At 36.6% G+C, this 57,671-nt stretch carries 64 protein-coding genes and 1 pseudogene (2 of these 65 cut by a window edge); 41 read left to right on the top strand and 24 right to left on the bottom strand.

Annotated features, from left to right (window positions below; translation table 11 throughout):
* From FHY45_RS15540 to FHY45_RS15530, 3 genes are all read right to left on the bottom strand, one after another.
* A protein-coding gene (locus FHY45_RS15540) for a methyl-accepting chemotaxis protein (RefSeq protein WP_373925497.1) crosses the window boundary here: on the bottom strand, positions 1 to 656 show its 5' end (the start). The gene continues 1,018 nt to the left of window position 1, outside the view; 656 of the gene's 1,674 nt are visible here — the first part of the coding sequence; it begins with the start codon at positions 654 to 656; the stop codon falls past the left edge of the window.
* Between the two features lie 412 nt (positions 657 to 1,068).
* Positions 1,069 to 2,088, bottom strand: coding sequence for an NADPH dehydrogenase NamA (gene namA / locus FHY45_RS15535; protein WP_066104680.1), 1,020 nt, complete (start codon positions 2,086 to 2,088; stop codon positions 1,069 to 1,071).
* 126 nt (positions 2,089 to 2,214) lie between these two features.
* Complete coding sequence (locus FHY45_RS15530) at positions 2,215 to 2,331, bottom strand: YjcZ family sporulation protein (RefSeq protein ID WP_077248053.1); 117 nt, start codon at positions 2,329 to 2,331, stop codon at positions 2,215 to 2,217.
* A gap of 291 nt (positions 2,332 to 2,622) precedes the next feature.
* On the opposite strand from FHY45_RS15530, the gene FHY45_RS15525 reads away from it, so the two are divergent.
* On the top strand, positions 2,623 to 3,027 hold the full coding sequence (locus tag FHY45_RS15525) for an NUDIX hydrolase (protein WP_139892419.1): 405 nt from the start codon (positions 2,623 to 2,625) through the stop codon (positions 3,025 to 3,027).
* A 176-nt stretch (positions 3,028 to 3,203) separates the two neighbouring features.
* Here FHY45_RS15525 and proC read toward each other — a convergent pair whose 3' ends face one another.
* Entirely contained in the window at positions 3,204 to 4,052 is an 849-nt protein-coding gene (proC, locus tag FHY45_RS15520; RefSeq protein ID WP_066104675.1) for a pyrroline-5-carboxylate reductase, read from the bottom strand.
* Positions 4,053 to 4,455: 403 nt separating this feature from the next.
* On the opposite strand from proC, the gene FHY45_RS15515 reads away from it, so the two are divergent.
* Positions 4,456 to 5,415 (top strand): MBL fold metallo-hydrolase, encoded by a 960-nt coding sequence (locus FHY45_RS15515; RefSeq protein WP_066104672.1) that lies wholly within the window; start codon positions 4,456 to 4,458, stop codon positions 5,413 to 5,415.
* A 27-nt stretch (positions 5,416 to 5,442) separates the two neighbouring features.
* A complete protein-coding gene (locus tag FHY45_RS15510; RefSeq protein ID WP_066104670.1) occupies positions 5,443 to 6,237 on the top strand; it encodes an SDR family NAD(P)-dependent oxidoreductase in 795 nt (264 codons plus the stop codon).
* 87 nt (positions 6,238 to 6,324) lie between these two features.
* Here the strand turns inward: FHY45_RS15510 and FHY45_RS21265 are convergent, their stop codons facing one another.
* Both FHY45_RS21265 and FHY45_RS15500 read right to left on the bottom strand, forming a co-directional pair.
* Positions 6,325 to 6,501: a 3-oxoacyl-[acyl-carrier-protein] synthase III C-terminal domain-containing protein gene (locus FHY45_RS21265; RefSeq protein ID WP_077248084.1), complete on the bottom strand. Its 177-nt coding sequence runs from the start codon at positions 6,499 to 6,501 to the stop codon at positions 6,325 to 6,327.
* A 3-nt stretch (positions 6,502 to 6,504) separates the two neighbouring features.
* On the bottom strand, positions 6,505 to 6,753 hold the full coding sequence (locus FHY45_RS15500; protein ID WP_139892418.1) for a hypothetical protein: 249 nt from the start codon (positions 6,751 to 6,753) through the stop codon (positions 6,505 to 6,507).
* A gap of 319 nt (positions 6,754 to 7,072) precedes the next feature.
* On the opposite strand from FHY45_RS15500, the gene FHY45_RS15495 reads away from it, so the two are divergent.
* Entirely contained in the window at positions 7,073 to 7,381 is a 309-nt protein-coding gene (locus tag FHY45_RS15495; protein ID WP_225983600.1) for a hypothetical protein, read from the top strand.
* 53 nt (positions 7,382 to 7,434) lie between these two features.
* Here the strand turns inward: FHY45_RS15495 and FHY45_RS15490 are convergent, their stop codons facing one another.
* Genes FHY45_RS15490 through FHY45_RS15480 form a run of 3 tightly spaced genes read right to left on the bottom strand, consistent with a single transcriptional unit; the run spans position 7,435 to position 9,099 of the window.
* Positions 7,435 to 8,229 (bottom strand): DUF4097 family beta strand repeat-containing protein, encoded by a 795-nt coding sequence (locus tag FHY45_RS15490; protein ID WP_139892417.1) that lies wholly within the window; start codon positions 8,227 to 8,229, stop codon positions 7,435 to 7,437.
* A complete protein-coding gene (locus FHY45_RS15485; protein WP_066104661.1) occupies positions 8,222 to 8,782 on the bottom strand; it encodes an HAAS signaling domain-containing protein in 561 nt (186 codons plus the stop codon). The genes FHY45_RS15490 and FHY45_RS15485 overlap by 8 nt, the downstream gene beginning before the upstream one ends.
* Positions 8,779 to 9,099, bottom strand: coding sequence for a PadR family transcriptional regulator (locus FHY45_RS15480; RefSeq protein WP_066104658.1), 321 nt, complete (start codon positions 9,097 to 9,099; stop codon positions 8,779 to 8,781). The genes FHY45_RS15485 and FHY45_RS15480 overlap by 4 nt, the downstream gene beginning before the upstream one ends.
* Before the next feature lie 593 nt (positions 9,100 to 9,692).
* Here FHY45_RS15480 and FHY45_RS15475 point away from each other — a divergent pair.
* Together FHY45_RS15475 and FHY45_RS15470 are read left to right on the top strand one after the other, a co-directional pair.
* Complete coding sequence (locus FHY45_RS15475) at positions 9,693 to 11,444, top strand: ABC transporter ATP-binding protein (RefSeq protein ID WP_066104653.1); 1,752 nt, start codon at positions 9,693 to 9,695, stop codon at positions 11,442 to 11,444.
* Positions 11,444 to 13,486 (top strand): ABC transporter ATP-binding protein, encoded by a 2,043-nt coding sequence (locus tag FHY45_RS15470; RefSeq protein ID WP_139892416.1) that lies wholly within the window; start codon positions 11,444 to 11,446, stop codon positions 13,484 to 13,486. Before FHY45_RS15475 ends, FHY45_RS15470 begins: the two co-directional genes overlap by 1 nt.
* Before the next feature lie 165 nt (positions 13,487 to 13,651).
* On the opposite strand, the gene FHY45_RS15465 is transcribed toward FHY45_RS15470, so the two are convergent.
* On the bottom strand, positions 13,652 to 14,806 hold the full coding sequence (locus FHY45_RS15465; protein ID WP_139892415.1) for an endo-1,4-beta-xylanase: 1,155 nt from the start codon (positions 14,804 to 14,806) through the stop codon (positions 13,652 to 13,654).
* A gap of 532 nt (positions 14,807 to 15,338) precedes the next feature.
* On the opposite strand from FHY45_RS15465, the gene FHY45_RS15460 reads away from it, so the two are divergent.
* The 6 genes from FHY45_RS15460 to FHY45_RS15435 all read left to right on the top strand — a co-directional run bounded on the left by FHY45_RS15460 (position 15,339) and on the right by FHY45_RS15435 (position 19,931).
* A complete protein-coding gene (locus tag FHY45_RS15460; RefSeq protein WP_139892414.1) occupies positions 15,339 to 16,313 on the top strand; it encodes a proline dehydrogenase family protein in 975 nt (324 codons plus the stop codon).
* A 144-nt stretch (positions 16,314 to 16,457) separates the two neighbouring features.
* A complete protein-coding gene (locus FHY45_RS15455; RefSeq protein WP_139892413.1) occupies positions 16,458 to 17,240 on the top strand; it encodes a polysaccharide deacetylase family protein in 783 nt (260 codons plus the stop codon).
* A gap of 14 nt (positions 17,241 to 17,254) precedes the next feature.
* A complete protein-coding gene (locus FHY45_RS15450; protein ID WP_066104630.1) occupies positions 17,255 to 17,884 on the top strand; it encodes a YkyA family protein in 630 nt (209 codons plus the stop codon).
* A gap of 240 nt (positions 17,885 to 18,124) precedes the next feature.
* Positions 18,125 to 18,628, top strand: a complete 504-nt coding sequence (locus tag FHY45_RS15445) for a DUF2798 domain-containing protein (RefSeq protein ID WP_066104627.1) — start codon at positions 18,125 to 18,127, stop codon at positions 18,626 to 18,628.
* A gap of 313 nt (positions 18,629 to 18,941) precedes the next feature.
* The gene (gene yiaA / locus FHY45_RS15440) at positions 18,942 to 19,409 is read left to right on the top strand and encodes an inner membrane protein YiaA (RefSeq protein ID WP_066104623.1); all 468 of its coding nucleotides are present in this window, start codon (positions 18,942 to 18,944) and stop codon (positions 19,407 to 19,409) included.
* A gap of 171 nt (positions 19,410 to 19,580) precedes the next feature.
* A complete protein-coding gene (locus tag FHY45_RS15435) occupies positions 19,581 to 19,931 on the top strand; it encodes a VOC family protein (protein ID WP_066104619.1) in 351 nt (116 codons plus the stop codon).
* Between the two features lie 158 nt (positions 19,932 to 20,089).
* Here FHY45_RS15435 and FHY45_RS15430 read toward each other — a convergent pair whose 3' ends face one another.
* The 3 genes from FHY45_RS15430 to FHY45_RS15420 all read right to left on the bottom strand — a co-directional run bounded on the left by FHY45_RS15430 (position 20,090) and on the right by FHY45_RS15420 (position 22,342).
* Positions 20,090 to 20,773 carry an amino acid ABC transporter permease gene (locus FHY45_RS15430; protein ID WP_139892412.1) on the bottom strand — a complete coding sequence of 228 codons (684 nt, stop codon included), beginning with the start codon at positions 20,771 to 20,773 and terminating at the stop codon, positions 20,090 to 20,092.
* 20 nt (positions 20,774 to 20,793) lie between these two features.
* Complete coding sequence (locus FHY45_RS15425) at positions 20,794 to 21,654, bottom strand: transporter substrate-binding domain-containing protein (protein WP_066104615.1); 861 nt, start codon at positions 21,652 to 21,654, stop codon at positions 20,794 to 20,796.
* Between the two features lie 262 nt (positions 21,655 to 21,916).
* Positions 21,917 to 22,342 carry an HIT family protein gene (locus FHY45_RS15420; protein ID WP_066104612.1) on the bottom strand — a complete coding sequence of 142 codons (426 nt, stop codon included), beginning with the start codon at positions 22,340 to 22,342 and terminating at the stop codon, positions 21,917 to 21,919.
* Between the two features lie 109 nt (positions 22,343 to 22,451).
* Between FHY45_RS15420 and FHY45_RS15415 the strand changes: the two genes are divergently transcribed.
* Complete coding sequence (locus FHY45_RS15415; protein WP_175354268.1) at positions 22,452 to 22,805, top strand: DUF3221 domain-containing protein; 354 nt, start codon at positions 22,452 to 22,454, stop codon at positions 22,803 to 22,805.
* A 71-nt stretch (positions 22,806 to 22,876) separates the two neighbouring features.
* Here the strand turns inward: FHY45_RS15415 and FHY45_RS15410 are convergent, their stop codons facing one another.
* Positions 22,877 to 23,974: a YkvI family membrane protein gene (locus FHY45_RS15410; RefSeq protein ID WP_066104608.1), complete on the bottom strand. Its 1,098-nt coding sequence runs from the start codon at positions 23,972 to 23,974 to the stop codon at positions 22,877 to 22,879.
* A 185-nt stretch (positions 23,975 to 24,159) separates the two neighbouring features.
* Between FHY45_RS15410 and FHY45_RS15405 the strand changes: the two genes are divergently transcribed.
* From FHY45_RS15405 to FHY45_RS15395, 3 genes are all read left to right on the top strand, one after another.
* Entirely contained in the window at positions 24,160 to 25,134 is a 975-nt protein-coding gene (locus FHY45_RS15405; protein ID WP_257469140.1) for an ADP-ribosylglycohydrolase family protein, read from the top strand.
* Between the two features lie 434 nt (positions 25,135 to 25,568).
* On the top strand, positions 25,569 to 25,766 hold the full coding sequence (locus FHY45_RS15400) for a GH32 C-terminal domain-containing protein (RefSeq protein WP_139892411.1): 198 nt from the start codon (positions 25,569 to 25,571) through the stop codon (positions 25,764 to 25,766).
* A gap of 344 nt (positions 25,767 to 26,110) precedes the next feature.
* Entirely contained in the window at positions 26,111 to 27,370 is a 1,260-nt protein-coding gene (locus FHY45_RS15395) for a cytochrome P450 family protein (protein WP_139892410.1), read from the top strand.
* Positions 27,371 to 27,454: 84 nt separating this feature from the next.
* Here FHY45_RS15395 and FHY45_RS15390 read toward each other — a convergent pair whose 3' ends face one another.
* On the bottom strand, positions 27,455 to 28,189 hold the full coding sequence (locus FHY45_RS15390) for a glucose 1-dehydrogenase (protein ID WP_066104599.1): 735 nt from the start codon (positions 28,187 to 28,189) through the stop codon (positions 27,455 to 27,457).
* Between the two features lie 311 nt (positions 28,190 to 28,500).
* Complete coding sequence (locus FHY45_RS15385; protein ID WP_066104589.1) at positions 28,501 to 28,896, bottom strand: SpoIIAA family protein; 396 nt, start codon at positions 28,894 to 28,896, stop codon at positions 28,501 to 28,503.
* Between the two features lie 386 nt (positions 28,897 to 29,282).
* On the opposite strand from FHY45_RS15385, the gene FHY45_RS15380 reads away from it, so the two are divergent.
* The gene (locus tag FHY45_RS15380; RefSeq protein ID WP_066104585.1) at positions 29,283 to 30,362 is read left to right on the top strand and encodes a hypothetical protein; all 1,080 of its coding nucleotides are present in this window, start codon (positions 29,283 to 29,285) and stop codon (positions 30,360 to 30,362) included.
* A gap of 216 nt (positions 30,363 to 30,578) precedes the next feature.
* On the opposite strand, the pseudogene FHY45_RS21260 reads toward FHY45_RS15380, so the two are convergent.
* Positions 30,579 to 30,851: pseudogene (locus FHY45_RS21260) on the bottom strand (GNAT family N-acetyltransferase); the annotation flags it as partial.
* Between the two features lie 44 nt (positions 30,852 to 30,895).
* Entirely contained in the window at positions 30,896 to 31,072 is a 177-nt protein-coding gene (locus FHY45_RS20630) for a hypothetical protein (RefSeq protein ID WP_180349997.1), read from the bottom strand.
* 509 nt (positions 31,073 to 31,581) lie between these two features.
* Here FHY45_RS20630 and FHY45_RS15365 point away from each other — a divergent pair.
* The 4 genes from FHY45_RS15365 to FHY45_RS15350 all read left to right on the top strand — a co-directional run bounded on the left by FHY45_RS15365 (position 31,582) and on the right by FHY45_RS15350 (position 37,158).
* Positions 31,582 to 32,538 carry an acetylxylan esterase gene (locus FHY45_RS15365; protein ID WP_066104581.1) on the top strand — a complete coding sequence of 319 codons (957 nt, stop codon included), beginning with the start codon at positions 31,582 to 31,584 and terminating at the stop codon, positions 32,536 to 32,538.
* Entirely contained in the window at positions 32,531 to 34,765 is a 2,235-nt protein-coding gene (locus FHY45_RS15360; protein WP_139892409.1) for an alpha-galactosidase, read from the top strand. The genes FHY45_RS15365 and FHY45_RS15360 overlap by 8 nt, the downstream gene beginning before the upstream one ends.
* A 21-nt stretch (positions 34,766 to 34,786) precedes the next feature.
* Positions 34,787 to 36,178 carry a glycoside hydrolase family 1 protein gene (locus FHY45_RS15355; protein WP_066104572.1) on the top strand — a complete coding sequence of 464 codons (1,392 nt, stop codon included), beginning with the start codon at positions 34,787 to 34,789 and terminating at the stop codon, positions 36,176 to 36,178.
* Between the two features lie 95 nt (positions 36,179 to 36,273).
* Positions 36,274 to 37,158, top strand: coding sequence for an ROK family protein (locus tag FHY45_RS15350; RefSeq protein ID WP_066104569.1), 885 nt, complete (start codon positions 36,274 to 36,276; stop codon positions 37,156 to 37,158).
* Between the two features lie 423 nt (positions 37,159 to 37,581).
* On the opposite strand, the gene FHY45_RS15345 is transcribed toward FHY45_RS15350, so the two are convergent.
* The gene (locus FHY45_RS15345) at positions 37,582 to 37,875 is read right to left on the bottom strand and encodes a hypothetical protein (RefSeq protein ID WP_139892408.1); all 294 of its coding nucleotides are present in this window, start codon (positions 37,873 to 37,875) and stop codon (positions 37,582 to 37,584) included.
* Positions 37,876 to 38,028: 153 nt separating this feature from the next.
* On the bottom strand, positions 38,029 to 39,222 hold the full coding sequence (locus tag FHY45_RS15340; protein WP_180349996.1) for an AGE family epimerase/isomerase: 1,194 nt from the start codon (positions 39,220 to 39,222) through the stop codon (positions 38,029 to 38,031).
* Between the two features lie 455 nt (positions 39,223 to 39,677).
* Between FHY45_RS15340 and FHY45_RS15335 the strand changes: the two genes are divergently transcribed.
* The 4 genes from FHY45_RS15335 to FHY45_RS15320 all read left to right on the top strand — a co-directional run bounded on the left by FHY45_RS15335 (position 39,678) and on the right by FHY45_RS15320 (position 43,975).
* On the top strand, positions 39,678 to 40,613 hold the full coding sequence (locus FHY45_RS15335; RefSeq protein WP_139892406.1) for a glycoside hydrolase family 113: 936 nt from the start codon (positions 39,678 to 39,680) through the stop codon (positions 40,611 to 40,613).
* Positions 40,614 to 40,768: 155 nt separating this feature from the next.
* Complete coding sequence (locus tag FHY45_RS15330) at positions 40,769 to 42,073, top strand: ABC transporter substrate-binding protein (protein ID WP_139892405.1); 1,305 nt, start codon at positions 40,769 to 40,771, stop codon at positions 42,071 to 42,073.
* Positions 42,074 to 42,209: 136 nt separating this feature from the next.
* Entirely contained in the window at positions 42,210 to 43,091 is an 882-nt protein-coding gene (locus FHY45_RS15325) for a carbohydrate ABC transporter permease (RefSeq protein ID WP_066104552.1), read from the top strand.
* Positions 43,092 to 43,093: 2 nt separating this feature from the next.
* The gene (locus FHY45_RS15320; RefSeq protein ID WP_139892404.1) at positions 43,094 to 43,975 is read left to right on the top strand and encodes a carbohydrate ABC transporter permease; all 882 of its coding nucleotides are present in this window, start codon (positions 43,094 to 43,096) and stop codon (positions 43,973 to 43,975) included.
* 85 nt (positions 43,976 to 44,060) lie between these two features.
* On the opposite strand, the gene FHY45_RS15315 is transcribed toward FHY45_RS15320, so the two are convergent.
* Positions 44,061 to 44,657: a DUF624 domain-containing protein gene (locus FHY45_RS15315; protein ID WP_139892403.1), complete on the bottom strand. Its 597-nt coding sequence runs from the start codon at positions 44,655 to 44,657 to the stop codon at positions 44,061 to 44,063.
* A 266-nt stretch (positions 44,658 to 44,923) separates the two neighbouring features.
* Here FHY45_RS15315 and FHY45_RS15310 point away from each other — a divergent pair, with 266 nt between their 5' ends.
* Positions 44,924 to 45,637, top strand: a complete 714-nt coding sequence (locus FHY45_RS15310) for a GntR family transcriptional regulator (protein WP_066104544.1) — start codon at positions 44,924 to 44,926, stop codon at positions 45,635 to 45,637.
* A gap of 206 nt (positions 45,638 to 45,843) precedes the next feature.
* Here FHY45_RS15310 and FHY45_RS15305 read toward each other — a convergent pair whose 3' ends face one another.
* From FHY45_RS15305 to FHY45_RS15295, 3 genes are all read right to left on the bottom strand, one after another.
* Complete coding sequence (locus FHY45_RS15305; RefSeq protein WP_257469137.1) at positions 45,844 to 46,293, bottom strand: DUF3021 domain-containing protein; 450 nt, start codon at positions 46,291 to 46,293, stop codon at positions 45,844 to 45,846.
* A gap of 10 nt (positions 46,294 to 46,303) precedes the next feature.
* On the bottom strand, positions 46,304 to 46,744 hold the full coding sequence (locus tag FHY45_RS15300) for a LytTR family DNA-binding domain-containing protein (RefSeq protein WP_066104538.1): 441 nt from the start codon (positions 46,742 to 46,744) through the stop codon (positions 46,304 to 46,306).
* Between the two features lie 527 nt (positions 46,745 to 47,271).
* On the bottom strand, positions 47,272 to 48,333 hold the full coding sequence (locus FHY45_RS15295) for a YkvI family membrane protein (protein WP_066104535.1): 1,062 nt from the start codon (positions 48,331 to 48,333) through the stop codon (positions 47,272 to 47,274).
* 280 nt (positions 48,334 to 48,613) lie between these two features.
* Here FHY45_RS15295 and FHY45_RS15290 point away from each other — a divergent pair, with 280 nt between their 5' ends.
* The 15 genes from FHY45_RS15290 to FHY45_RS15225 form a co-directional block, all read left to right on the top strand.
* Positions 48,614 to 49,126, top strand: coding sequence for a GNAT family N-acetyltransferase (locus FHY45_RS15290; RefSeq protein ID WP_066104534.1), 513 nt, complete (start codon positions 48,614 to 48,616; stop codon positions 49,124 to 49,126).
* Positions 49,127 to 49,435: 309 nt separating this feature from the next.
* Positions 49,436 to 50,041 (top strand): uridine kinase family protein, encoded by a 606-nt coding sequence (locus FHY45_RS15285; RefSeq protein ID WP_066104531.1) that lies wholly within the window; start codon positions 49,436 to 49,438, stop codon positions 50,039 to 50,041.
* 237 nt (positions 50,042 to 50,278) lie between these two features.
* Positions 50,279 to 50,602, top strand: a complete 324-nt coding sequence (locus FHY45_RS15280; RefSeq protein ID WP_139892401.1) for a hypothetical protein — start codon at positions 50,279 to 50,281, stop codon at positions 50,600 to 50,602.
* Positions 50,603 to 50,745: 143 nt separating this feature from the next.
* A complete protein-coding gene (locus tag FHY45_RS20625) occupies positions 50,746 to 50,916 on the top strand; it encodes a hypothetical protein (protein WP_180349995.1) in 171 nt (56 codons plus the stop codon).
* 546 nt (positions 50,917 to 51,462) lie between these two features.
* Positions 51,463 to 52,314, top strand: a complete 852-nt coding sequence (locus FHY45_RS15275) for a CPBP family intramembrane glutamic endopeptidase (RefSeq protein WP_139892400.1) — start codon at positions 51,463 to 51,465, stop codon at positions 52,312 to 52,314.
* 171 nt (positions 52,315 to 52,485) lie between these two features.
* A complete protein-coding gene (locus FHY45_RS15270) occupies positions 52,486 to 53,109 on the top strand; it encodes a hypothetical protein (protein WP_139892399.1) in 624 nt (207 codons plus the stop codon).
* A gap of 57 nt (positions 53,110 to 53,166) precedes the next feature.
* A complete protein-coding gene (locus tag FHY45_RS15265; RefSeq protein WP_139892398.1) occupies positions 53,167 to 53,610 on the top strand; it encodes a GNAT family N-acetyltransferase in 444 nt (147 codons plus the stop codon).
* Positions 53,611 to 53,855: 245 nt separating this feature from the next.
* Positions 53,856 to 54,035, top strand: coding sequence for a hypothetical protein (locus tag FHY45_RS15260; RefSeq protein WP_066104513.1), 180 nt, complete (start codon positions 53,856 to 53,858; stop codon positions 54,033 to 54,035).
* 140 nt (positions 54,036 to 54,175) lie between these two features.
* Positions 54,176 to 54,361, top strand: a complete 186-nt coding sequence (locus tag FHY45_RS15255; RefSeq protein WP_139892397.1) for a hypothetical protein — start codon at positions 54,176 to 54,178, stop codon at positions 54,359 to 54,361.
* A 71-nt stretch (positions 54,362 to 54,432) separates the two neighbouring features.
* On the top strand, positions 54,433 to 54,648 hold the full coding sequence (locus FHY45_RS15250; RefSeq protein ID WP_257469134.1) for a PspC domain-containing protein: 216 nt from the start codon (positions 54,433 to 54,435) through the stop codon (positions 54,646 to 54,648).
* Between the two features lie 201 nt (positions 54,649 to 54,849).
* The gene (locus FHY45_RS15245; RefSeq protein WP_139892395.1) at positions 54,850 to 55,182 is read left to right on the top strand and encodes a YdcF family protein; all 333 of its coding nucleotides are present in this window, start codon (positions 54,850 to 54,852) and stop codon (positions 55,180 to 55,182) included.
* Positions 55,183 to 55,372: 190 nt separating this feature from the next.
* A complete protein-coding gene (locus FHY45_RS15240) occupies positions 55,373 to 55,891 on the top strand; it encodes an NUDIX hydrolase (protein WP_139892394.1) in 519 nt (172 codons plus the stop codon).
* A 160-nt stretch (positions 55,892 to 56,051) separates the two neighbouring features.
* Positions 56,052 to 56,702 carry a DUF3267 domain-containing protein gene (locus FHY45_RS15235; protein WP_139892393.1) on the top strand — a complete coding sequence of 217 codons (651 nt, stop codon included), beginning with the start codon at positions 56,052 to 56,054 and terminating at the stop codon, positions 56,700 to 56,702.
* 80 nt (positions 56,703 to 56,782) lie between these two features.
* Complete coding sequence (locus FHY45_RS15230; RefSeq protein WP_139892392.1) at positions 56,783 to 57,175, top strand: DUF3021 family protein; 393 nt, start codon at positions 56,783 to 56,785, stop codon at positions 57,173 to 57,175.
* A 270-nt stretch (positions 57,176 to 57,445) separates the two neighbouring features.
* On the top strand, positions 57,446 to 57,671 hold the 5' portion of the coding sequence (locus FHY45_RS15225; protein WP_257469132.1) for a GNAT family N-acetyltransferase. Its footprint extends 143 nt past the window's final position; 226 of the gene's 369 nt are visible here — the first part of the coding sequence; the start codon lies at positions 57,446 to 57,448; the stop codon falls past the right edge of the window.

Genomic DNA, 57,671 nt, shown 5'->3' with positions numbered 1-57,671 from the left:
TCACCGGTCGCAATCCGATTTAGGCCTTTACTAACCTGTGAAATCGGTTTGGCTATTTTTGCAGAAAAGAAGTAAGCAGTACAACTGGCAATGATGACAGAGCCAATTGATATTACAGCTACTAACCAGGCAAGCTCAGATGATTTAGATGTAATTTTTGCGACGGGTTTGCTGGATATAATCGTCCATTCCCAATAAGGTTCCCTTTTAACATAAGCTATTTTTTCAACATCACCTTTTTTGGAAGAATACGATATGAAAGCCCCGTTCTCACCTTTCTCAAGAATCAGCTGATCCACTGTTTTGTCTCCGTTTGTTTTAAGGTCTTTATAATTTGTATCTGCGTTTTTAGTATGTAAGGTAAGAGTGCCATCTTTGTCGATTGCAGATAGTTCTCCATCTTCTCCAAAATCATAACCTTGATAAACTTGCTCTTCTTCTCCCAGAATCTCTTCATTTAATTGTTGCTGTGCATCCTCTAAGGAAATATAACCAGCACTCACTTGTTGGTGTAAGAGTCCGATCATTCCAATTGTCATATCAGTGTTTGTTTGGAGATTTTCTTTCTCTGTTTCAATCAATTGATCTTTTGAGATAAAAAATACGCTGATACCGATAACGATTACAGGAATGATTAACGTTATTAAAGTTAACATCAATAATTTAATCTTGATTGAACGAGCTTTTTTCTTTTTCAATATATTTTTCCTCCTATCAATTAGGAAAGTCACAATGGTCTTCAATTAACTATCGGCATTCATTTTTTTGTCTTAACATGAAAATAATGTAATTGTTGTGAAAAATAAATTCTGATAAGAGAAACTGAAGAAATGTTTGTCCCTTTGGTACGGATGTGAAGGAAAAATACTAATCTACAGCTACATCGAATTGTTCCAATATGTAATTATTTAATTTTAGTTTAAGATCTCGTCATTATTATTTTGTATTCTCCTGTCGAATTTTAAGGTTCAAAAAAAGAAAAAGCACCGTTTCTATAGAAACGATACTTTTTTCTTAATTTGTTTCCTGTACTTTATTAAATCAAAACAATGATTTAATCGAAGGAAATTACCAACCGCGACCGTATTGCACAGGAGCTTCAACAGAAGCACGCAGTTCCTTGGCAGCATTTTTAGGCCAATATGGATCACGTAATAATTCTCTACCGATAAAAATTAGATCAGCACGGTTGTTTTGTAAGATTTCCTCCGCTTGTACGCCAGATGTGATTAATCCGACGGCACCAGTTGCAATGTTGGCTTCATGCTTGATTGTCTCACTCATTGGGACCTGATAGCCTGGGAAGCTTGGTACCGGTACTGACATTACACCACCGGAGCTTACATCAATAAGATCGATTCCGTCTTCTTTCATCCAACGGGCATATTGAATATAATCTTCCGGTTCATATCCGTCTTCGTGATAATCTTTAGCGGAGATTCGGACGAATAATGGGCCGTCAAAAACAGATTTAATAGCAGTAATGATTTCTTTTAGGAATCGATAACGATTTTCCGGCGATCCGCCATATTCATCGGTACGAGTATTAACGGCAGGAGTTAGGAATTCATTGATTAAGTATCCGTGTGCGCCATGAATCTCCATAACCTCAAATCCTGCCTTTTTGGCACGAATAGCGGCTTGTTTGAAGGCTTCAACTGTATCGGCAATATCCTTTTTGGTCATTTCTCTAGGAGTTTTCATTTTTTCATTAAAAGGCACAGAAACAGGTGCGATAATTTCACCTTCAAGCTCAGCTTTTCGCCCTGCATGAGCGAGCTGAATCCCGGGAACTGTGCCATATTCCTTCATCATAGCAGTTAGCGTATGTAAACCTTCAATGTGATCGTCACTCCAAATGCCTAAATCTTGATCAGAAATTCTACCTTGCGGAGTAACTGCGGTTGCTTCCACGATGATTAAACCAACCTGGCCGACAGCCCGGCTTGTATAGTGAGTCATATGCCAGTTCTGTATTTTTCCATCACGTTCGTAGCTGGAGTACATGCACATCGGTGACATGACAATCCGATTTTTAAGAGTTATATTTTTAATTGTATATGGTTCAAATAATAATGATTTAGTCATTGATGACAACTCCTTTCAGTAACCAAGTATAACAGTTGGGATTAAGGGGTGACTAATCAAATGCTTCAAATAAAAGGAAGAGAGCATGTGGCCCGGGAATCCCCGAGTACATGCCCCCGATCTTACTTAGTAACCGCCGTAGCCGCCTCCAACATAAGAAGCACCGACAATAATTAACAAGATGAAAAGAACAACAACGAAAGCAAAGCTTCCTACACCTTTACCACCATAAGAATCACTCAATACAGACACCTCCTGTTCATTGCTGCAATAATGGGAGCGAATTCCCATTACATAGCCATCATATGGTTTAAAGTGATAGATGGATTGGACAATATTTAAAGTTGGGACAGCCTAAATTTCTGCAGCAATCATTACTCTCGAGAATTAATGGATTTAAAATTAGCTTATGAAAATTCCTCTTTACCTTATTAATATGTTACGAATGTTAAAAGGTCAGCTATTTTGCTATAAGTCATGGTTTTATATAAAAAATATCAAGAACAATACTCGTAAACAGGGAGGAGAATGGCTATGAGAGATCGGAGCTCCGTGGTAATTATAGAAAACAATCAGATAGTACTCATTAAAAGAAGTTTGAATGCTTCTGTTTATTATGTTTTTCCTGGAGGAGGCATAGAGAATGGTGAAACACCTGAAGCTGCAGCTAAAAGGGAAGCCATCGAGGAATTGGGGGTAGGTGTAAATGTTAATGAATGTATTTCAAAAGTAAAATATAACGGAAATAACCAATACTTCTACAAGGCAAAAATTTTATCTGGAACTATAGGCACCGGGCAAGGTGATGAATATACAAACAAAACAAGGGGAAGAGGAACGTACCTGCCAATATGGGTGGGTCTTGAAAAGTTAACATCTATTGACGTAAGACCAATGGAGGTGGCCTTAAAAGTTCAATCATTATTTCATCATGTATGAGGGGAGAGCGGGATTCTAACATTTGCTGGGCTGAATGTTGAAAGCCTACTGGAGTGGGATAGTAAAAAAAGAGAGGATAGTATAATCCTCCCGTTAGATGATTAATGATTGACCATTTTTCTGAATGCGCTTAGAGAAGTGCTGTAATTGATACGCGCATCATATAACTATTTATTTTACTCATATAGAATTTTTTCTTTGATTTTACTTCCTAATTCCTTACCCATACGCTCTGATTGGAGGGTAGCCTCTTGAATGCATTTAATAAAGGCTTCCTTAACGCCATGTTGTTCAAGGATTTGGATACCTGCTTCAGTAGTTCCTCCTGGACTTGTTACCTCGTAACGCAGCATTTGAGGAGATTTATCGGAGGAGTGGACCATTTCGGCAGCTCCCATTAACGTTTGGATAATCAGAGTTTGAGCTTCTTGATGATTAAGACCAATTTGTTGGGCTGATTGATGCATGGCTTCAATTAAGTAATAAATATATGCTGGTCCGCTTCCAGAGAGGCCTGTGACGGCATCCATTTTCTCTTCTTCTGTAAAAACGACCATTCCTACCGTATTGAAAATGTCTTTAGCCAGTGTAAGATGCTCTGGTTTCATATAGATGTTCCCTGAAATAGCAGTGGCGGATTTTCCAACTGCCGCAGATGTATTTGGCATAGCCCGAATAATCGGCATAGTATTCTCTAAAATGGCTTCAATGCTTTGAGTAGAAATTCCTGCGGCAACAGATATAAGTACCATCTTACTGGTTAGATAAGGTTTGGCTTGTTGTAAGACTGTATAAACATCCTTCGGCTTAACGGCTATCAGGATGATATCTGCGTCAGATAGAAGGGAGGACATGTTGCGGCATGGAATAACGCCATAGTTTTTTTTCAAGCGTTCTAGTTGAGGATCATTGTTCCGATTACAGACCCAAAGATCTCCGGGTGAAGTTGCCCCTTTTTTTACAATGCCTGCAATCAATGCTTCAGCCATAGAACCGGCTCCAAGAAAAGCAATTTTTTTATTCATGCTCCTGCCTCCTTTGTAAAAATAAAAAAAGCCCTTCATCCTGTAAAGGACGAAAGGCTATTCTTCCGTGGTACCACCTTAATTTACGAGCATTCGGCTCTAGAATGCTTGCATCTTTATACCGGATAACGCCCGGTCGGACGGCCAGGTTTTCCTGACAGCTCGAAAGGCAGGTTCAATCATCAGTGGGCGGCGAAACCTTACAGCCAACGGGTTTCACTCTCTTACGCCATACATGATTTACTATTCTTTCTCGAACGCTTGTATAAGTATATTTATTTGATATTAATAGAAATTATGCAAAAAAATAGCTCATGTGTCAAGAATATTCAAACTTTATGATGGAATTTTCATACAAATTATGTAAAAATAATTACTAAAATACATAACAGGGAGTAATGAGATGAGTTCGATTACAAGGGTAGCTGAAAAAATTATTATACCGACTCCGTTTGCTGTCGGAGATGTAAATACGTATCTTCTAAAAGGAGATGCTTTAACTCTGGTAGATGCCGGAATTAAAACACAGGAAGCAAAAGAGGCACTTGAACGGCAGTTAAAGGAACTGGGATATAGGCTATCTGATATTGAACAGGTAATATTAACCCACCACCACTCTGACCACTGTGGATTAATTGATGTATTTCAAGAAGATCCATTGTATGGACATGAAGATAACCAGCGGTATCTTAAAAGGGATCCAGCATTTATGAAGGAACAAAAAGATTATTTTACAAGTATGGCAAAGCAATTTGGCGTACCTCCGCAATTGATGAAATATGCCAATGATGTAGAGTCCCTATATACGTATTCGGGTTCAAAACCCCTCACACATTTTTTGAAAGAAGGAGACTGGATTCCCGGCCATCCTGGTTGGAGAGCAATGGAAACCTTTGGCCATTCACAGGGTCACTTATCCTTCTATCATGAAGAGTCAGGTACACTGATTGGCGGAGATTTATTATTGGGTAAAATTTCACCTAACCCGATTCTGGAGGTACCGAAAAGGGCAGAGCAGGAGAGATTGAAGCCGCAACTGCAACTGAATGATAGCTTGCGTCGATTGCAAAATGAAAGACTGACAATCGTATATCCAGGGCATGGAAAGGACATTACTGAACCATACCAGCTAATAGAGAAACGTTTAAAAAATCAGCATGAGCGGGCATTTCATGTTAAAAGCCTCATTGGGGAAGACCGTCGGAACGTCTTGGAATTAGCTATACAATTATTTCCGAAGGCTGTTAAGAGAGATCCAGCACTGGCATTGTTTGAGACATTGGGCCAACTCGATTATCTAGATAGTCTTCATGAAATTGAAAGTGAAATGGTTGATGGTGTCGTATGGTATTATAATAAATAATGGACCATTAATGAGGAAGTGAAGTACATGAATGAACGAATTCGTGGGAAAATTGTTACGATTACGGGTGCCTCAGGCGGGTTAGGTGAACAAATTGCCAGACATGCTGCTAAAAGTGGAGCAAAATTGGTTTTAATCGCACGGAGTTTGGACAAATTAGAAAAAATCCGTAAAGAATTAATGACTGATTTTAATTGCGAGGTTTATGTATATACATTGGATGTATCCGATCGGAATGCTGTTGAACAGACATTTGCCCACATCAAGAATGAAGTGGGAGATACCGATGTTCTGGTGAACAATGCTGGCTTTGGAATTTTCGAGAAAGTGTTGGACGCAAGTTTAGATGATACAGAATCCATGATCAATACAAATGTGGTTGGACTCATTGCCTGTACGAAAATGGTACTGCCTGCGATGGCAGAAAAGAAATCAGGCCACATTATCAATATTGCATCCCAGGCTGGGAAAATGGCGACGCCGAAATCAAGTGTTTACTCAGCAACGAAGCATGCGGTACTTGGATTTACAAATGCCTTACGTATGGAAATGCATACAGAGAATGTTTTTGTTACATCCGTCAATCCTGGACCGATTAAAACCAATTTCTTTAATATCGCAGATAAAGAAGGTACGTATATCAAAAACATTGAACGCTTGATGATTGATCCGGTCAAGCTGGCAGAAAAAATCACGAATATCATGCTAAAAAATAAGCGGGAAATTAATGCACCAGGCTGGATGAATGCGGGAAGTAAGATTTACAGTTTAATTCCGAGGACGGTTGAAACGCTCGGGCGAAGTCAGTTTAATAAAAAATGATAAGAGAAAATCCACCTAAAAAACAAGGTGGATTTTTTGTTCCTGCAACGACTTGATGCTAGATCCGTTTCATTTTATATAAAGAGATTAGTATTTCCATAACATAGCGATGAACTGATGTCCTGCACCAACTGTCCAAAACATAACATAATCTCCGCGCTTAATACGCCCATCCTGTATCCCTTCATGGAAAGCGAGGAACGGACTGCTCGAACCTGTATAGCCATATTGATCTCCAATATAAATGACCTTTTGGCTTTGGATATCCTAGTGTTGTTCAATGGTTAACTTATCTCCATATGCAAATTGTGAAATACAAAATGCAGCAATATCGGATTTCCTCAAGCTATTCGGCTCCAAAATACGGTCAAATAGATCAAAAATAATCTGAGCAGAAAAACTCGCATCGAAAGGGGTAAATTGAATGTATTGGCTGTCAGCATTTGCATTTATGGATTTACTTAATCCTTCCTTTTGATAAATAATCTTATCTACATCTTGATTGATTACTTTCATATCTTTGCAATCTACGATTAAAAGGTATTCTTTATGTATGGCGATACCGCTTGTGCTGTTATCTTTTTTGGAATTTTAATTGATGGGGAGTAGTTCTATTGATGAAGTAGGGCAGGAGGAGGTTTATAATAGCAGCAACGTGTTAGATGGTTACTGGAAAAATGGATGTACATAAAGATAAGAAAGACAAAATTATATAAACATAATACATATTTATTGAAAAATATAGTTAATAATATTTAGATTAATGGGTATATAGTAAATATAGTTATTATAGAATAATATTTTAAAAAATATATAAGAGAGAGGGTGGCTAGTAATGAGTCGTCAAATGATTAATATTTTAAAATGGGTATCAGGCGGTATGGAAGCATTATTAGGTATACCTGTTCTTGGAGGAACAATTATCCTAAGCATGGCATGGGTACCCTTATTTATTATGCTTGCTTTCCATATCATCATTGTAGTCTTTTCGTATAAAGCCGGAATAAAAGCTAACGGAAATATACTGGGAATTGTAACGTCCGTTGTTGGCTTCATTCCTGGTATTGGAATGATTATGCACTTGTTGTCAGCGGTATTCATCCTTGTGGATGCTGCTCAAAATCAGGCTAAAACAGCTGTTTGATAGAATTGAAAATAAACCCGATAAAGCCCTTGAAGGTTTTATCGGGTTTTTCATTAATCAGTAACACGAATACTGCCGGTCTCCGTGCTCAGTTGAACTGTAATGCTTCCATCCCCACTCATATAACTTCCGGTTTTTTTGCCAAAGATTCGTTTACTGCCAATCTCAGAGTCTGCTGTAATTAAGATGTTATTTGGATCCTGATTAATTGTTAAGTCGATTTCTCCAAGTTCATTTTTGGCGATAAGCGGTTCAGTGATTTCATCGGTCGAAATATCAATCGAGCCAACTTCATTATCGACCTGGAGCTTGCCGCTGTATTTTTGTATCTTAATGTTCCCTAGCTCTGAAGAAGCGATTATTGAAGTGGAGGATACATCGCTTATATGAATGCTTCCAACTTCTGATTCTGCATTTAAGTGGGCTGCATTAATCTGAGAGATTGTAATTTCACCGACTTCATTTGATGCTGAGATTCTGTCATACTGTTTTTTTGGCAAATAGACTGTAATATTCTCTGATGATTTTTTAAAATTAACACCTAGAGAAATAGTATGATCCGCCTCGTTTGTAATGGACAGGGTTTCACCGTTCTCTTCTATTTTTATGGGATTGGACATTTTAGACCCAATTGTCTCAACAATAATTTCATCTCCAGATGTTTCTGCCAGCTTGATTGTCCCTACGGTATTATTGACATCAATCGATTGTATCTCTGAACTTTGAAACTGCTTCGTTTGTTTGTCATTCTCATTTTGAAGTGAAAAAAACGATTTTGCAGTCAGCAATGCTCCTGAAAAGCCAATAACGATGAGTATTCCAGCTACAATCAGCCACTTTTTATACATGCTTCATACCTCCCTTTACAACTGAAACATTCCATTTGCAATATTTAATAAACACTTTAGAACTAAAGATGGTTACATAATACATGCCAAACAAGAGGAGAATTCCTAAACCGCTGAACCCGATTGAAAGAAAAACTTCAAATGCATAGGCCTGATTGAAACCCAATATAATACCAATCAGGTGGAGGAATGGTGATAATATGAGACCGATACTTGCCCCCCAACCGCCTAACAATATACCTCCAAGAGCTATGGCAGGACCAAGGACAAAAATTAGATTCAGAAAGCTCAGTCCAATTGTTAATCCAATCGCACCAAAGACGTTTGAGAAGGTCATCTTCCTGTCTATCTCGGCAAATGTATTCGATATATTTAATTCCTTTGCGATTAATTCAGGAGAACCAAGATTATCTGATATTTCACTCTCGGACTTTCCCTCTAATAAACCATTTTCAAAATACTCATTATAATCATTTAAGATGTCATTGCGTTCCTCTTTAGGCAGGGCGCTAAGATGGTTAGATAATTGTTGCAAAAATTGTTCCCGATTCACTGTACTTCACCTTCCTCAATAATTTGATTAACACCTGTGGAAAATGCTTGCCATTCTCTTACCAGCTGCTTCAGGTAATCCCGGCCTTTTTCTGTTAGATGATAGTATTTACGAGAGGGCCCCTCTGTAGATTCCTGTAAATAGGTCGTGAAATATTCTTCTTTGGTAAGTCGTCTGAGAAGCGGATAGACGGCTCCTTCGGAAATTTCAAATTTATCGGAAATCCCCTGAACGAGCTCATATCCATAACGATCCTTGTTATTTAACATAACAAGTACGCAAAGCTCTAAAACGCCCTTTTTGAATTGGACATTCAATCGTAAAGCCTCCTTTCCTTCGCTATTATACATTGTATAGTAGTAACTATAGTATTACACACGGTACTGTTTAATGCAAGGTAGTATGGATGTTTTTGTAAAAATAATTCAATGAGCGAACATGCAATTAAATTTTTGAAAATATTTTAAATTTGTAATTGACTAACAATTCAAATAGTAGTAATCTGTGTAAAGACTTACCAATTTACTTATCAATGAAAGGAGGACTGTATGATGAAAAAATCAGTGATTGTTGTAGCGTATCATCGAGTCGATATGAGATTTGTGCAGTCCTCCCGTTTAAATATGATTTAACTCGTTTTAAACGAAAAGACTGCACGTTGCCGTGAGTACTTTTGTCTAACTCAAATGTAAAGATTGGACGTTTTTACGTTCGAATCTTCTTTTGATTGGAGGAAGTATCAACACGTAATCGTTGCAGTCTTTTTTTGTTGGTAATTTTAAGTTGCATTCAAAAAAGGAGGAAGAAAAATGGAATCAAATGTGGTCAATGTAAAAATCTCAAGGGACATACAGGCAAACAGTACGTAGCAATTAAAATGTTCTTCGGTTAAGACAAAGGAGGAGATGGAATGTTTTCGGTTTTAAAGAAATTAGGTTGGTTTTTTAAAGAGCACTGGATTCGGTATACAGTCGCAATCGCGTTATTGAATATCGTAAATGTGCTGGAGGTTTTGCCACCGATGATTGTTGGGATGGCCATAGATGACATGAGTATAGGTGAAATGAATCAGGAGACACTCATGACCTATGTTTGGTGGATGATCGGGTTAATGGTCACCCTCTATATACTAACCTATATATGGAATTACCAGTTATTTAGTGGAGCGTATGTTTTAGAGCGGAAGCTGCGCTCAGGATTTATAGGTCATTTATTAAAAATGACACCAACCTTCTATGAAAAGAATCGTACAGGCGATTTAATGGCAAGAGCAACCAATGATCTTAAATCTATATCCGTTACAGCAGGATTCGGTATTTTAACGTTAATGGATTCTACCTTATATATGATTGCGATTTTAGCAACAATGGCCATTACAATTAGTTGGGAACTTACGCTTGCCGCCATCTTACCTTTGCCGATTATGGCATGGGCAGTCAAAAAGGGCGGAGAGCGAATTCATGAGCACTTCACAGTAGCACAGGATGCTTTTGGTGAACTAAATGACAAGGTCCTTGAATCAGTCGCGGGTGTCCGTGTCATTCGTGCTTATGTACAGGAACGAGCGGATGAAAAACGCTTTGAAGAGATGACAGAAGATGTATATGAGAAAAACATGAAAGTAACGAAAGTAGATGCCATGTTTGATCCGGTTATCACATTCGTTATTGGTATCAGTTATTTAATCAGTCTTGGATATGGAGCCAATCTAGTATTCGCTCAAGCCATTTCAATTGGGCAGCTTGTGACCTTTAACGTATATCTATCGATGCTGATTTGGCCGATGATCGCCATTGGGGAATTAATTAATGTCATGCAAAGAGGAAATGCCTCTCTCGATCGCATGAACGAAACATTATCTTCTCAGGAGGATGTAAAAAATGATCCGAATCCAGTGGATGTCCCGGAATTAGAGAACGTTATATTTGATCAAGTAGTATTCCGTTATCCTTCTTCAAAGGTGGATAATCTAGCCGATATCAATGTCAAAATCGATAGCGGGGATACCATTGGAATCGTCGGAAAAACAGGAAGTGGAAAAACCACATTTGTGAAACAATTGCTCCGTGAATATCCTGCTGGAAACGGAATTCTTTCCCTATCCGATGTACCGATTGAAAAACAAAATCTTGAGGATGTCCGGGAATGGATTGGATATGTACCGCAGGATCATGTTTTATTTTCTAAAACAGTTCGGGAGAATATTTTATTTGGAAAAATGGAAGCAACTGATGAAGAGTTTTGGAAAGCAGTTCGCCTCGCTGATTTTGAAAAAGATATAGAGAGACTGCCGAACAGACTGGAGACGCTGGTTGGGGAAAAAGGTATTGCTTTATCTGGCGGACAAAAGCAAAGGATTTCAATAGCCAGGGCGTTAATTAAAGATCCGGAGATTCTGATTCTCGATGACTCCCTCTCTGCAGTGGACGCCAAGACAGAAACAACGATTATCGAAAATATTCGGAATGAACGAAGCGACAAAACGACGATAATCACTACTCACAGATTATCAGCAGTACAGCATGCAGACTGGATTATTGTACTAGATGATGGAGTGGTGATTGAGGAAGGCACACATGAAATGCTGCTCAATAAGAAGGGCTGGTATAAAGAACAATTTGATCGCCAGCAAATTGAAGCGAACAAGGAGGTGAGCGCCTAATGAACGAACATTTGGAACAAACGGAATCCGGTTGGAAGACGGGAAAACGTTTATATCAATATGCAGTGAAGTGTAAAGGAACCATTATCCTAGCACTAATGATGTTATCCATCTCAGTAGGGGCGGACTTAATCGGACCCTATATCGGGAAAAACATGATAGACAACCATATCATGGGGATTGAATCTCCATGGGTGGAAACGAAGAATACAAAGGATGCCGTTCACTATCAGGGGAGCACATATAAACGTGAGGCCTATGTAGAGGATGGGGAATGGACCGGAAGTGAGGTTGCCATCCAACAGGTTGGGACGACGTTTTTATTCCTAAACCAACCGATAGAGTTTGATGGGAAGAGATCCTATAAAGATGGGCAGCTGGTGATTACTAGTGGAGAAAAAAGAGCAACCTATGAGGCTCAGAAATTGTCAGGAGCACAAATCATGGCGTTTTATCAGCCAGAGATCAGCCGTATAATGCAATTACTTGCTCTGTATTTCGGAATTATGGTTGTGGCATTCTTCTTTCAATATGGGCAGAGCTATTATTTACAAAAAGCAGCGAATCGAATTATTCAAACAATGCGAAAGGACGTTTTTGCTCAAATTCAAAGACTGCCGATTCGCTACTTTGATAATTTACCGGCAGGAAAGGTAGTGGCACGGATTACAAATGATACCGAAGCAATTCGGGAGCTGTATGTAAGGGTTTTAGCTAATTTTTTCTCGAGTACGGTTAATATTATCGGAATTATCATTGCCCTATTTTTGCTTAATGTAAAGCTTGGAATGGTGACATTGATTATTCTGCCGCTGCTCGTTGGATGGACATTATTATTTCGTAAATTTGCTACAAAGTATAATAGGGTCATTCGGGCACGTATAAGTGATATTAATGCCATGATTAACGAATCCATAAATGGGATGAATATCATTCAGGCATTCAAGCGGGAGAAAGAAACAACAGAGGAATTTGAAAAACTGAACACAGAGCATTATGTATACCAAAGTAAAATGCAAAAATTAAATTCCTTGTTAAATGGAAATCTTGTAGGTGCTTTGCGTGTTATTACATTAACGCTATTTATTTGGTATTTCGGAGGTATGGCAGCATCTGGTGAATCAGTCGTCAGTCTAGGCGTTTTATACGCGATGGTGAATTATTTAAATCGTCTGTTCCACCCAATATCAGGAATTGTCAATCAGTTTGCAAATTTTGAACAGGCGATGGTAGCCGGTGAACGCGTATTTGCACTTCTGGATGAGGAAGGTATTGATGTTGAGGATCAACGTAAGCCACGTTTTAAAGGGCATGTTGATTTTGATCATGTATCTTTTAGCTATAAAGAAGGAGAAAAAGTATTAAAGGATATTCAGTTTGAGGCTAGTCAGGGCGAAACAATAGCCCTAGTGGGGCATACAGGCTCTGGGAAAAGCTCCATTATGAATCTGTTATTCAGATTTTATGACTATCAGGAGGGGGCTATCCGCATTGATGGGATAGAATTGAAAGATATCCCACATCAAACCTTGCGTGAGCATATGGGAATTGTTTTACAGGATCCATATTTGTTTACTGGAACCATCCTTTCGAATATCACACTTGATGATCCAAAAATTTCGAGAGAAGTAGCTGAAAAAGCGTTACGGGATGTGGGAGCTGACCGCGTGTTGGCCAATCTTGAACATGGGTTTGATGAACCGGTAGTTGAAAAAGGGAGTACTCTTTCATCAGGGCAGCGCCAATTAATATCCTTTGCCCGTGCTTTGGCTTTTAATCCGGCTATCCTGATTCTTGATGAAGCTACATCCAGTATTGATACAGAAACAGAAAGCTTGATTCAGGAAGCAATGGAGGTGCTAAAGAAAGGTAGAACCACTTTTATTATTGCACACCGTCTTTCTACTATTAAAAGCGCTGACCAAATCCTTGTTCTCGATAAAGGAAGAATTGTGGAGAGAGGAAACCATGATGAACTCATGGAATTAAAAGGCAAATATTATCAAATGTATGAGCTTCAAATTGGAAAACTTGCAGGTTAATACTATAAGTTAACAAATAGCAATCTAAGGAAAACAGTGATCAGGTTAATCAAAAGAATATATCCTGTAACTAAAAGGTAAAGAGGAAGCAATAAGCTTCCTCTTTTACTATAGTATATGAAGATATCTAAGGATTCTTATACTAAATTATTCTTGGTATCTATTTTAGTCCATTATTGCCCAATAAGCAGGCTTAAGATTATAATTCGGATCAAAGACAAATGGTGCATCTTTTCCAACGCCATTATTATATTCCTCGGCACGGTCGTCTAGCCATGTATGATTATCTGCAATTCCCCAGAATGTCACGTTACTAATCTTATCTCCTAATCTCTCATACATTTCAAATAACTCATTATACCTGGCAGCTTGACGCTGGAACTCTTCTTCTGGAATATCCTCATATGAAGGATAAGCAGGTCTTGGTGGCCAGCCGTATAAGCTCACATCTAACTCGGTTACTTGATTATCTAAACCAAGACTAGCAAAACGATTAATAGATTCCTCCGTTTCAGTAATGGATGGCCAGCCTAATTGAATATGAGCTTGATGACCGACACCGTCAATAGGGACTTTTTGTTCAAGCAATTCAACAACTAAGTTATATAAATGGGTTTTTTTAGGTTCTACCTCTGTGTTGTAGTCATTAATGTACAGTTTTGCATTCTTTTTTGCATATTTTTTAGCTGTTTTAAATGCTACCTTAATATAATCAGTACCAGTTATTTGATACCAAGGAGATTCACGTAGCTTCTGCTCATTTGATGCATATTCGTCAATCACTTCGTTTACAACATCCCATGAGTCGACATCATTTTTATACCGTTTGACAATCGTTTTTATGTGTTTTTCTAAACGCTGTAATAATAGCTTTTTATTTTTCTCCCGCTGTTTTGGATTGGTTTCTTCGGTCATTTTATTCCCGTTCTTATCAATAAAGAACCAATCAGGAACCTGGCTATGCCATACAAGGGTATGAAAACGAACATCCATATCATTTTTCTTGGCGAATTTCACAATTTTATCTGCTTCTTTAAAATTGAATTTCCCCTCTTCGGGTTGGATGGATATAGGCTTCATTACGTTCTCTGCAACAATACTGTTATAGTGACGCTTTAATACATGACCGCTCTTACCCATTAATTGATCGGGTTCGACAGCAGCCCCAATTGTGAAAGAATCTTCGTACCTTTCATATAAAGGGGAAGCTTTTAAAGCACTTAATGGCTTAGCACTCGCAATATCAGTGGAAAAGACAGGAGTTACAAGGGCAATAGCTAATCCGAAACTTAGAAACTTACGTACTAATTTTTGTGACATGTCCTAATCTCCTTTTCATTTAAAATAGAAAGCGTTTACATAGGTATTTGAACATTATTATAGAAGGTATCTACTTAGTAAGTCTAGGAAACAAACTAAGTTACGAGAAAAATAGGCCATAAATCACGGAGAGAAAACTAGCTGACAAGTTAATATAGGGCTAAGTACATAAAAGAAATGGAGTGCGGTATATAGATTGAAGCCAATACCTGTACTTGTTAAAAGAACAATCACTATAGTTGCATATGTCTCAATCAAAAATATAGGAAAGGTCATTAAATCGATTAATTGCCTATTATATAAGGCTGTTGCTCTATTGGGGAGCCGGCATATTATTACGGAAGTAAAAAAAGATATTCCTTATAGAAATCTTTCGGAATTTACTATATTATGAATATATTGAAATAAGTAAGCGCTTCAAATGAGGTTATATGAACATATAAGTTTTAGCCTACCCATAGTGTAAGATTACAAGTATTTATTCTGTATTTATTGATTTCATGTTATTTAACTAACATAAGGGGTGTTCTTAATGATTGTTAAAGATTTCTTCATTGCTCTTTCAGAAAATCAGCTTTTAAACCGCACAGCTCAAAAATATGGGTTAAAAATGGGTGCCCAAACTGTAGTTGCCGGTACAAATATAGACGAAACAATTGAGAGTATAAAAGAGTTAAATAAGTATGGAATTTCTTGTACCGTGGATAATCTTGGAGAATTTGTGAGTGATAAAGATGAAGCTGTAAAGGCGAAGAATCAAATCCTTCAGGTTATTGAGGCCATTTATGAAAATAAAGTCGATGCTCATATATCATTAAAACCCTCTCAATTAGGGTTGGATATAGATTTGGATTTCTGCAGAGACAATCTGTTGGAAATTTTTGAAGTAGCTGCAAAGTATGATATTTTTATAAATATTGATATGGAGAACCATTCCAGATTACAGCCTTCTTTTGATTTAGTAGATCAGATATCGGAAAAATACGATAATATTGGTACAGTTATACAAGCATATTTTCATCGAGCCGAAAATGATATACAAAAATATAAAAATTACCGCCTTCGTATTGTAAAAGGTGCCTATAAGGAACCTGCTGAATTAGCCTATCAAACAAAAGCAGAAATTGATAAAAATTATATCAATTTGATAGAATATCATCTGTTAAATGGTAAGTTCACCTCCATTGCAACACACGATCATAAAGTCATAAACCATGTGAAGCAATTTGTAAAAGATCATCAAATTCCTAATGAAAAATTTGAATTCCAAATGCTCTATGGTTTCCGTTTCGATATGCAAACGGAATTGGCTAAAGAGGGCTACCGGTTTTGTACGTATGTTCCTTTTGGGACAGACTGGTATGGATACTTTATGAGACGTTTGGCTGAAAGACCTCAAAACATAAGCCTTGTAACGAAACAAGTATTCACCAAAAAAACAAACACGGTCCTTGCGATAGCAACCGGTGCCTTTTTACTTGGCAGATTATCTAAGAGAAAAAAATAGGTATGCAATAGCCACTAACCTAAACAAGAGGATAGTGGCTTTTTAGTTAATCTATTTTTCTGAAATATTACTAAAATATTACAATAGAAAAAGAATTGTAATATAATAGGAGTTAAATAGAGATTTATAAAGGAAGATTAAAGAATGCGTAATTTTGCAACTATCTTGGTTACTATTATAGTATCCATAACAGTAATGAGCTGGATCAAGCCGACTTCCAGTTTGGCTGACAAAACGAATGATCAATCAGGGCATCCAGAACTGAACATGGTTACATATGAAAGGACCGTAAAAAAAGTGCCTGAAAAATTAAATGGTAAAGAAAGAAAAGTAGTTTATTTAACAATTGATGATGGTCCAAGTCTTTATACAAAGGAGTTAATTGCTATACTCGATCAATTTGAAATACCGGCTACTCATTTTCTGATCGGAAATAATATGAAGAAATACCCGGATATGGCCAAGGAATATGTCAACCGTGGAGATTATATCGGAATGCACTCAATGAGCCATGATTATAATAGATTGTACAAAAAGGGAAAAATTGTAGAAGAAGTGATGGAAACACAGCAATTAATCAAAGAACAGGTAAATATTTTGCCGATTTTATTCAGATGTCCATATGGATCATCTCCAGGGTTAAATACGAAATTGCGAGATCAAGCTGCACACGCAGGATTGAAAATGTGGGATTGGACAATCGATTCAAAAGATTGGAAGCTGCAAGAGAATCCTTCAAAAATTGAAGGAGAAATTCTGAAGCAATTAAATGGATCTGAGGAAATTATCTTAATTCATGAAAAGAAAGGTACCATTGAGGCATTGCCAGGAATAATTAAAAGTATAAAGGAAGCGGGCTATGAATTTGAAAGATACGAAGAATCAAAACATTTTCCGGCAAACTTCCATAAAGATAAGAGATTATAAGGACGAGGAATCGTATGATTAGAAAGAAAATAGGTATATATCTAGCTTTAATTGTAACCAGTATGTTAATGGCTGTTTTAATTCTACCAGTTATACAAAAGTATGATGAAAAATATTTGAAGGTTCATAATCAAGTGGCATGGGATTTTAAGTCTAATATGAATTATGGGGAGCTTTTTAATACCGAAAATAATAAGCTGCAATCCCTATACGAAATGACAGTAAAAGATGGAGCAGATAACCTAAAAAAGGCTGAAAACCAAATAAGTAAGGCTGAAGAGACAATCAATCAGTGTAAACTAATGGTTGACGAGGACAAATCATTGGTAGAAAACCAATTAATACAAATGAAAGAATCAGAAGAATTACTGAGTAAAATAGATCAGAAAAAAGTACATAAGGAAACATTGTTGAGCCTCCATGACTCACTGATTAACCTGTTACAAACATATAATCAAGCCCTTGATCAATATGAAGAAGTACTTAACTTGGAGCAAAAGATATACTCAGCGTTAAAAGCGGAAAAGGATTTAAAAGAAATAACCGCTATTATAGATGAAGCAAATCAATCATCCGGTGAATTATCTGGTACAATCAAGGATTTAAACGGCTATATAGTATCCTACAATAAGCTACAAATCTAATTCAGACATCTTCCATTGATTTGCAGTTAAACTCTTGAAATGGTTCACTTGTAAAATTGGAATCTATTAAAGAGCAAATAGTCTTTTAATAAGTAGAAAATTGGTGATTGAAAATTTTTCTCCTAACATGGTAATATGTTTAAATCAGTGTGTAGAGATATTGGTATAGTTGATATGCCAAAAATATATGTCTTGATGATACGTCTGCCATCTGAATTTTTCATTTTTCGGAGGGTATATATGCATAGAGAAGATAGGTTGCCACAAAACGCAAGAGAAGGCATATTATTTATGCTCATCATTTCAATCATCTCAGTAAATACGATTGCACCAATTATTATGGGATTGGAACGTGGTTTCAGTAAAGAAAATTATATCGAAACCTTAAAGATTATTCCAATTATGTGGATCATTGTTGTTTTATTGGTGAGATTTGTTGCTGGACCTGTGGTTGGTAAAATAATGCCTAAATTCATAGGTAAAACAGATGGATTCAATGCAAGAGTTTTAATGAATACATTTTTCAATGTAACCGTTCTATCCGTCCTTTTAACCATTATCGGTACCTGGGTTGGCTCAAAACAAATCAGCTTAGAACCTTTTCAAAATTTCTTTTTGAGCTGGTTTAGGAATTTCGGTGTGGCATTTTGGATTGAATTAATAGTAGCACAGCCAATTGCCAGATTTGTAATGAAGAAAATCCATAAGAGAAAAGCGAATAGAGCAGAGACAGTTAACGTATAAGATCTGTGAGATTCTCAGAGATTGTGAGATCAATCTGCAAAATAATAAAGTTCAACCAGAACAAGACTGGTTGAACTTTTTATTTTGCTCATTATATTTTTTGTGTCGGTACTTATGTTGGGTGTTAAAAGGCTAGGATATTCACCACAATCTTGATTAGTCGCATGCTATAATAGGCCCTTGTGAAGACAATTGAATAACGAAAAAAGGATAATATGTACTAATTTGTAAGAATATTCTATACAATAGATATAGAGGCGGAATTCCGCTTTACATAATTACTATTTATATAGAGGAGAGGTGAAAAGACTCAGTGTCGAATGAGAATGAATATTTATTAGATAACGAACAAAGTGTTCCAAAAAAGAAGGTCGAAAGACATCCTGGGGAACCAACGACTGCTTTTAAAGGTGCTACCTGGGCGGCTTTATTGGTAGGGGTTGCTGCTTATCTAATAGGATTATTTAATGCTTCAATGGAATTAAACGAAAAAGGGTATTATTTCGCAGTATTAGTATTTGGACTTTATTCAGCAGTATCATTACAAAAGGCGGTTAGAGATCGAGATGAGGATATACCTGTGACAGCCATCTATTATGGAATTAGCTGGTTTGCTCTTATTGTTGCAATCGCCTTGATGGGCATCGGTCTTTATAATGCGGGAAGTATTGATTTAAGTGAGAAAGGATTTTATGGTATGTCCTTTGTATTAAGTGTATTCGCTGCCATAACTGTTCAAAAAAATATTAGGGATACGCAGAAGGCTAAAGAAAAAGATTGAGTCATTTATGAAATCAAAAGCAGATACTCCTTTTTGTTTCAAGGGCTATCAGAAGTGGCCCCCAAAAGTCGGATATCAATTCTAACTTTCGGGGGTTATTTCAATTTCTATAGGAAATACACTTTCTTTGATGGAATTTAATTATGGAAAATAATTAGAAGGAGTAGAAGAATGGAAGGACTGGTAAAGAGAATTGATACCGTATTTTTAGAGGTAAGCGATTTAGACTACTCGATTAAATGGTATTCAGAAAAATTAAGATTAAATATGAGATGGAATCGAAATGGGTATGCTGCCTTCACAATAGGAGAAACCTCGTTAACCCTTGTTCAATCAACAGACGCAAAACCTGCAAAACACTACCCATTTAATTTCTTTACAACTAACATAGATGAAGTACATAAGTTCTTTATAGAAAATGAAGTAGATGCCGACGAAATAGCTGATTACCCGGATATACGAACCTTCGATTTTAAAGATCCGGATGGTCATATTCTTAACTTCTGTCAATTTAACGAATAACGACTTGATAGCAGGGTTTGTTCCCTGCTTATTTTCTATCAATATGAAAAAAGGATAGATTCTCTATCCTTTTTATCCAATAAACTGTGCCCTACGGAATTTCATATAAATGTCTCCGAACAATAGAAATTGAGTGAGGAGTGGCTTTAGCAGCCATTCTATTTCTGCAAATACACCTCAGCTCTTTTTTCTAAATAGCGCTGCAGAAGAGAAACAGCCGCACATATGCACCAATAGATCATCGCTACAAGTATGTACATCGTCATATAATCAAATTCCCGTCCTCCGACGATTTTGGCATGCTGAAATATTTCAGGGACCGTTATCATCGCTGCCAATGAAGAAGCTTTGATTAAATCCAGCAACACATTAGAGAGAGGTGGTAGCGAAATTCGGACAGCCTGCGGAAGGATAATCCCTCCCATGGTTTGCCAATAGGATAAACCCAATGATTGTGAGGATTCCCATTGTCCTTTATCGACAGAACCAAGAGCAGAACGGTTGATTTCAGCAATATAAGCTGCACTGTTAAAACTGAATCCAATAATAGCCGCTTGCATGGCAGTAAATTCAATTCCGATAATCGGAAAGCCAAAATAAAGAATAAAAATAATCACAAGAATGGGTACACCGCGCATAAAAGAGATGTACATGCTGGCTGGCCAGCGCAGCCATTTACTTTTTGAACTCCGTCCAAGAGCCAAAAAGAAACCAATGATCAATCCCAAAGCCATACTGATAAATGAAATCAAGAGGGTATTCGATAAGCCTTCAAGAACATATGGCAATGAATCGATTGCTAATTCTGGGTTAAATATATATTGCCATTGGATATCTGCCATATAAATTCCCTTTCAATCACTTATTTAACTGAGTCCAACTGAACTTCTTTTGTAACGTCTGCGCTGTCATAGAATTTTTTAGAGAGCTCCGCCATTGTTCCATCCGTTTTCATTTCTTCCAATACCTTGTTTATTTCGTTCAACAAGTCACTGTTATCCTTTTTCATCAATATGGCTTGATTGCTTGGGTTGTATTTTATATTAGGATGTACGGTAATATCGAATTCTGGAAATGCAGCTACAGCTAAACGCTGGGTATAATAATCATTTAGAATAATGTCAGTTCTGCCAGTAGAAACATCTCGCAAATATTGATCATTTGTTGCATTGTCATAGATGACTTCTTCAGCTCCATGTTCACGTGCCACTTCCATATATGTAGTTGTTGCTTCTCCAGCTGCTTTTTTCCCTTTTAAACTATCAAGATCTTTAATGCCGGATAAATCTGATTTTCTAACGATGGCAGCGCCGAAGGAATATTTATAGGGTTCAGAAAAAGAAAATTTTTCTCTTCTTTCCTCAGTAGCTGTAATATCATTGACAGCGATGTCAGTTTGTCCATTGTTGATGGAGGCTAGCATTCCATCAAAGGCCATTTCAGTAAATTCAGCTTCTAGGTTTAATCGTTTAGCTACTTCACGTGTTACTTCCACATCGTATCCGGTTAATTCATTTGTTTCAGAATCATGATAGGAAGCGGGATATAAGGTTCCGGAAGTTGCAACTTTTAATTTGCCGGATTCTTTAATGGCTTCCCAGCCGGTTTTTTCCTCTTTTTTGCTTTCTTCCCCTTTGTTATTACTGCATGCAGCAGTAACCAAAGCTAGCATTGCAATTGCTAGAATTGATACAAGTCTTTTAAAGCTATTTGTGGTTATCATATTTTCACCTCGCCTACCATTATATTTGAAAAAAATGTATATGTCATTTGGGAATAAACTTGAAAGGGTATCGCGCGAAATAGAGCGTAGAAGAAATGCAAAAGGGAACAAAATTACTAATGAATGGGAGGGCACAGATGAAGGGGATAGCAGGAGTGATGCTAGTTTACTAAATTTAATAAGTTTAGTCTGGTATACAAAGCAATAAAAAAGAAATAAACGGGTGTAGTATAATGGAATGAATAAAAAAAGGTAGTGGAAATTAATCCAAAACCTTTAGCATTTCGGTGATCTTTCTTTTCGTCTCTTCCAAGTCGTATTCCTTTTCTCCAAGTGTTTCTCCATCTTCAGAATAGAAATCTGCAAAATTTTGTCCTTCATACCGCGGAACTACATGCATATGAAAATGTGTTAATTCATCAAATGCTCCACCGTTCTGACAGACTGTAATGCCATCCGGATTAAACAAAATTTTTATCACTTTTGATAGCCTCTTTGCTGCCATCATTACGGAGCTTGCCGTATTATCGTCAAATTCATTAAAGTATCGAACATGTTTTTTAGGTAAAATCAAAACGTGTCCTTCGTTATAAGGATCAATATCTAAAATACAACAAACATAATCATCTTCAAAAACTACATAAACATTTTCTTTTTTATGTGCTAAATTACAGCCTAAACAATTCATTACAGCTCCCCCTTTATTAAATTATATACGTAATTAAAAAAGTGCAGAGGGGAATTTTAGGAATAACAGAATGAAGGTATTGATAAAGGTGGGTAAGGGAGGTGGAATCTTGAAGATTACGACGAAAGTTTCCCTATATATCGGGTTATCCTTATTGCTTCTCATCGTTCTTTATCTGTATGAACTTGAACGACAAATCGACTCACCTGGAATCGAAGGAACAATTATCATTAGCGAAGCCGATGCTGTATTCATTGTGCTCGATTCAAATTTTGAGAATGAGGACGTGGATTTGCCGATTGAGGAGCTGCAAGCCAAATATAAAAATGTCGGGCGTCTATCCATCCATCAAAGTGATTATAGAGGTGAACTAAAAACCGGACAAAGGGTGAAAGTATGGATGAGCCAAACAATGGAATCCTCTCCCCCTATCTTTAAAGCGATAAAACTGGAAAGATTGTAGCAGTATTTTCATTTATTACATTAAAAAAGCCCCGTGCCATAAATAGTACGGGGATAGAATCCTTTGAAGTTCTAGACTATTTTCTTTTCTTTTTCAGCTACGGGGTTTATGCGATTGATTTCAGGAGCATGGTGCTTAGATTTAATCCAGGACCAGCCAATTGCTGCCAGTAAAATAAATCCCACATAGCCCATGATTGGATACACGGTGTTTACCAATGTAGTAAAACCAGCAAAGCTAAGACCAAAACCAATTGCTCCGAATATCACAACTGAAGGATGAAAGAAGCGTCCTTGAGGAATGATTCGCACTGTGAATGCATAAAACATTCCCACGCATGTATTGTAAATCATAGCCAATAGAATAATAGATAGCAGGTTCCCGATTAAAGGTGAGATACTATTAGCTAAAAATAAAGTAGGCATTTCTACAATTTGCATATTAGCCATATCAGTCATCATACCTATATTAATCAGCAGCATGAGTACACCGAGCAGGATACCGCCCATAATTCCGCCAATAGCTGCTTGTTTTTTATTTTTAAACGTTCCGCTAATAACAGATAGCATAGAGAAACCGACAGCAACATTAAAGGATACATAAAGTAATGCGGACATGAACCAATTTGAAGCCGCTGCTTTGTCTAAATCAACATTACGCTCTATGTCTATAGGAGTGATTCCATTTTTAATTAGCGCGTATCCTGATATAAAAATCATAATAACTAATAAAAATGGTGTGATTGAGCTAATGATAGAGATGATTTTCTCTACCTTCAATAGCATGGTCAGGATGGTGATAACTGTCATAAATAGTGAACCCCAGATGGCAGAAATCCCAAACTGTTCCTCAACAATTGATCCTGCGCCTGCTATCATAATTACACCAACGCCAAATAAAAAGAACGATAAAATTATATCCAGTGCTTGACCAAGAAAACGTCCGCAAAGAACCTCGATGATTTCTTTATGTGAGGTGGCTTGCATATGGCTGCTCAGTTGAGAGAGCTGCATGGCAATAAAGGAAAATAAGACAGTTGCCAGCAAAATAGCAGGTATACTGTAAAAGCCAAAATTCGTAAAAAACTGCATGATTTCTTGGCCAGAGCCAAATCCCGCTCCAACAATGACTCCTACAAATGCACCTGCTAGGTATAAACTTTGTTTCATTTTATCAGTCCTCCTTTATGGTAGTTTGGAGGGATATCCAAAAATTAAGTATTCTGATATATTAACATATTCATTCTATTTTAACAAATTGAAGGAAATGGAATTAAGTTTTTGGGAAATCCCGTTATAGAAGAAAGGTTAGTTTGGTAAAATGAGATAAAAGACAGTATAAGGGAGGATTCCATATGACAAGAAAAGTAGATGGAGTTCCAGCAGATACAATGAAGGAAAAGATATATTCAACCATTATAGGCGGGATTATTGGGGATGCTCTTGGTGTACCGGTAGAATTTAAAGCCAGAAATGCCGGCGTTACAGATATGATCGGTTATGGGACCTATAATATGCCTCCTGGAACATGGTCTGATGATACATCACTAACGATGTGCCTGATTGAAAATTTAATTGCAGGAAAAGATGAAAATGATTTGATGAATCGCTTTGTTTCCTACCAGGATAAAGGCTACTGGACCCCATATGGTGAAATGTTCGATATCGGCATTGCAACCGCAAATGCTATTAGCCGTTATAAGCAAGGTGTACCGGCTGTTCAGTGTGGTGGGAAAACGGAATATGATAATGGCAATGGCGCACTTATGCGTATAGTGCCACTTGTATTTACATTATCGAAAGAGCCAGATTTTCAGACGAGGAAAAAGGAAATAGAGAGAATTGCGCATGTCACGCACGGCCATCCAAGATCTACCCTTGGTACAATTATTTATGTGGAATTTTTGCTGAATATGTACGATCAACATTCACCTTTAGAATCCTTGAAAATTGCACTCAATACATGCTGGGAACAGCTTGGATCAGAGAATGAGTATCAACAAGAATTTGCTTCATATGAAAGAATCTTTAGTCTAAGCTTGCTTGAAGCAGACCGCGATGATATTCGCTCGGATGGATATGTTGTTCACTCACTTGAAGCTGCTTTGTGGTGTTTCTTTAAATCTCAAACCTATGAAGATGCCGTTCTTGAAGCGGTCAATCTGGGCAATGATACTGATACGATTGCTTTTATAACGGGAACTATAGCTGGTATGTATTACGGGATGAAAAATATTCCGGAAAAATGGGTGAATGCCCTGGTCAGTCAAGATAAAATCATAGACCTCTGTGATCGCTTTTATGGCTATTGCGTGGAGAAAGCGAAATAATTTTATAGATAAAATATATGAAATCACTAAAATAGACCTGCTCAGGAAGTCTGCAAAAACGACTTTAGGACAGGTCTTTTTTAAAAGGCTTTTTTTTCGCATAGATTGTCGCTCTGAATAGAAAGAAAGAAGTACTTCTTATATAGATAAATATGTCTAAAGGTAGTGAAATCCCATTAATCTCAACCTTTCGTAAAAAGTATGACAAGAATAATTTACTTTTTATGGTATTGTAAAAAGACATATTCGGCTGAAGAGCAGGCTAATCAGATAAATTAAACTTTTAGACGGAAGAAGCTATCTTGATGGTTATCTATAATAGGCAGTAGAGTTTTCTAGGGCTTGAGACTTAACTTAAAATACTTCTATAGCTCATTTTTATTAGCTTGTTAGTAACGTATGCTTGAAAAAAAGAAAGTGGGTTATAGAAAGCAATGAAGATAGAGTCAAGAACGTGTAAACTGGATAGCCTAAAGACGATGCAAATATTTATAGATACCTCTTCATTAGAAATATTTATTAATGAAGGAGAAGAAACATTCACAGCCCGTTATTTCCCTAAGCTAAAAGAAAAAGAAATTCTTTTTAGTAGAGAAGGACGATTTGATTTGATGAAATGGGATCTTGCTTAAATAATTTCCTTATCATGACTTGTATAAATGCCTATTATGGCTTTTGTGCAGGTCTTTTTTTGTAAATATAAGTTTTTTCACCCATGACATTGTGTCTAGATGAGCAAAAAGTATTTATTATAAAAGGGATATATTTGCATATGACAGAAAGGGATTCTTTGAAGCTACACATTCATTCTACCTATATTAAAAAAGTACTTTACTCGCATTTACTCTATAGCAGGGTAATAGTATCCTAAGAAATAGTACACAAATTAGAGTACTAAAAATAGAGTATTGTATCAGAGCTTACAATCATTAAGAATATGTAAGGCTAAAAGAAAAGATGGAAGGAAGGTAGATTGATGAATAAGACAGAAGAAATGGTTTCCAACCAGGTTCTGGGTGTATTAAGTGGAAAGAGTAATGAAGATCCATTTTCTGTATTTGCAAAAATGCGCGAGCTTGGGCCTATCGTTTCTATTCCCAACCCTTTGGGAGAGGCAGATCGTCAAGCTTGGATGGTTGTACATATGGATGAGGCAGTCCAAATCCTTAAAAATCACAAACAATTTACTGTAGATCCTTCCTCTATTGATGGAGAAAAGGGTTTTAGAGATAAAATTTATAGCGAGGTAGATACATCAGCACCTGACACATTTTTTACCGGCAAATCAATGCTTTTTGTTGATGGTACGGACCATAGGAGATTACGGATGTTGGTCTCAAAAGCATTTACACCAAGATATATGGAAGGCTTGCGACCGCGTATTCAAGAAATTGCAGATGAATTACTTGATAAAGTTCAATCTAAGGGTGAAATGGATCTTGTAAAAGACTATGCTTACCCATTACCAATTAATGTGATTTCTGAAATGTTGGGGGTGCCATACGCAGATCGTGAAAAACTCAATATATGGTCCTCCGCGATTGCGAAGGGGATGGGCTGGGGGAGACAAGACCCTACTGTAGCAGCCCATTTACAGGAATTTGGAGAATACACCCAAAACCTGGTTGCAGAAAAGAGAGCCAATCCTTCTGATGATTTAATTAGTCAGCTTATTGCGATTGAAGCAGAAGGAGAACGTCTTGAAGAATCAGAATTAATCTCAATGATTACTTTATTAATTTTTGCTGGGCATGAAACCACCTCAAACTTAATCGCAACGGGATCGATGTTGTTGTTTGAACATCCTGAACAACTTGAAGCATTAAAAAGCGATCTAAGTTTAGTTCCATCAGCTGTAGAGGAATTATTACGTTTCAACGGTCCATCTACAAGTGTGGGTCCACGCTTTGCAAAAGAGGATGTAGAGATAGGCGGCAAAAATATTAAAAAAGGAGATATGGTTCTTGTGACGGTAAAAGCCGCGAATCGAGATGAGGAAGTATTTACTGATTCAGAAGGGTTAGACGTGAAGCGGAAAATAGATCATCACCTAGCATTTGGACATGGTGTCCACACCTGCTTAGGAGCTCCGCTTGCAAGAGTAGAGGGAGATATTGCATTTACTACCCTATTAAAACGTTTTCCTGACTTAAGACTGAATGTACCTCAGGAGGAAATTCAATGGCAATTTGCCCTTTCCTCAAAAGGAATCGATTCACTTCCTGTTGCTTTTTAGTATATATAATAACAAAAAGCCAAGACCTTGATTTAAAAGGTTTTGGCTTTTTGGTTATAAGTATTAAATTAATGCCTTTAAGTTTTATTGTGCTGTTAAACCACCATCAATGATGAATTCACTGCCAGTTGAGTAGCTGGACTCATCAGATGCCAAGTAAAGCACTAAGTTAGAAACTTCTTCAGATTGAGCCACACGTTTAAGAGGAATGTGTTTAGCAAATGCTTCTACGGCTGCTTTTGTATCTTCTTGTACAACCATTGGTGTAGCAATGACACCTGGGTGAATAGAGTTTACACGAATACCGTAATTTGCACATTCGATTGCAGCTGCTTTTGTCATACCGCGTACTGCAAATTTAGTATCTGTATAACCGATAGCACCAGCAACGATTCCGTTCATAGACGAGATATTAACAATCGATCCACCGCCAGCTTTTTGCATGGCTGGAATAACTGCTTTCATTCCTAAGAATACAGAAAGTTGGTTAATATCCACGATACGGCGATAATCTTCCTCAGTCATGTCTAAAATAGATTTTGCCATTGTAATACCAGCGTTATTGACTAAGACATCGACTTTTCCAAATGCTTTTTCCGCTTCTTCTACAACCTTTGCCCAATCTTCAGCACTAGTAACATTTTGTTTTACAAATAAAGCGTTTTCCCCAAGTTCAGCAGCTGTAGCTTGACCTTTTTCTACATTAAGGTCTGTTAAAACTACTTTAGCGCCTTCTTCTACTAATCTACGAGCATGTGCCGCGCCCATACCTTGAGCCGCTCCAGTAATAATAGCAACTTTACCTTCCATACGTGCCATGATGGCATTCCCCCTCAGCGCCTAATATTTAGTATTAGGCATATTATCCTACACTTATAAATTACCAAATAAATGTTCCGTTTGTCCATTATTTAGGATTAAATATCATTATATTTACATAATTTATCCATTTTTGACGAATGTTAAGAAGGCACTGCTTTCATTAGAAAAAAGAAAGTAATATAGTAGAAGATTACTCTCTTTTAAGGATCGTTAATTTATAACTGAATCGAAGTATGGCTAGCTAATAGATTAATAACACAACCAAAATAACTCCCTAAAAAACTGTAGGGAGTTAATTACTGGCTATTTTAAAGAATGACATTTGTCGGATCGTCACTGAGTTGTCTATATCCGAGTATCCAATTCCAAGCATCATCCAGCTGATCGGAGTCAAAATGCTTAGCTTCAATGCCCGGTACCAAATTACTGAGCGTTGCAATCATATTGGACCAACTCTGATCTGCTACAATTGCAATCTTGTTAAATTGATTCATTCGTTTTGTATCGAATTTGATTCCTTCTGCCAGACCTTTAAGGCTGGCTCCATCAACGTTTTCAATGACAGCTAGTAAATTAAATTCCTTACCATCCAATAAATTTTCTTTTACAAAGTTATCTAATTTACGTGCATCTTCTTCAGTCGATTTCCCGTACATTTCTACTGCGATAGTAGAAGGATCCTTACTTGGTAAAAATGTTAGCATTTCTATTCCTCCTTATGCATCGTTTTATTACACAATTCCCCTGTAGAACAATGTCAAACCAATAATTTACTATTTACAGATACTTGAAAAAACCATCATAATACATATGAGCAAATTTTAGGTATTTTATACTGATAAATCAATTAGAAGGGCGGGTAACTTGGACTATATAAAGTGATATAACAATTTTTTTATCTATTCTTTAGTTTTAACGCTCGACCGTAACATGGATTCTTGGCATGGAATAGAAGCGAAAAGGTATTTAGGCCTCTAAAAATCCAAGTGGTAAAGGAAGCGTTAGTAAAACAATAGAGGTGACAGGTATATTGCCATATACCTTGGCAGGATTAACCTATAAATAACATCATAGATTGGAGATATGTACAGTGTTTATGTTTATCGGTATGGCTGGTTTTTTAGCATTTATAGTTTATTTGATTTTGTCAGTGATTTCCGGCTTACGAAAAACAGGTAAGGCAAAGAAACACCTTAAAATGGCTGCAATCATGTTTGTCGTGTTTATGGTTGGTGCAATGAACAGTTCAGATGAGCTGGAAGAAGCTCCAGTGGAAACAGAGGCAACCGTAACGGATGAAAAGCAAGAAACAGCAAAAGAAGAGCAAAAGGAAGAGATTGCTCCTTCTGCCGTAGCAGATGTAAAAAATGCCATTCAAAAAGGGATGGATTATCAGGATTATAAGCAAATAGAGCAAGATCAATTGAACGTGGAAACAGGAGAGACCTACTCAATTGGAAATGGAAATGAAGGACATGTATTAAAAGCGACAGATGGATACGTGGTAGTTGGAACGGACTATTCGAAAGTGCTGTCAGTTGAATCATTTGCGAGTAACGAAGAAGCTAAATCCTATGCAGACAGATTAGTAAAAGAAGCTGAGGCAGCTGAGTTGGCTGCAAAGGAAAAAATCTATGAAGAGTCCAAAATAAAACTAAGCGGTTCAGGTGATGAATCAACAGATATGATTAATCTGCAAGCTGGATTTGCCGTTTTTGAAGGAAACTACACTGGCGGTAGTAACTTCATTGTGAAATTGATGGATGAAGCAGGCAATAATGTAGAATTGTTAGTCAACGAGATTGGCAGCTACAAAGGAAAGACGTTTGCCATGATTAATACGACTGGTAACTATTATTTAGATATTAAGGCATCTGGTAACTGGAATTTCTCTATAAGTCAGCAAATTCCACCAACCCCAGCTGAACTTCCAACTGAAATCAGTGGAGAAGGGGATGATGTTGTTTTTGTAAGAGCCGGCGGCGGAAACTATAAATTTACATCCACACATCAGGGATCCTCTAATTTTATCGTTCGTATTAATGGAACGGGCTTACTTGTCAATGAAATCGGAAACTATAGCGGCTCCACCCGCAATAAACTGGAAAACGGTGATTTTGCGATTGTAGTCAAAGCCGATGGAAAATGGTCAATTAAGATAGAAGAATAAAAACAGCTCAGTAGAATGATGTTTCACCCCGAAAGTTAGAGTGAACTGCACCCCCAATTGTTAAACGTGTGTCTAACAATTGGGGGGCAGTTCACTTTTGGGGTATTTTTGTTTTGAGAAGGCTCTATTCGTAAACATTGTTGTTAATGAAAAAAGAGAGATAGCATACCGCTGTCTGCTTGTGCCTCTGCAGTCGTTAGCATAATAAGGAGGTATTTAGAAGTAGTCAGGAATATCAAGTGATAGCGTGGCGAAAACATTTTTCTTCGAATAATACATGCAAATGCTGTCTTCATATTTTTGACTATCATTTGGTAGAACAACAAAACCTAATCTTTTGTAAAAGTCTATCCCAATATCACTATAAAGGAAAAAGTTATTACAGTTATCATCCTGTTCTAATTTATTTATTGTTTTATTGACCAAAGTAGTAGCATATCCGTTTTTTCTTAAATAAAAAGGAGTAACAATTGAACCAATACCTTTTACAACTTGTTTTCCAGAAAGATTTAGTTCATATACGACGAGGGAGCTTAATAATTGCTTTGTTCCTGTTGCTTCAAGAACGTACCATTTCCCCTTTTATACTTACTAGAGTTTTCACACATAGTTATATATTCTTTAAATGGTAATTTATCTCCCCAAACATCATAGCCCATCTTATAAATTTCTATCATATCCTCTTTTGTTGCTTCCCTAATTTTTCTCAAAGTATATATCCTTGTATTTATACGGTTTATATTTTCTTTTTGATTTTAAGGTTATTAAGACCTCTATTCTAATTGCACTAAACTGTATCTTAGCAACATAAAGAGTTCAACAGAAAGGGATATTAATCCTATTTGTAACAATGCTCTGTTAGTAGTGAATATATATATAATGACTTAGGCTTTAACTTAATAGAAGGACATGACCCTCCGAATTAAATATGATGGCATGAGAACCAAATCTAAAAGTATCATTAAAAGCCAAGTTTATCTCCCATCCTTAGATTATTTTGTTGCATTTTACTAGATAACTTATTCTCCGCCATTACTGTTTAATCCTCTGTTCAGCCATACTAACAAGTAAAATGTGAATATTTTATGTAAAATGATAAGTCTATTTTACTAGTAGAATTAAATTTAAAAGGATTTACATATTTTCATAAAATATATACATTTACATAATTTTGTATATTCTTTATAATGAAAGCGATACCAAAAGAAGGGGTGTTCTTATGAAAGCAGAAAAAGTCATCCATCAATATCAGAATTATCTTGGAAGTGGAATAAAACCTGCGAATTTTGATGAATTTTGGGATAAACAACTGGAAGAGCTTGAACGGCTTCCATTGGATTATGAATTAGAGAGAGTTGAAATTCCTTCCCGAGTCGCTGATTTTTATAATTTGTATTTTATTGGTGTTGAAGGAGCAAGGGTGAGATGCCAATATGTTTGTCCGAAACAAGTAAATGGAAAAATACCCGGAATGCTTATGTTCCATGGATATCATGGAGACAGTGGTGATTTTGGCGATAAAGTAAGCTGGGCTGCTGAAGGCTTTTCTGTCCTTGCTATGGATTGCCGCGGACAGGGCGGGCTTTCTGAGAACAACTCTAAAGTAAAAGGAACAACGATGAAGGGACTCATCATCCGCGGTGTCGAAGAAGGGCCGGAAAGTTTGTATTTCCGTTCTGTATTTCTTGATACTGTACAGGCTGCCAGAATTTTGATGTCGATGGATGAGGTCAATGAAGAGGAAATATATATTCAGGGTGCCTCACAGGGCGGAGCTCTATCATTGATTTGTGCAGCGTTGGAACCAAGAGTGAAAAAGGTTGTTGCGCAATATCCATTTTTAAGTGATTACCGTAAAGCTTTTGAATTTAATATTACTTCTTCTGCCTATGAGGAACTTCATTATTGGTTTCGTTTCCGTGATCCGATGCATGAGCGTGAAGATGAATTCTTCAACACTCTTGAATACATAGATTTGCAACACTTTGCACCGCGAATTAAGGCGGAAGTAAAATGGGCGATTGCCCTTGAGGATGATGTTTGTTATCCAGCCCAGCAATTTGCGGTCTACAATCAAATCACTTCGCCAAAGGAAATGATTATCTTTCCGGAATATGGTCACGAATATTTGCCGAAGCTTGGTGACCGCGTAAAGGGGTTCCTATTATATGAATAAATTGATTAAAGTAAATAAAAACAAGCTTGAGTTTCATCTATCAAACAGTAAAGTAAGTTATTTATTCCGCGTGATGGACCAAATCAATCAGCTGGAGCATTTATATTTTGGGAAAAGTATTCGTCATCAGGAAAACTTCGACTTTTTAATGGAAAGAGAAGTACGTCCATCGAATAATCAGTTTGAGGGTGATCATACTTCATCACTGGAACATATCAGACAAGAGTATCCTGGTTTTGGTACCTCGGATTTTCGCTACCCAGCCCAGCAGGTTCGCTATCCAGCGGGTGACAGAATCAGTCGTTTTGAATATGCAGATTATCGAGTCATGGAAGGGAAACCAGTCCTTGCTGGTCTGCCGGCTACATATACGGAATCTCCTGAGGAGGCAGAGACGCTCGAAATTCTGCTGAAGGATGCGTATTCTGAGCTGACATTATATATATTCTATACGATTTATAAAGATCGGCCGGTTATTGCCAGAAGTGCTAAATTTACGAATAATGGTTCTGAAGACTACGAGCTTGAAACAGCGATGAGCTTAAGCATCGATTTTTCAGATGATAATTTTGAATTGATTCACTTAAATGGTGCCTGGACCCGCGAAAATCATCTTGAAAGGAAACCGGTTATAACAGGCGTCCAATCGATTTCCAGTACACGTGGAGCAAGCAGTCATGCTCATAACCCATTTATGGCGTTGGTTCGACCCGAGACAACGGAGCATGCCGGTGAGGCATATGGCTTCAGTTTAATTTACAGCGGTAATTTTCTCGCCCAGATTGAGGTGGATACATACAAAGTAACAAGAGCGATGATGGGCATTAATCCATTCCAATTCGCATGGAAGCTGAAGCAGGGTGAAAGTTTCCAAACACCAGAAGCCGTACTGGTTTATTCTGACTCTGGTTTAAACGAAATGAGTCAGGCATTGCACGACCTTTATCGTACTCGATTGGCGAGGGGAGTTTGGAGGGATAAAGAACGTCCGATTCTTATTAACAACTGGGAAGCGACCTATTTTGATTTTAATGAAGAAAAAATTCTTGAGATTGCACGTAGTGGTGCTGAGCTTGGAATGGAGCTGTTCGTCCTTGATGACGGCTGGTTTGGTCAGCGTAATGATGATAGCTCTTCATTAGGGGATTGGTTTGTTAATAGTGCTAAATTGCCTAATGGAATGAAGGGGTTATCAGAAAAGATACACGCCTTGGGATTAAAGTTTGGTCTATGGTTTGAACCGGAAATGGTCTGCAAGGATACTAAGCTATTTAAAGAACATCCAGACTGGCTAATCCAGGTTCCGGGCAAGAGACTATCTCACGGCCGAAATCAGTTTGTCCTGGACTTTTCCCGATCTGAAGTAGTCGAAAATGTATACGAACAAATGGATGCGATTCTATCAGACTGTCAAATTGACTACATCAAATGGGATATGAACCGCTATATATCAGAGGCCTATTCCATAGCATTGCCGGCGGATCAGCAAGGAGAGGTATGGCATCGTTACATTTTAGGTGTTTACTCCTTATACGAGAGGCTGATAGCGAAGTATCCTGATATATTATTCGAATCCTGTGCAGGCGGTGGAGGACGTTTCGATCCAGGGATGCTCTACTATGCACCTCAAGGCTGGGCAAGTGATGATACAGATGCAGTTGAACGGTTAAAAATTCAATATGGAACTTCATTCGTTTATCCATTATCCAGTATTGGCAGTCATGTATCTGCTGTTCCGAATCATCAGGTGGGAAGGACAACAAGCATGGAAATGCGCGCTAATGTTGCCTTCTTCGGTACATTTGGATATGAGCTGGATATTACCCTTCTATCGGAGGAGGAAAAGGACCAGATTAAGAAGGATATTACCTTTTTCAAGCAGCATCGCGCTTTGATCCAGCAAGGGACATTTTTCCGGTTATTAAGTCCGTTTACCAACAATGAAACGGCATGGATGGTTGTTTCAAAGGATCAAACGGAGGCGATTGTTGGCTATTATGAGGTTTTATCAAAGCCAAATCGTCCATATGAACGATTAAAGCTAAAAGGATTGGCAGAGGACAAAATGTACCAAATCAATGGAGACGGGAAAAGGTTTGGCGATGATTTAATGCAAATCGGTCTTCTTTTCGGAGAAAACTTTACCGGAAAAGCGGATGAATTTTGGTCCAGAGAGAAAACGAAGGATTACAATAGCAAACTATTTTATTTGAATTCAATAAACTAACTGTTTAGGAGAGAGGCAATCATGAAAAAGTTTCCGGATAATTTTTGGTGGGGTGCAGCTACCTCTGGTCCCCAAAGTGAAGGTAGATTTAATAAAAAACATGCAAATGTATTTGATTACTGGTACGAATTGGAACCTGAGGAGTTTTACAAACAGGTTGGACCTGATACCGCCTCCAATTTCTACAATAGTTATGTAAAAGATATTCAATTAATGAAGGAAATTGGTCTCAATTCTGTCCGGACCTCAATTCAATGGACAAGATTGATTGACGATTTTGAAACAGCGACTGTCAACGAGGATGGTGTTCGCTATTATAATGATGTGATTAATGAGTTCATTAAGCAAGGAATCACGCCTGTTATGGCACTCCACCATTTTGACCTTCCGGTTGAGCTATACAAGAAGTATGGCGGCTGGGAATCAAAGCATGTAGTTGACTTGTTTGCTAAGTTTGCGGGCAAATGCTTTGAGCTGTTTGGCGACCGCGTTAAGTACTGGTTTACTTTTAACGAGCCGATGGTCATTGTGGACGGCCAGTATTTATATCAATTCCATTATCCAAAGGTGGTTGATGGAAAAAAGGCAGTCCAAGTTGCGTATAACTTAAATCTGGCTTCCGCTAAAGCGATTAAGGTTTTCAGGGAGTTGGGTCTTCATAATCAGGGTGCAAAAATTGGAATCATTCTCAACCTGACTCCATCCTACCCGGCATCCAATAAGGAAGAAGACGTAAAAGCAGGGAAAATTGCGGATCTATGGCGCAATGAGATGTTCTTAAATGCGGCTATATATGGAGAATTCCCGGCACAATTGGTTGAGATTTTAACAAAAGATAAAGTGATTTGGGAATCAACGGAGGAAGAACTGGCGATTTTGAAGGCAAATACGATTGATACCCTTGGTGTTAATTTCTATCATCCGTCTCGCGTAAAGGCGCCGGATATCTCACCAAACAGTACAGCCGATTGGATGCCTGACCGTTATTATGATCATTATGATATGCCCGGCAGAAGGATGAATGTGGACAAAGGATGGGAGATCTATCCGAAGGCGTTGTATGATATCGCCATCAATATTCGTGATAATTATAAAAATATCGAGTGGTTTGTGTCTGAAAACGGAATGGGTGTTTCACGTGAGGAACGTTTCCTGAATGATGAAGGCATGATTGAGGATGATTATCGGATTGAATTCATTGAGGAGCATCTAGAATGGATCCATAAAGGAATAGAAGAAGGGTCAAATTGCTATGGTTATCATTTATGGACACCTATTGACTGCTGGTCATGGAAGAATGCGTACCGTAACCGTTATGGATTTATTTCGAATAACATCCATACGCAGGTGAAGACCATCAAGAAATCGGGTTATTGGATTAAAGAAGTTAGTGAAAATAATGGATTAAAGTAAGTGATTGATCAAGCACCTAATTTATATAGAATAACGGAACTGTTCTGCAAATTAGGTGTTTATTTATTATTCCAAGGGAGCAGGAAGTGAAAATCATGTCATTACTTGTTTTTGATATTGGCGGTTCGGCTGTAAAGTATGCGGTTTGGGATAAGGAAGAAATAGTAGATAAAGGATCATTTATCACTCCATCTACATGGGAGGAAATGAAAACATCCTTATTGCAGGTTAAACAGAAATTTGCTAATCAGTTCATGATTGAGGGAGTTGCAATCAGTTCACCTGGAGCTGTCAATCAAAGAAGAGGAGTCGTGGAAGGAGCAAGTGCTGTTCCCTATCTTCATGACTTTGAGATTTACCCTGAGCTAACAGAGCTATTCGGTTGCCCCATTTCCATGGAAAATGATGCGAATTGTGCAGCGCTTGCAGAAGTTTGGAAGGGTGCAGCTAAGGGGCTGAAGGATATTATTTTTGTAGTAGTCGGCACAGGTATTGGCGGTTCCGTGATTGTCGACGGAAAGATTCATCATGGAAAACATCTTTTTGGCGGAGAATTTGGGTATATGCTCTTGAACCATGATGAGACCTTCAGTACATTAGCAAGCCCGGTCAAAATGGCTGTCCGCTATGCGAAACGGTTCAATCTGCCAAGCGGAAAAATTAGCGGAAAAGAAGTATTTGAACTGGCGGAGCAGGGTGACAAAATAGCAATAGAGGAAACAGAAAAGTTCTATTATAGCCTGGCACAAGGAATCTATAACTTACAGTACAGCTATGACCCTGAAAAAATTATTATTGGCGGGGGAGTCTCGGCTAAACCAGATTTGATTCCACAATTACATCGTAAATTTAAGGAAATATTAGATAAGGTACAAATTGCAAAAATTGTTCCAGACATTGCTATTTGCAAGTTTGAAAATGATGCCAATCTTATTGGAGCAGTATACAATTATCATCTAAATCACGGCGAAAGCAAATAACAAACAAATCCTGCATCTATACCATGCAGGATTTTTATTTGGCCCTGTTTATAAAGGTTATTGCGAAGGGTTAGTAAAGGAGAAATGTTTTTGGTCTCATTTGTTTATTCATGTCCATCTGATTGTTTAAGTGAAATGCTTCGCAAACACGTTCAAGTATACTTGATGACCTCAATTTAGTGCCTATGGTAAATAGGTTAATCAAAAATATTACTTATAAAGCGAATGATCATCCTTGGTATAAACATTAAAATCTCCCAAATTATTTCACCAATGATCTCAAACAGGGATTCTTTAAAAAAGCCGTTTCTATTTCTCCTTCTATGTCTCATCTTCTTTTAACTCCTAATTAAAAATGATTGATTTGGAGCAAAACATTTACCTTTAAACAAATTCTCTTTCATTTCTTAATCGAACAATTAGCTAGATGAAGAAATAGTCTTCCGCTGCTATCAAATAAAAGAGTAGTGCACAAATAAACCAAATTAAGTAGCCTCTACGATTTGTTTCTTTTACTAAATAATTTTCTATACCATTTAATAGGAAGCTAGTTCCAAGCATAAGATACATCCAATAAAATCGACTAGTATACAACACTGGAAACGAAGCAATACCCATGCCAATCCATACAGTAATTTGTGCATACATAAGAGGTTTAACTGGATGTTCAACTTTTTCAAAGAACAAGCTCATAATATTTTTCATAATAGAATTCATATTTTATCCCCCATAGATCATTTCAGGAACTATCAGCTCTAAATTAACTTTACTGTAATAGTTTACCATTTTTAAGGTTATACAACTATACTAATTGAGCTAATATTAATGAAGAGGGATAAAATAAGGCTCTGCTTAAACAGAGCCTTTTATTTATTCTGGTAGTCTTTTAATTAGCTCATAACACATGCGGCCGTTATGATAAAATCCTTTCCAGGAGTCAGCGATATTTTCAGGTGTTTGGTATTGATTATTTCTGAGTGAGGAGATTATCTCTCCATGTTCATCAAGCCTTGAGAACCATTCGCCACCCGTACGAGGGTCGTGAATCTTTTTCTGAATATAATTCCAAGCACGTTCGCTGAGTTGGATAAATTGTTCATCTTTAGTAAGCTGATAAGCATTATAAAAGCCGATAACTGCCTCTGCCTGCGCCCACCAAACCCTTGTCTTATGTATGTTTCCTTCTTTTTTAGCATCATAGATAGATCCATCCGAATCAATGCCTTCAGCTGCAACCTTGTAAGCAATCTGCTTATTCATTTCTACAATATCTGGCCGGTCAAGACCGGTTATGTTTAAGGTTTCGGTTAAGAGCCAGCTCGTTTCGATATCATGGCCGTAGGAGTACGCCTCTTTTGTAGGCTGCCAGTTTTCATCAAAAGCGACTCTGCAAACATGTTCTGTAGGGTGATAGATTTTTGAATAAAACAAATCCAACAGATAATTGATTTTGCTCAACAGCTGCCTATCAGGCCAAACGCTATATAAATTTGTATAGGCTTCTAATAGGTGAAGGTGACTGTTAGTAGTAAAAACAGCACTGGCGCCTTCATTAAGCAGATGATGCTCGGTCTGTATCCAGTCCTGTGTAAATTCCTCTATGTAACCCCCGTATGTAGTAGAAAAACATGTATCTTCAAGAAGATGAAAAAGGTCAATGGCATAGGTTAAGGCTTCCTTATTGTCAGATGCCTTGACATATTCACTAAGTCCATAAATAGCAAAGCTTTGTGCATAGATATGCTTAGTTGCAATCAGAGGCTGTCCAAGGTAATCGACAAGCCAATAGATTCCTTTATGTTCTTGGTCCCATAACGCATTAATCAAGAAGTGGTAGGAATGCTCAGCGGCCCGCAAATATTTTTCATCTTTCGTGAGAAGGTAAGCGCCCGAGTAGCTCCACAGGTGACGTGCTCCTACCACACCTCCTTTAGGACTATCTTTGTGTAAGGTCAAATCATAATCCACAATTCCATATGATCCGCCATTATCATAATCTAATAGTTTTATCCAAAAGGGGAGAATTCTTTCGTTTAATTCCTTTTTAAATTCAACCTTTTCCAACTGGAACAGCCTCCTCATATCCTTCGACAATATTTTGGATCCATTTCTTCGATAACGTTCGTTTTACACCGAGAAGAGCCCGAATGATTTCATGTGAGCTTGCAAGGGCATATATAGCAACTTAATATAGCGTCTGCTCTAGGTTTTCTTTGATCATTTTCCAGGAAATAAACTCCTTTTTAACAAGCAACATGAAAAGAAGACTTGTCTGGACGAAATCATATTCAAACTGGAGATGATTAATAACTGAATCGTGATTGGAATGGTGAAGTAAAGCATTTTACGGTAGTATTCTTGTTTATGATCCATATCTGCACGTACTTTCAATTTTTTAATTTTGCTTTACGAAAATAAATGGAAAATATATAATTAATTTACAACAAATGTATATACTTATCAATCTATTAATATTACTTTTTGTTACATTTTGTTAAATCATTTGAAAGGAGAATATGATGGATTTTATTAAGGGATTTAGCTTTGGTTATATGAGTAAGCGCGGAGAATGGGAGGATGTGAAGGCAAAACAGTCTTTAAAATCTTTAAAAGAAAGATGCGGAATTGATCATGTCGTTTTAACGGTTGTGGCAGAGCAAGATCGACCCCAGTCCACTGTAATTAACTGGAGGGAACATCCGAATGTGGTCAGTGATGAAGAAATCATCGAGATGGTCCATTTTGCACAATCACTGGGTTTAAAGGTTATTTTAAAACCGATGGTGAATGTTTCGGACGGGACATGGCGTGCTCAAATTAATTTCTTTGATACCGATGTTCCGTGTGAGCCTAAATGGTCTGAATGGTTTGCCTCTTACAATGAATTCATTCTTCATTACGCGAAACTAGCTGAAGAAACGAAGTGTTCCATGTTTGTGGTCGGCTGTGAAATGGTCAATGCAGACCGCCGTGAAAAGGAATGGCGTGATTTAATAAATGAGGTCCGGAAGCTGTACAGCGGACTTGTTACTTATAATTGCGATAAGTACCAAGAAGATATTCTAAAATGGTGGGACGCTGTTGATGTGATCTCTTCTAGCGGTTATTATCCGATTGATAAATGGGAACAAGAGCTTGACCGTATTGAAAGCGTTGTCAAGAAACACACTAAACCATTTTTCTTCTGTGAAGCCGGCTGTCCGAGCTGGGAGGGTGGAGATTTGCTCCCAAATGACTGGACATTAAGAGGGAAAGCAGATGTCAATGTCCAAAAAGAGTGGTACGAAAAGATGTTTAGCACAACGGTAAAGCGAGATTGGGTAAAAGGATTTGCCTTATGGGACTGGAAAGCTCATTTATATCCTATAGAAAAGGCAGATTCTGATCAGGACTATGCTGTCTATGGAAAGCCGGCAGAAAAAGTTATTTATCGATATTATAAGGAAATCTTTTAATTTACAAGAATGAAAGATTGTCTGTTTTGTTGATAAAAAGTTACAACATTTCAAAAGTATTACTTTTTTGTAATAAAAGACTATACAAACTAAAACATAGGATGCTACAATATTTTTGTAAGCGTTTACCAAATTATACTTTGGAGGGAACTGGAATGAAGAAATTATTCCGTATGGGGGTTGCCGCAAGTGCTCTGGCCCTTGCATTAACAGGTTGCAGTGATAAGAGCAATAGTGATTCCGATTCTAAAGAGTCAGGAAAAGAAACAATCACTTTTATCAACCACAAGACAGACTGGACAGGTAATGGGAAATGGGATGAATACATAGCAGAGTTTAATAAAAATCATCCCGATATAGAAGTAAAAGTGGAAACGATTACAGACTATGCCGGTCAAATGCAAATTAGGATGAACTCAGAAGACTACGGTGATGTGTTCATGATTCCAACAACGATTAAGCCTGAAGACAATGCAAACTTCCTTGAGCCGCTTGGTAAACAGGATGAATTATCAAAGAAATATATGCTTTTAAGTGACCGTTCTTATGAAGGTACTTCCTATGGTATTCCGATTGCAGTTAATACGACTGGTGTCATCCTTAACATGAAGGTATTTAAAGATGCAGGTATTGATACTGTTCCAACAACACCAGAAGATTTCGTAGCTGCATTAGAAACAATCAAGAAAAAGAACGCGGATGTAACTCCTTTATACACAAACTACGCTTCCGGCTGGACATTAACTAACTGGGACTTCATCCGTACAGGTGCTTCCGGTGATCCGGATGTTACGAATAAAATGGTGAAAGATAAAGAACCGTTTGCAGATGGTAAAGTAATGAACACAAGCTACAAACTTTTATATGATTTAGCGGAAAAAGGTTTAACTGAAGCTGATCCTTCCACAACTGATTGGGAACAATCCAAACAAGATTTGGCAGACGGAAAAATTGCTGTTATGGTTCTAGGCAGCTGGGCAATTGAACAAGTTCAAGCTCTTGCTGAAAATCCAGAAGATATTCAGTATGCAGCGTTCCCAATTACCGCACAAGATGGCAAACAGTATGCTGCGATTGGCGGAGACTACAATATCGGTATTAATGCGAACAGCAAACAAAAAGAAGCTGCTCGTAAGTTCGTAGACTGGTTTATTGATGAATCTAACTATACAAAAGATACAGGAGCCATCTCTCCTAAGGTTGGCGAAGAAATGCCAGCAGCTCTTAAAACGATGGAAACAGCTGGAGTAGAATTTATCCAGGCTAATCCATCACCTAAAGGAGAAGAATCTCTATTTAGTGACATCAACAACACATCTGAAATCGGTATTGATACAACAGAAGCAACGAAGCAACGTATTATCGATGCGGCAAAAGGCAATACAAAAGAATCCTTTGATACCATTATGAAAGACTTGAACAAAAAATGGTCCAGTGCAATGGAAGAGGTTGGCAAGTAAGGAGAATCATCTTATTGAATATACTGGGGTGTTTGCAGAATTCATACTGTAACACCCCAGTTCCTCTAATACAGAAGGATTTGAAAAGTATCTTTGTCCATTAGGGCCAGCTAATGAGATAAGAGGAGTAAAAGCGATGAAAAAAATAAATTTGAGTTATAAGGCGCAGCGTCGTATTATCATTTTTCTGTTTTCAGCTTTACCTGTTTTTTTGCTTTTATTATTTTCTTATTATCCGCTAGTAAAAATGCTTCAATACAGTGTTACGGATTGGAATGGGATTAGTCCGACGAAGGAGAATGTTGGTCTCGCCAACTATTTAAAGGTCTTTACAAACCCAGAGTACTTTTCAGTATTTAAAGTCAGTCTCTACTATTTTGTAGCGACATTTATCCAACTGGGAATTGCTTTATACTTTGCCACGATCCTAACTTTCAAGGTGAAATTCGCAAACTTTTGGAAGGGTATTTTGTTTTTTCCGTACCTTTTAAATGGAGTGGCTATTGGGTTCATCTTCTTGTATTTCTTCAAAGCCGGAGGAACATTGGATACGGTCATGACTTTCCTTGGGTTAGATAGTCAAATCCAATTATGGCTTGGAGACCGTTCTATAAACAATATGTCCCTGGCGTTTACGTCGATTTGGAGATATATGGGGTTCAACTTCATCATATTCCTGGGAGCTATTCAGTCCATTGATCCTGAAATTTATGAAGCAGCGGAAATTGATGGTGCCAGCCGGTTCCAGCAATTTTTATACATTATTTTACCGAGTATCAAACAGATTGTGTTCCTGAATATCATTTTAGGAATAAGCGGTTCCCTAAGTGTATTCGATATCCCATACATTATGACGGGTGGATCAAATGGAACGAAAACCTTTGTCATTCAAACAATCGATACAGCCTTTAAGTACCAGAAGCTAGGACTGGCGTCTGCCATGGCCCTCATATTGTTAGTCATTGTCATCGTCGTGACATTAATTCAAAAATACATGACTAGAGAGAAAGAGGTGTGACCATGAAGGCAAATGTCAGTGTGACAGAACCAAAGATTCCAGCAAAGCAGGATCATGCATACAACATTAAGAAACTGCTTGGCGCCATTGTAAAATACGGCAGCTTACTGCTTGGAGTAGCGGTTGCTATTTTACCTGTATTGGTTGTGTTTATTGGATCATTCAAGTCAAAAGAGGAATTCCTGACAACTGGTGTTCTTGCTTTACCGGAACAATTTACGTTTGACAATTATACAAGAGCATTCATAGATGGCCAAATGACTGTTGGGTTTAAAAATACGCTTATCATCTTTATTGTTTCAATTGTAGGAAAACTCTTGCTTGGAACGATGATTGCATATGTTTTGAACCGATTTGATTTTAAATTGAAGAAACCTATTATGGGACTCTTCCTCCTTGCAACCCTGATTCCGGCAATCACTACACAGGTTGCAACATTCCAGATTATTGAAGGGATGGGCTTATTCAATACGATTTGGTCGGTTATTGTTCTGAATCTTGGTACAGACGTAATAGCTGTCTATGTATTCCTGCAGTACCTTAACAATATTCCAGTTTCATTGGATGAAGCAGCAATCATGGAAGGCGCATCTTACTTTCAAATATATCGCAAGATTATCATGCCTTTGCTCAAAGCTCCAATGATTACGATTCTTATTATTAGCGGTGTGGGAATCTACAATGACTTCTATAATCCATTCCTGTATATGCCGTCACCTGAATTGAAGGTTATTTCAACAGCGTTGTTTGCCTTTAAAGGACCATATGGAACGGATTGGCCGGTCATTCTTGCGGGCGTTATTATCGTAATTACACCGATATTAATCGTCTTCCTGGCCCTTCAAAAGTATATTTATAATGGAGTTTCTGGTTCAGTAAAATAAGTATTTCAAGTCCATTATAGTAGAGGAAGAAAAAACTGCTTGAAAGGAAGGATCTTCTTTTCAAGCAGCTCTTTTTATAAAGGTATTAGTTTGTCAGAATCTTAGGGATGAAGACTATTTTTTTGGTCGCAATGATTAATAGAGGCGGAGCCAAAAAAATAAAGGCAACTAAATTTACTTTGATTATTAAGGTGAAAGCTACGATCATCAGCAATATAACCAGGCTTCGGAGTGGATGGCGAATGCAAGTATCAAAAGCCAGTGCATAGATCCATTTTGCGGAATGAGTATTCTGTTGATCATGAGCAAGGAAGTAAATACTATAAATAGCAATGGTCCATAAAAGAAAAGTCCAGATCAAAATTGGTATTTGCAGCCATGTTAAGATAGGCAAGGCCTCGTGAAGCGGTGGATAGATAGACATCAGTGAAAGTCCGCTGAATAAAAACAATAGAAACGATAACCCTATATAACTTTTATTCTTTTTATAGGATTCTTGAAAAGCTGAACGGATTGAATCATCTTCTTTCCGGTGAATGAGTTCAACAGCATGGATCAGTCCGACTGAAGCGGAAACAAACCCATAGATGATTCCACCTCTAAGTATATAAAGCCAGAAATAATAGCTGGAAATAGTATATTGAGAGACGAAATCAATAAAAAGTTTTATCAGATTCTTCATGTTGGCCCACCCTAACTTTTACAATATATTCTATATATACCTTTAAATGATTACAAATTCAAGGGAAAGTTATAATCATTTAAAGATATAAGTATAATCATATCTTCAAGCATGATTTGATATTTCGATGTAATACGTTATATGGAATAGAACAAAGAATCAGGTCATTGATTACTATAATTTGCATACCTTTACTTTTACACTATATTTTTCCTGTGATAGTATTTATGATTGACTTATAAGAAGCGTTTAGGAAGGTGTTAGGAATGAACAAGTACGAGGCCATTGCAAATGAAATGAGGCGAAGGGTAAAGAGTGATTATTACTCAAAGGACCAGCCGATTCCAGACGAATATACTCTTTCGAAAGAATTTGACAGCAGCAGGGTAACGATGAAAAAAGCTTTGAATATTCTTGTTACAGAGGGGCTTTTATATAGGAAAAGAGGACATGGTACCTTTATTATCGAGCCTCCATTTGATGACAATAAAGTGAATATCATCAGTGAAGAAAATATTGGACTATCCAATCTGGCCAATAATGATGAGGTAAAAAGCAAGGTAATTGCCTTTGAAATTCAATTTCCCTCTGAGCAAGTAGCCAGTAAACTAAGGATCAGCCTTGATACACCTGTCTATCATATTATTCGTCTCAGGATTGTAAATGATGAACCATATGTAATAGAAAAAACATACATGCCGGCTAATCTGGTTCCCGGTATTAATGATGAGGTTCTTCATTCTTCCATATATAAGCATATTAAAGAAACACTTGAATTAAAAATGGGTGGAGCACACCGTAAAATCAGAGCATGTAAATCAAATGAACTGGATCAAAAATACCTGGATTGCAGAGCTGACGATCCTATCTTGGAAGTCGAACAAGTTGCCTTTTTGATTACTGGTATACCATTTGAATACTCTTTCTCACGGCATCATCACGACAAGTTCGTCTTTACAACGGTAACGGTAAATCGATAGGAAACCGCATAATTTGGCTCAGAAAAAGAAAAGGTGACTCTAGAGAGAAGAGGGTCACCTTTTCTTATTGTAAGAATAACTTGAGTTGTACAAATCTTATTGGGGTGTCTTTATAGATATTAAGTTTACCTCCTATCAAAACTATTTTTAAAAGGAGGCAGAATACCTTATTGCTAGTAGGAAAACTGTAATTCTAAAGTGGGTGTCTATGGTTTATTTAATGAATGATTCAAACGATTAATTTCTCGCTTCCAAAATAGATACTGGAAGAACCAGAACATTAAATAAATGACCACAAAGATAAGGAAGTAAAGTGAAAATCCTATAAAGGAATGCTCCATCCAATGGGAGTAATAGGCGACAGGAAACATGGCGATGGTAACTAAGAAAAAGTGTAGAGTTGTTTGTTTTGTAAGACTCCAATTATCATGTTCAAAAATGATAGAGCCTGCAGCAAAAGCAACTCCTAATAATCCGCTTAAAATAAATTGCAGTAGATAGGCATTTAATTCTGTACCCATGGTCTCTATTAAGCTGGGTACTACAGCGTAAAACGTCCCATCCCCAATGCCAAGTGAAATGCAAAGGGTTATAAAGGTTGATATAAAAACGCCTAGCGGAAATCCTATTGCCCCTCTTACGATAATTGTCTTCATCTTCATCACCTCATATTCCTAAATGTTTTTTTATCTTATTAATATAACGCCTCGAGACATATGATTGATCGCCGGTATTGAATTTCAGAGTGATTGTTCCGCTTATGCTCATATCTAAGCTTTTAACTTTTTCAAAATTGACAATCTCAGAGTTTGAAATTCTGATGAATTGTTGGCGCGGGACCATTTCTTCTAATTGGTATAATCTTTGTCGTAAGCGCAATTTTTCATTATTTACTTGTGCATAAACATATTGACCTTCAGTATAAATCCGCAAGATATCGTCCATTTGTATCAAAAGAATTTCATCACCTTTATAACCCATCAGTGATTGGTATTCATTGCCTGAAAGTTTTTCAAGTAAACTTGAAATTTCATTTGTCATCTCACTAGCATGTATGACGATTTTGGGATCTTTACATTCACTATCTAACTGGATTTCTATCCTCATATTCCACCCCCACCCTTTTTTATGGATCTTTCTCCCTTTATTATAGGAAGCAATTGGATATAGTACTACAGCTTTTATATACCTGGTCAGATTTCTAATATATATGGGTGAAAATGAATAATAGCATGATAATCAGTGGAACCAATCCTTAGGGATTAAACCCGTGGCCAACTATGAGCCGAAGTTTAAGGGGGTGAACTTAAATGACCGAAAACCTACAAAGCAGGGGACAATCCTTTTTTAATGAAGAAACAGTTAGTTAGGGTTAGATGGGAAGCAGAGATGCTATATTCAGCGTGAAAGATCTACAATTGATAATCTCCAGATGATACTCAAGAGAAATCGAATACACTCAGTTAAATTTGAATTGTTAACAGGAAGTAAAGGTGAACTTAAAGGTAAAATTAGCACAAGAAAAAGAGATTCATCAAAATTGACGAATCTCTTTTTCTATTACAGTGGATTTCTTTATTTTTTTCGGAAGAATGCTTTTCTAAATCCTTATTGAAACGCGTAACTGATACCGATTAATCCGTTTTATCTTTTAAAGGCTTCATTCTAATTGATGCGATAACGAGTACGACAATTAAAATCATACCGAGATATCCAAACAGTGGGTAGAAAAAGGAAACTAACTGCTTGAATCCAAAGAAGCTTGCAGCAAAAGCGACGAGTACAGAAATAACCACGAACCAATTGTATTTTTTCGTTTTCGGGGTAAAGAAGCGTGTACCAAACGAAAAGAACATACTAACAGCTGAATTAAAAATCATGCCGAATAGAATGATGGAATAGAGAACTCCAAAAAGTGGTGATATTTGATTGGCCAGCCCTAAAGACGGCATGTCCAAGTGCCCTACCTTATCAACTTGTGCAAAGATGGCTAGATGATGCAGGACAATTAAAATTCCTACACCTATACCTCCCGCCAGTCCTCCGATCGAAGCAATTTTCTCCTTGGGTTCATCGCCGCCCATTACCAGAGTCATGGATGCTCCCATTGCGATTGCAAGTGAAACATAATTAATAATAGAACTCAGCCAATGATTTGTAGCCGAAGACTGTTCGTTCGCTATAGAGTCAAGCTCAAAGAAAGAATATTCCATGGTCACCATACTATGTATAAATAATACGACCACTCCCAATATGAGAAAAGGGGTTATCATAGCAATAACTTTTACAACCCGGTCTACGTCGGAAAGGATTGTGATTAAAATGAGAATCGTCATGATAATGATGCCAACGAAACTTGGCAACCCAAACTGCTGATTGAAAATAGACCCTGAACCAGAAATCATGACAATTCCAATTCCAAAAAGGATAAATACGAGGATAGAATCGATGAGAACGCCGAGGTAACGTCCACTGATTTTATAAATAACTTCCTTATGTGAGTCTGTCTGAAGCCGGCTGCCCAGCTTAGTTAAAACCATTCCCAAATATCCGAACAATAGGATCGAGAGAAAGGCTCCAATCGTTCCCTTCATTCCAAAACTAGTAAAATACTGTAAAATTTCTTGTCCTGATGCAAAACCGGCACCTATGATAATTCCCATAAATGCACTGGCTATTTTAATAATATTCTTCATGTCTCCTCCATTCGTAGTATTATAAAGAATTTGAGGCACGGTTCAGCCACTGCTTCTGAACCGGAATAGTCCTCAATAGAATTATTTTCCCTATATAAATAGTGTTAAACAAAAAATATGAAATAGAATAATTTGTTTGTGAGAAAAGAGACAGCAGTGTACAGGAAATAATTAAGCTTTTTATAAGATGGGAGGTTAGTGCAAGAAGGATATTAGGAGCGAAAAAAAGAATAGATTATGCAATACATAATTCCATGCAAATTAAAGGAGTGAGTAGTTGATGAATATTCGTATTTTAGAAGAGTCCGATGCTCATTTATATCAGAAAGTGCGATTGAATGCATTGAAAATGAACCCGGAAGCATTCGGTTCAACCTATGAGAGAGAGGTGGGATATTCTTTAGACATGGTAAAGGAACGAATAAAACCAACAATGGACAAGTATATTGTAGGTGCCTTTGATAATCGAAAATCTTTAGTTGGCATTGTTACCTTTATACGTGAAGACAATCTCAAAACCAGGCATAAAGGAAATGTTTATGGAATGTACATAGCTCCAGGCAATCGAGGTCAGGGTTTAGGAAAGTTATTGATGAATGAACTTATCAGTAAAGCGAAGAACTCTGAGGGATTGGAGCAAATCAATTTAACTGTTGTATCTGATAATCACTATGCAAAGAAATTATATAAGTCGTTGGGATTTGAGGTCTATGGTATAGAAAGAAATGCCTTAAAGTTTAATGGCCGATATTATGATGAGGATTTGATGGTACTAAAATTAGCAGTGAAATAGAGATATCTTTATGATGACTTTTCTTTATGGAAATAAGAAGGAAAGCTTATGGATTATGCTATTGGTCAATGAAATCAAATTGGTTAAGCAGCATTATGGTCTTATAGTGAACATAAGTTAAGAATAAAATTGAACTATCAAAATCCAGTTTGTAAATTATTCCACAGATTTTAAAATCGAAGGTAATAAATTAATCATAGATTTAGATAAGGTGTAGGGCAGGGAAGAAGGATTTAATAATAAATTAATAGAAAATATTTTATACAGGTTAGTTAACAAGATGGTTTTCCAATTTAAGGCGGTGAGGTTATGAATGATAAAACTCTTAAAAGCAGTAATGATTTTGAACATTTGGTTAGGCTGATTGATTCAGTTCCTCAAAAACAATCAACTTTGTTAATTGGGATAGATGGCTGTGGAGGTTCTGGGAAAAGCACACTCGCTGATAAGTTAAAAGGGAGATTATTAAATACAACTATTGTACATATGGATGATTTTTATTTACCCTCTTCTCGAATTCTAAAAACACTTCCAAAGAACAAGCCTATAGGTGCAGATTATGATAGGAGGCGTATTTTAAATCAGGTTCTTGAACCCATAGCTCAAAATAAAGAAGGACATTATCAGCGATATGATTGGGTAATGGATGGTTTAGCGGAGTGGCATACTGTTCCAGTTGGAGGAATTGTCATAATAGAAGGTGTTTACGCAATATGTCAGGAATTTTTTAATAAATATGATTTTACGATATGGGTTGAATGTCCACGAGAAACAAGGCTTTCACGAGGTCTTGAAAGAGACGGAGAAACAGCACGTGATAGGTGGGAAAATAATTGGATGCTATCAGAAGACGTTTATGTTGAAACCTATAAACCTTTTGAAAAAGCTAACTTAATAGTAAGTGGTATTGAATAAATATACTAACATCAGGATAACAGATTTTTATCTTTTCTAAAAGAAGGGTAAATATTAAGCAATCGATTCCAGAGGAATTTAAAACTGAAAAATGGTATAAGGATAGAATTTGATTTCATCAGTACAATTTCTATTATGCTAATTGGCTAAGAAGAATTAATGTCTTTTTGTGTTGAATTTCTTATTGGAATACAGGAGCAGGCTAACGGAATAAAAGTGGTGAAAGGAGGAATCAATTTGAAAAAGAAAAAAAGACTTTTAGTAGTCGGCTTGCTGGTATTATTAGTGATAATAATATTTCCGCCTATATTAGGACAAATGGTACACAATAATGATTCGCCAAAATCTGCAATAAGAGATGAAATACTCAAAGACGGGCATCCATATCAAAGTTTCTTTGCTTTAATAACGAAGAATGATTATAAAGATAAAGTATACGGACAGCTATACAATGTAAATTGGTTTGACTACGATAATCCTACAGGACATACAGCAACACTGTGTTATTCAACAAAGATAGAGAGTGAAAAATATGAAGTCTCTTGTGGTACAGGGCCATAATACATTAGTTCGATTGCTACCCTTGAGGCCTAATGATCATCTCTATTTGCTATTTCACAAACGGAGCAGTTTAGTTACATAAGGTTTTAACTAGCAAAGGAGCAATGTTATATTACATAAATCCAAAAGTGTGGAGAGAAAATATGAAACCAAATTATACTGACTTAGGATTCGCAGATAAAATGGGTCCGAAATTAAGAATGTTAGTAGAAAAACAACTATGTGATGACCTCCGTTTTTATGGAATAACGGCGAATGAGTTTAAATTTGATTGGTCTGAAAGTTGTATAGAGGTGACGATGCCGCCTATTTAGATGGAGTAGTGGAAAACTTCTCAGGAATTAATATATTTGATGAAAAAGATAAACATATTGCAGAGGGATGGATGGAGTTTATTTATGAGCCAACTTATAACTTTTTCATTTCTTATTGGGAATTTCTTACCCACTTTAATGCGGGGATAGAAATTGATATTAAAGATAGAGTAGGAATCCCCCTTCATATTTTTAATATCATTCCAGTACCGATACGATTTAAGTATGAGTACTAACAGATTTTTAAATTATATCAAGTTATGAATAAATGTAATTAAGCAACCAGGGGCATTGATCAAAGAAGGATTAATGCCTTTTTGTGTTGAATTTCTTATGGAAGTAAAGGGGCAGATTAGTTCGAGAGTGTTGCTTAACTATTACTCAACAATCGGTCATTTAATGGAATAAGGTTGAATGAATCATATCGAAATTAAATGTTCATTGTAACGTTGATACTAATTCACTAACATTAAGAAACTGCAAATATAGAACTTGGTTAATACATAGCCTATAACAATACGTCATTAATAGAAAAGGGGCATTCAATTGAGTTCTTTTAAATTTAGTATTAGTCGGTTGCTTTTGTACTTTTTACTTGTATCATTATTTCTCTTTGTTTCGGGTAATGTAGGACAATATTTGACTAAAACTCAAGGTATGGATCGACAAAATAGTATGCTTTTACAAGGAGTAATCTTTAGCGGGTTAACGCTTTTTGTACTATATATATTTAAAAGAAAAAAAACTGACTTGTTTAAGAATATTGGCTTAAAGGGTGTAAATTCACCATCTAGTTTGATCGTCGGAATCGCGTTGCCTTTTATATTAGTCATAACAGGAATTATAACAGCTTATTTATTTGGTGGCATTGAAAATGTCAGCTTGAACCTGACAGCCACTGTTATAATTTCCATTTTAATTAATACAGTGACAGCATTTATGTATGAAGCATTTCCAGAAGAAGTCTTTATCCGAGGACTAATCTTTGAAGAGTTGCATAAGAAATTTCGCTTCATCATCGCATTGATTTTACAGCCGTTAATCTTCATTTGTGTTCCGGTTGCGGTGATGGCATTGGAGTCAATATTCTTTAGTGAGCCATTTACGTTAACTATAGATTATATTATATTGCTCTTTACATTTGGAATTGCTCTACAATTATATAGAAGGTATACAGGAACAATATGGATGAGTATGATCTTCCATGTCGTTTATCTTGAAGTGACTAGATATATATCCATGGGAGGTATGTATGACCAAGACGTCGCTCTTTTAATATTCGATGAGACATTTAGTGGATTCATGACTCTATACTTGTCGTTTCTGTTTATAGTGGTATTTAGTGTAGTGGTGTTGTCATTTTTATTAATAATTGATAAAAGAAAAAATAAGCTATAAATATATTCACCTTTTTCTAGTCAAAAATTCATATCAGAAGTATTATACAGAAATAAACAGGGGCATTGATCAAAGGATGATTAATGCCTTTTTATGTTGAACTTCTTATGGAAGTAACGGGGCAGGTTAGCGGAACAAGGATATATGATTTATAAGAAAAGGGTGTTAAATATGAATAAAGCAGAAAGAACTGCAGGTTTACGAACTTTACAGTTTTTATGTAAAGGAACCAGACTAGAGGGACTTAATTTTTATGGTTTAAGGTTACTTCTTTCGGAGAGTGAAAATAATTCTAATCGAATAAATGGTCAAATTTACATTAATATTGAGAGTCCAATTTGTTTATTTGAGTTAATGCCTAAAAAAATCCCATTATTAAACGAATTATCTAAAAAAGATTCGATTGAATCTTTAAAGATGTTATGTGAGTTGAGATTAAAACAAATTGTGGATGTTTCTTTAGGTGTTGAAAGTCCACATTTATTCTTAACGTTTGACTCTGGTGAAGTATTGTTTATATGGGGCCAGAATGAGCAGTACGAGAGTTGGCAAGTAGGAGTTATGGATTCTGAAGATGGTGAGCATTGGGAGATAATAGCTTGTCCTAATGATAGTTTAGCAATATGGGGACCAGAAGATATTGTAGGTAATATAGAATTTCCTTGTAGAACTAAAGAGGGTATTGATCTAAGTGGTTTAATGCCTTTTTATGTTGAATTCCTTAGTGAAGTAAAGGGGCAGGCGAGAAAATTTTATAGAGAAATAGGTGTTTTGTTGCAACTACGGAAAAGTTAGATTAAGTTTAAGATATATTTGAATGCATTTGAAACAAAAAGTAAGAGGTGAATTTTTATGAGTTGGAAACTCAAAAAATTTGATGAGTTAACAAATATTGAACTATATAATCTTTTAAAAGAAAGAACTTTAGTTTTTGTGGTGGAACAAAATTGTCCTTATCTTGAAGTTGATGGTAAAGATCCTTTTTCATATCATCTTTTTAAAGAAGACAATGGAGAAATCGTTGCATATTTGAGAATTGTACCCGCAGGTATTGCTTATCAAGAAACTTCTATTGGAAGAGTTATTGTAAAGAAAGAATACAGAGGACAAGGGATAGCAGGGGAACTTTTAAAGAAAGGACTAGATTTTATCCAAAACGAATTAAAAGAAACAAAGGTTAAAATTCAAGCCCAAGATTATTTAAGAAAATTCTATACTTCCTTTGGTTTTCAACCTATATCCGAAACATATTTAGAGGATAATATCCCTCACGTCGATATGATATTACAAAAATAACACACTCGTTATTACCCGGCTAGGGATTCGAGTTATATTAAGGTATAGAATGGATTGGAAAAGATTACATTTCAATAAACAGAAGCATTGATCGAGAAGGATTAATGCCTTTTTGTGTTGAATTTCTTATAGAAGTAAAAGGGCAGGCTAGCTTAATTAAGATTCGGTCTGGTTTTACAAAATGTTACAAATGAACTAGGTTTTTTGAAGAAGTTAATTATTTTGGTTGGGAGGATATTGAATAAATGAGTAATTGGCTATACATACTTTATGCTGTAATTTTAGGAATACTATCTTGGTTTACCGGGGAAGTAGTAACATTTGTTATGTTAGGGGTTATTCTTATTGCTTTAAATAATATAAATTCAACTCTTAAAAAGATTTATCTTCAAAATAATGTGAGAAGCAATAACGAAGATAATTAGATTGATAATATTTTTTTTATAAACGGGGCTTTGATTTAAGAAGGCTTAATGTCCTTTTCTACTGAACTTCTTATGGAAGTAAAGGGGTAGGTTAGCCATGGATAGTAACTGGATAAGTATCTTTCATAAGGAGGAGGAGAATGATTTTTTGGGGATTGATATCAGTTGCTATTTGTTTGCCTGGCATATATTTTATGTTTCAAACAGAGAAGAGAATGCCGAATAATGATGACATTTCAGATAAGGAAAGTTTAATTGCTCACTATATTCCCAAGAAGATATGGCGGAGCTTAATTCTTCAATTCAAAGTTCATATCCTGAATTAATAAATAGGCTTTTCGTATTATAAAGATAATTCATTTAATATACTGTTAAGATAAAGATGGGAGATGTTTGTGTGAAAGACGTTAAATTAGTAAGATCCCGCTCTAACAAAGTATTATCGGGTATATTTGGAGGTTTAGCACCGATTTTAAAAATCGATGTAACCATCCTTCGGTTTGCATTTGCTTTACTCTGTGTATTTTCAGGTGCATTTCCTGGATTAATTATTTACTTAGTGGCGAGTGTAATTATTCCATTGGAAGATGAAGAATGGCCAAATTCTAAATAAAAAAAATAATAATGTATTTTTGCAAATGCATATTCCCCGTACATTTTTCTATGTATTGGAATATGCGTTTTTCATTAGAGAACTTATTCGCTTCAATTGTTGAGTAATTCCAAATCCTTTTCTCCGTAAATACCTTCAAAAAATCTTTTCTCGACTCTCTCTGTATTGACCAAATACAATTTCAACGATTGGAACGATTTAATGAAATACTTAAAGATTATTACTTATGAACTTTTTGTGTTTTTAGTTTTTTATCTTCTATTCTTGCATATTCGAATTGCTCAAATTCCTAATCAAACTGTACCAGATAATGCTGATTATTTAATTATTCTAGGAGCAAGGGTGATTGGAACTGATTCTTCGCCACTTCTACAAGAACGAATTAACACCGCTGCTGCGTATCTGGAAGATAACTCTCATACAGTCGCCATTGCTACTGGGGGACAAGGCCCCAATGAAAGCATCCCTGAAGCAGAGGCTATTAAAACAGTCCATATGAACAGAGGAATAGAGGAAAATAGGATTGGCAAGTAAAGATTCTTCTTTAACTAACAGAGGTGTTGATCCAAGAAGGATTAATGTCTTTTTATGTTGAATTTCTTATTGTAGAAATGGGGAAGGTTTGTTCGAGAAGGTTATAGGTGATTATTTGTGTTCATCATTGGGACATATTCTTGCAGAGTTTAAGAATCTTAAGGCAAAACTACAATTAAGGAGTTTAGCAATGGAAAAATGGGATTTATATGATAAGCATCGTAATAAAATAGGCAAACAAATAACTCGTGGAGATGATATGACACCAGATGAGTTTCATTTAGTAATACACGTTTGTATATTTAACTCCAATGGAGAAATGCTCATTCAACAACGTCAGTCCTTTAAGCAAGGTTGGTCGAATCTTTGGGATATCACTTGTGGTGGAAGTGCTGTGGCAGGCGATACAAGTCAGCAAGCTGCTTCAAGAGAGTTATTCGAGGAGTTGGGTATTCGTTATGACTTTGAAAAGATACGTCCACAATTTACTATTAACTTCGCGCGTGGATTTGATGATTATTATTTAGTTGAATATGATTTAGATTTGAATGATTTGACGTTACAGACTGATGAGGTGCAAGCAGTGAGATGGGCTTCAAAAGAGGAGATCTTAGAGCTAATCGAATTAAAAAAATTTATACCTTATTATGAAAGTATCATTGCGTTTCTTTTTGAGGGTCGAAAGCATTATGGCTCTACTCGTTTTTAAATGCAACGTGCAAGGAATCAAACATAAACCTTCATATACAAGCGATTATATTGATCCCCTTAAGGGCAGGTTAGTTTAATAAAAAAAGGTATACACCTGAAAAAATGGTTTTATTTAGGTGGTTGTACTTTAAACTTAAATTATTAATGGAGTGGATTTAATGAAAATACAAAGTAAATTACCTAAAAGTGACCCGCAGTTACATTTACAGTTAATTAAAAATAGATGGATTCTATTGAAAGAACCCAAAAATTTAACAAGTGCTATTTTGTTATCTACTCCTTTAATGATTGTCGCGGCAATCCTCTCTATTGGTGTAATAAATATCTTTTCCAGTATTTCTTTGAGCGATTTTGGACTAACGCCTGATGCAATCTCAATTACAATTAACTTGAGTAGTGTTCTTTCGTTAATTATACTTTTAATACTTCACGAATTACTCCATTTAATTTTCATTCCGAATTTCACAAAATCAGAAAAAACATATATAGGATTGACGCTGTTCGGAGGTTTTGTGTTAACAGAAGAAGAGATTTCAAAATCAAGATATATCTTCATTACAATTGCTCCTTTTATTATTATTTCAATAATTTTGCCACTTGTATTAAGTTCATTTGGACTATTAACAATGACATTAAAATTCTTGATAATATTAAACGCAATGGGTTCATCAGTTGATTTACTTAATCTTCTTCTTATAATTAAACAAGTCTCAAAAAATGCAATTTTAAAAAACAATGGAACAAACACATATTGGAAAAACGTACAAACGAACAAAAAGTATAAAGAGAACGAAAATCATAGTATTTAATTAACTGGTGTAAAAAGTTTGGAGTCAGAGTTGAGAATAACCAGCTCTTTTAATTTGACTCCAAGAAAGGGGATTTTACGTTGCAGTTGCTTTTAAAGGGATTATATAGAGGGTCTATTTCATTTGGTATCTTACTAATAATTTCACTGTCGTATAAGTTGCAAGGGCAATCAGATGATTCGAGTGTTTATTTTTTTTATGGCCTTATAGCCTTTTTCCTTGGGTTGACAAGCGTCATATATCAAATTGAACAATGGAGTTTTTTAAAGAAAATTTTTGCTCATTATATGGCGATGCTGATTACTGTTTTTCCAACGTTGCTATTAAGTGGGTTTTATCCGTTAGATTCATTTAAAGATGTATTTGATGTGTATCTCCAATTTAATAAAGTGGGGATTACCTTATTTTTGACTTCATATTTTATTTCATATTTTTTTTCACGTAAAAATGCTAATAATAGCACATCAATATGATTGAGGTATACGACTGACGGTGGGCATTGATCTAAGAAGGATTAATGCCTTTTTGTGTTGAAGTTCTTATGGAAGTAAGGGGCAGGTTAGCTGAATAAGAAATTTGGTTTTTTTTGTGGTAGAATAATCCATAAATAAAACGGTTAAGGTGGCTTTAATAATACATTTAGCGATAAGGGGAATTCACCTTGGAAGTTAAACTATTAACAGAAAATGATTTAATTAAATGTACGGACACATTTATTGAAGTATTCAATGATGAGCCTTGGAATGATGAATGGACCATTTACAAAGGCTAAAAAATATTTGCTGGACTTTTACCAAACACCTGGATTTTTAGGCGTTTTAGCGGTAGAAAACAATGAAATTCTCGGCTTTATTTTTGGTGTAAATAGAGTATGGTGGAGCGGAGATGAGTTTTTTATTAATGAAATGTGTGTAAGAAAACAATGTCAAAATAAGGGTATTGGAAGAGCGATGTTAAATCATTTGATAA

The sequence above is a fragment of the Bacillus sp. D386 genome (assembly GCF_006346415.1).
The sequence above is the reverse complement of the archived record's forward strand: the minus strand, read 5'-3'. Positions and strand labels throughout refer to the sequence as shown.

Coding starts and splice junctions, on each gene's coding strand:
- FHY45_RS15310 (WP_066104544.1), top strand. CDS start 44,924: ATGAACAAGTACGAGGCCATTGCAAATGAAATGAGGCGAAGGGTAAAG.
- FHY45_RS15355 (WP_066104572.1), top strand. CDS start 34,787: ATGAAAAAGTTTCCGGATAATTTTTGGTGGGGTGCAGCTACCTCTGGT.
- FHY45_RS20625 (WP_180349995.1), top strand. CDS start 50,746: ATGAAACCAAATTATACTGACTTAGGATTCGCAGATAAAATGGGTCCG.
- FHY45_RS15425 (WP_066104615.1), bottom strand. CDS start 21,654: ATGATAACCACAAATAGCTTTAAAAGACTTGTATCAATTCTAGCAATT.
- FHY45_RS15235 (WP_139892393.1), top strand. CDS start 56,052: ATGAAAATACAAAGTAAATTACCTAAAAGTGACCCGCAGTTACATTTA.
- FHY45_RS15400 (WP_139892411.1), top strand. CDS start 25,569: ATGAAGATAGAGTCAAGAACGTGTAAACTGGATAGCCTAAAGACGATG.
- FHY45_RS15350 (WP_066104569.1), top strand. CDS start 36,274: ATGTCATTACTTGTTTTTGATATTGGCGGTTCGGCTGTAAAGTATGCG.
- FHY45_RS15435 (WP_066104619.1), top strand. CDS start 19,581: ATGGAAGGACTGGTAAAGAGAATTGATACCGTATTTTTAGAGGTAAGC.
- FHY45_RS15255 (WP_139892397.1), top strand. CDS start 54,176: ATGATTTTTTGGGGATTGATATCAGTTGCTATTTGTTTGCCTGGCATA.
- FHY45_RS15365 (WP_066104581.1), top strand. CDS start 31,582: ATGAAAGCAGAAAAAGTCATCCATCAATATCAGAATTATCTTGGAAGT.
- FHY45_RS15430 (WP_139892412.1), bottom strand. CDS start 20,773: ATGGCAGATATCCAATGGCAATATATATTTAACCCAGAATTAGCAATC.
- FHY45_RS15405 (WP_257469140.1), top strand. CDS start 24,160: ATGACAAGAAAAGTAGATGGAGTTCCAGCAGATACAATGAAGGAAAAG.
- FHY45_RS15270 (WP_139892399.1), top strand. CDS start 52,486: ATGAATAAAGCAGAAAGAACTGCAGGTTTACGAACTTTACAGTTTTTA.
- FHY45_RS15260 (WP_066104513.1), top strand. CDS start 53,856: ATGAGTAATTGGCTATACATACTTTATGCTGTAATTTTAGGAATACTA.
- FHY45_RS15320 (WP_139892404.1), top strand. CDS start 43,094: ATGAAGGCAAATGTCAGTGTGACAGAACCAAAGATTCCAGCAAAGCAG.
- FHY45_RS15285 (WP_066104531.1), top strand. CDS start 49,436: ATGAATGATAAAACTCTTAAAAGCAGTAATGATTTTGAACATTTGGTT.
- FHY45_RS15460 (WP_139892414.1), top strand. CDS start 15,339: ATGATTGTTAAAGATTTCTTCATTGCTCTTTCAGAAAATCAGCTTTTA.
- FHY45_RS15390 (WP_066104599.1), bottom strand. CDS start 28,189: ATGGCACGTATGGAAGGTAAAGTTGCTATTATTACTGGAGCGGCTCAA.
- namA (WP_066104680.1), bottom strand. CDS start 2,088: ATGACTAAATCATTATTATTTGAACCATATACAATTAAAAATATAACT.
- FHY45_RS15265 (WP_139892398.1), top strand. CDS start 53,167: ATGAGTTGGAAACTCAAAAAATTTGATGAGTTAACAAATATTGAACTA.
- FHY45_RS15445 (WP_066104627.1), top strand. CDS start 18,125: ATGCATAGAGAAGATAGGTTGCCACAAAACGCAAGAGAAGGCATATTA.
- FHY45_RS15420 (WP_066104612.1), bottom strand. CDS start 22,342: ATGAATTGTTTAGGCTGTAATTTAGCACATAAAAAAGAAAATGTTTAT.
- FHY45_RS15385 (WP_066104589.1), bottom strand. CDS start 28,896: ATGCTAACATTTTTACCAAGTAAGGATCCTTCTACTATCGCAGTAGAA.
- FHY45_RS15295 (WP_066104535.1), bottom strand. CDS start 48,333: ATGAAGAATATTATTAAAATAGCCAGTGCATTTATGGGAATTATCATA.
- proC (WP_066104675.1), bottom strand. CDS start 4,052: ATGAATAAAAAAATTGCTTTTCTTGGAGCCGGTTCTATGGCTGAAGCA.
- FHY45_RS15470 (WP_139892416.1), top strand. CDS start 11,444: ATGAACGAACATTTGGAACAAACGGAATCCGGTTGGAAGACGGGAAAA.
- FHY45_RS15325 (WP_066104552.1), top strand. CDS start 42,210: ATGAAAAAAATAAATTTGAGTTATAAGGCGCAGCGTCGTATTATCATT.
- FHY45_RS15245 (WP_139892395.1), top strand. CDS start 54,850: ATGAAATACTTAAAGATTATTACTTATGAACTTTTTGTGTTTTTAGTT.
- FHY45_RS15475 (WP_066104653.1), top strand. CDS start 9,693: ATGTTTTCGGTTTTAAAGAAATTAGGTTGGTTTTTTAAAGAGCACTGG.
- FHY45_RS15395 (WP_139892410.1), top strand. CDS start 26,111: ATGAATAAGACAGAAGAAATGGTTTCCAACCAGGTTCTGGGTGTATTA.
- FHY45_RS15500 (WP_139892418.1), bottom strand. CDS start 6,753: ATGAAAGTAATCAATCAAGATGTAGATAAGATTATTTATCAAAAGGAA.
- FHY45_RS15515 (WP_066104672.1), top strand. CDS start 4,456: ATGAGTTCGATTACAAGGGTAGCTGAAAAAATTATTATACCGACTCCG.
- FHY45_RS15495 (WP_225983600.1), top strand. CDS start 7,073: ATGAGTCGTCAAATGATTAATATTTTAAAATGGGTATCAGGCGGTATG.
- FHY45_RS15465 (WP_139892415.1), bottom strand. CDS start 14,806: ATGTCACAAAAATTAGTACGTAAGTTTCTAAGTTTCGGATTAGCTATT.
- FHY45_RS15525 (WP_139892419.1), top strand. CDS start 2,623: ATGAGAGATCGGAGCTCCGTGGTAATTATAGAAAACAATCAGATAGTA.
- FHY45_RS15240 (WP_139892394.1), top strand. CDS start 55,373: ATGGAAAAATGGGATTTATATGATAAGCATCGTAATAAAATAGGCAAA.
- FHY45_RS15410 (WP_066104608.1), bottom strand. CDS start 23,974: ATGAAACAAAGTTTATACCTAGCAGGTGCATTTGTAGGAGTCATTGTT.
- FHY45_RS15305 (WP_257469137.1), bottom strand. CDS start 46,293: ATGAAGACAATTATCGTAAGAGGGGCAATAGGATTTCCGCTAGGCGTT.
- FHY45_RS15455 (WP_139892413.1), top strand. CDS start 16,458: ATGCGTAATTTTGCAACTATCTTGGTTACTATTATAGTATCCATAACA.
- FHY45_RS15315 (WP_139892403.1), bottom strand. CDS start 44,657: ATGAAGAATCTGATAAAACTTTTTATTGATTTCGTCTCTCAATATACT.
- FHY45_RS15335 (WP_139892406.1), top strand. CDS start 39,678: ATGGATTTTATTAAGGGATTTAGCTTTGGTTATATGAGTAAGCGCGGA.
- FHY45_RS15345 (WP_139892408.1), bottom strand. CDS start 37,875: ATGAATTCTATTATGAAAAATATTATGAGCTTGTTCTTTGAAAAAGTT.
- FHY45_RS15300 (WP_066104538.1), bottom strand. CDS start 46,744: ATGAGGATAGAAATCCAGTTAGATAGTGAATGTAAAGATCCCAAAATC.
- FHY45_RS15450 (WP_066104630.1), top strand. CDS start 17,255: ATGATTAGAAAGAAAATAGGTATATATCTAGCTTTAATTGTAACCAGT.
- FHY45_RS15360 (WP_139892409.1), top strand. CDS start 32,531: ATGAATAAATTGATTAAAGTAAATAAAAACAAGCTTGAGTTTCATCTA.
- FHY45_RS15330 (WP_139892405.1), top strand. CDS start 40,769: ATGAAGAAATTATTCCGTATGGGGGTTGCCGCAAGTGCTCTGGCCCTT.
- FHY45_RS15290 (WP_066104534.1), top strand. CDS start 48,614: ATGAATATTCGTATTTTAGAAGAGTCCGATGCTCATTTATATCAGAAA.
- FHY45_RS15490 (WP_139892417.1), bottom strand. CDS start 8,229: ATGTATAAAAAGTGGCTGATTGTAGCTGGAATACTCATCGTTATTGGC.
- FHY45_RS15510 (WP_066104670.1), top strand. CDS start 5,443: ATGAATGAACGAATTCGTGGGAAAATTGTTACGATTACGGGTGCCTCA.